Source organism: Pseudomonas sp. ARP3 (genome assembly GCF_001029595.1).
Classification (GTDB): Bacteria; Pseudomonadota; Gammaproteobacteria; order Pseudomonadales; family Pseudomonadaceae; genus Aquipseudomonas; species Aquipseudomonas rhodesiae.
In genome coordinates, this window is the sequence record NZ_LEKF01000021.1 from 1 (window position 1) to 57,204 (window position 57,204).

Below are 57,204 nucleotides of genomic sequence, written 5' to 3' on the forward strand. Positions count from 1 at the left end.
AAAAGTGTGGGAGGGGGCTTGCCCCCGATGGAGGTGTGTCAGTCACAGCTGTTTAAGCTGACACTCCCTCATCGGGGGCAAGCCCCCTCCCACACTTGATCGCATTGCAATTAGAGGATCAGAAGAAGCCCAACGGGTTGATGTCGTAGCTCACCAGCAGGTTTTTGGTCTGCTGGTAGTGGTCCAGCATCATCTTATGGTTCTCACGCCCCACACCTTGTCGCCGCCGTAGCCGCGAATGTACAGGGAACAAAACTGTGGGAGGGGGCTTGCCCCCGATGGTGGTGTGTCAGTCACAGCTGTTTAAGCTGACACTCCCTCATCGGGGGCAAGCCCCCTCCCACACTTGATCGCATTGCAATTAGAGGATCAGAAGAACCCCAACGGGTTGATGTCGTAGCTCACCAGCAGGTTCTTGGTCTGCTGGTAGTCGTCCAGCATCATCTTATGGTTCTCACGGCCCACACCTTGCAGCCGCCGTTGCCGCGAATGTACAGGGAACAAAACTGTGGGAGGGGGCTTGCCCCCGATGGTGGTGTGTCAGTCACAGCTGTTTAAGCTGACACTCCCTCATCGGGGGCAAGCCCCCTCCCACACTTGATCGCATTGCAATTAGAGGATCAGAAGAAGCCCAACGGGTTGATGTCGTAGCTCACCAGCAGGTTTTTGGTCTGCTGGTAGTGGTCCAGCATCATCTTGTGGTTCTCACGCCCCACACCCGACTTTTTGTAGCCGCCGAACGCCGCATGCGCCGGGTAGAGGTGGTAGCAGTTGGTCCACACACGCCCGGCCTTGATCGCCCGGCCCATGCGGTAGGCGCGGTTGATGTCGCGGGTCCACAGGCCGGCGCCGAGGCCGAATTCGCTGTCATTAGCGATGGCCAGGGCTTCGGCTTCGTCCTTGAAGGTGGTAATACCCACCACCGGGCCGAAGATTTCCTCCTGGAACACGCGCATCTTGTTGTGGCCCTTGAGCAGGGTCGGCTGGATGTAATAGCCGCTGGACAGGTCGCCGTTCAGGTGTTCGGCCGCGCCGCCGGTGAGCAGCTCGGCGCCCTCCTCCTGGGCGATCTTGAGGTAGGACAGGATCTTGTCGTATTGCTGCTCGGACGCCTGGGCGCCGACCATGGTTTCGGTGTCCAGCGGGTTGCCGCGCTTGATCTTGACGATCTTCTTCATCACCTCGGCCATGAACGGTTCGTAGATCGACTCCTGCACCAGCGCCCGCGACGGGCAGGTGCACACTTCGCCCTGGTTGAAAAACGCCAGCACCAGGCCCTCGGCGGCTTTCTCGATAAACTGCGGCTCGGCACGCATGATGTCTTCGAAGAAGATGTTCGGCGACTTGCCGCCCAGCTCCACAGTGGACGGGATGATGTTCTCGGCGGCCGCATGCATGATGTGCGCGCCAATCGGCGTGGAGCCAGTAAAGGCGATCTTGGCGATGCGTTTGCTGGTGGCCAGGGCCTCCCCGGCTTCGCGTCCGAAGCCCTGCACAATATTGAGCACGCCCGGCGGCAGCAGGTCATTGATCAGTTCGGCGAACACCATGATCGACAGCGGCGTCTGCTCGGCCGGCTTGAGCACGATGCAGTTCCCGGCGGCCAGGGCCGGAGCGAGTTTCCACGCGGCCATCAGCAGCGGAAAGTTCCACGGAATGATCTGCCCGACCACACCCAACGGTTCGTGGAAGTGGTAAGCGGCGGTGTGTTCGTTGATCTCGGCGGCGCCGCCTTCCTGGGCGCGGATGCAGCCGGCGAAATAACGGAAATGGTCGGCGGCCAGGGGCACGTCGGCGTTGAGGGTTTCACGAACGGCCTTGCCGTTGTCCCAGGTTTCGGCCACGGCCAGCACTTCGAGGTTTTGTTCGATGCGGTCGGCGATTTTCAGCAGCACCAGGGCGCGGTCCTGGGCCGAGGTCTTTCCCCAGGCATCGGCGGCGGCGTGGGCGGCATCCAGGGCTTTATCGATGTCGGCGGCGCTGGAGCGTGGGAATTCAGCAATCGCTTGGCCGGTGACCGGCGAGGTGTTGGTGAAGTACTCGCCGCTGATCGGTGCGACGAACTCGCCGCCGATGTAATTACCATAGCGCTGCTTGAAGCTGACGATGGCGCCAGGGGTGCCAGGTTGTGCGTAGATCATAGTAAAGCCTCTGTCTGGGTCCGGGCCTGTCGGTCAACAGGCGATCACCCGATAGTAAGGTGCCCCCACCGCCGGGCGAATGCGCCGTTGGCAGGAGGGCACTGCTCATTTGGTCGTAGAACTAGTGCTTGGCCACCAGGTCCTTGGGCAACTTGAAGGTCCAGAGCATGCCGCCCTGGTTGAAGTCCTTGATGCGCTTGGCCACTTCACCGCCCCACAGCGGCACCGCGCCGCCCCACCCGGAGACCACCGAGACATACTGCTCGCCGTCCATGTCCCAGGTAATCGGCGAGCCGAGCACGCCGGAGCCGGTCTGGAATTCCCAGACTTTCTCGCCGGTCTTGGCGTTGAAGGCCTGCAGGAAACCTTCCGGCGTACCGGTGAACACCAGGTTGCCCTTGGTGGTCAGCACACCGCCCCACAGCGGCGCGAAGTTTTTGTGGCGCCAAACTTCCTTGCCGCTGACCGGGTCGATGGCGCGCAGCACGCCGATGTAGTCTTCGTTCAACGGTTTGATGGTGAACCCGGCGCCGAGGAACGCCGCGCCTTTCTTATAGGCGATGCCTTCGTTCCACATGTCCATGCCCCACTCGTTGGATGGCACATAGAACAGCCCGGTGTCGCGGTTGTAGGCCATGGGCATCCAGTTTTTCGCGCCGAGGAAGGCCGGCGCAACGAACACCGACGTGCCCTTGGCTTCACTGCCCGGCGCGCCGGGGCGGCTGGCTTCGTTGTAGATCGGCCGGCCGTTCTTATCCAGGCCGGTGGCCCAGGTGATCTTGTCGACAAACGGGAAGCCGCGGATGAACTTGCCGTTGGTGCGGTCCAGCACATAGAAGAAACCGTTGCGGTCGGCCGTGGCCGCGGCTTTGATTTCCTTGCCGCCCTCGGTGTAGTTGAACGACACCAGTTCGTTCACGCCGTCATAGTCCCAACCGTCGTGAGGCGTGCTCTGGAAGTGCCATTTGATGGTGCCGTCGTCCGGGTTAAGTGCCAGGCGCGAGGACGAGTAAAGGTTGTCGCCGGGGCGCAGGTGCGAGTTCCACGGTGCCGGGTTACCGGTGCCGAACAGCAGCAGGTTGGTTTCCGGGTCGTAGTAGCCGCCCAGCCACGGCGCCGCGCCGCCGGTTTTCCACAGGTCCCCCGGCCAGGTTTTACCCGCTTCGCCGCCGGAGATGCCGTTTTCCACGGCTTTGCCGTCCTTGTACACATAGCCCATATGGCCTTCGACCGTCGGGCGGGTCCACAGCAGGTCGCCGTTTTTCGGGTCGTAGGCTTCGATCTTGCCCACCACGCCGAATTCGCCGCCGGCCACGCCGGTGATCAGCTTGCCGTTGATCACCAGCGGCGCGGCGCTGATCGAGTAGCCTTCCTTGTGGTCGGCCACGCGCTTGCTCCACACCACCTTGCCGGTGTCTTTATTCAGAGCCACCAGTTTGGCGTCCAGGGTGCCGAAGAACACCAGGTCGCCGTACAGCGCCACCCCACGGTTGATCACATCGCAGCAGGGGCGGATGTCATCCGGCAGACGCGCATCGTACTGCCAGAGTTTCTTGCCGGTGCGCGCATCCACCGCGAACACCCGCGAATAGGAACCGGTGAGGTACATCACCCCGTCCTTGACCATCGGCTGCGCCTGCTGCCCGCGCTGTTTCTCGCCGCCGAAGGAGAAAGCCCAGACCGGGCGCAGGTCCTTGACGTTGTCCACATTCAGAGTGTCCAGCGGGCTGTAGCGCTGGCCTTGCACACCCAGACCGTTGGTGACGATCTGCCCGGGGTTTTTCGGGTCCTGGAGAATGTCCTGATCGCTCACGGCGGCCATGGCCTGGCCGGATAACAGGATGGCACCGAGCAACACACTCAAGGCGAAGGGTTGGCGACGTGCGGGTTGGGTCATGACGGCTACCTCTGCGGTTTTTTGTTATACCCGGGAAATTTTCCCGGTCTGGTGCCGATTCTTGGGCGCAGGGGCGTTCGTCACAATTGACCGCAGTATCGAGATTGCTAGTTCCTTAGTAGCGGGTATCCAGCCGTTGCATCTGCGCGCGCTCGTAGCGCGGGTACAGGTGGCTGACGCTGCGGGTCAGTTCGTAGCGGCTCAGGTTGATCGCGGCAAAGCGCTCGGGGATGGGGCTGCGGATCAGCTCGGCCATGTCGCTGCCGTTGGCGGCGCCGTCGCGTAGCAGTTGATCGAGCCAGCCCAGGTAATCGCGCATTTGGGCGAACGGCTGCGCATCGGCGGCCACCGGGCCGTGGCCGGGCACGATCAGGGTCCAGGGCAAGGCTTGCAGGGTGTCGAGGTCGGCCTGCCACGCCGCCAGCCCCGGGCTATGGGGCGTGGTCAGGGCGCGCTGGTAGAACACCAAGTCGCCGGTGAACAGCACCCCGGTGCGCTGGTCGAGAATGGCCAGATCGGCGCCGGTATGCCCGGTCAGCGCCAGCAAGCGCAGGTCATGCTGGCCCACGCTCAATACACCGGCTTGCAGCGCCTGGGTCGGCAATACCACTTCGGTGCCGCGCATCCAGTCGCCGACCATGCGGTAGAGGTTTTCCGCCAGGCTGTCGCCCTGCTCGTGCAGTAAGCGCGTGGTGTCGGCCAGGGCGCCGATGGGCACGTCCTTGAACGCTTGGTTGCCCAGGGCATGATCAGGGTGATGGTGCGTGATCAGTACCTGGATCACCGGCTTGGGGGTGACTTGGGCGATGGCTTGGCGCAGCGCTTCGCCGTAGCGCCGCGACGGCCCGGTGTCGATCACCACCACGCCGGCCTCGGTGACGATAAAAGCGGTGTTGACGATATTGCCACCATTGGCCTTGGCAAAGTTGTCGGTGCTGCCTTCGAGCAGCCAGGTGTCGGCGGCGATCAGCCGGGGCTTGAGCGCGTAGTCCAGGTCCGCCAGGGCGGGCAGGCTCAGGCCCAGGCATAACAAGAGAATCCAGCGCATGCCGCGCTCCTTCTGGTCAGGGGATGGCCGCGTCGAACTCATTGCCGCTGTTGTCGCGCAGCACCAGGCGAGTAGGCCCCGGTGCTTCGATGTCGAAGGCCAGATTGGGGTTCTCGCTGACCGCCGGGAACAATTCCAGCTCGGCCAGCACCTGATCGTCCTGGCCACGCAATTGCCCATGGTTGATAAAAAACTCAGGGATACCGCTGACCAGGCCGTTGTCCATCGGGTGCGCCACTTGCACGCGCACGCGGCTGAATTCGCCACGGGGGTAGCGCCCGCCGAGCACTTCGCCCAGATGCTCTTCCCAGCCCGGCTGGCTGCGCACCACACTGGGCGCGGTGCAGCCGCCGCCGGCCGCGTCGATCAGCGCCGACCCCACATGCCATATGCCGTCATCGGTAAGGACCGCGGCGCGCAACGGCGTGGCTTGCTCGATGCGGATGCGCAGCGCCAGCCACGGCAGCACCCCTTCCTTGGGCTGGAAGTCGACGATTTTCGGCAGCGGGTTCAGCTCGGCCCAGGCCAGGATCCTCACCACATGCCCCTTGAACGCCCGCGCGTCGATTTCCAGCGGCACCTGGCGCGCATCCTCGGCGAACGGCGGCGCCAGCAGCTTGACCCGCGCGTCGAACACGAACGGCGCGTCGGCCAGCAGTTGCTTGTGGTAGAAGGCCCACATCACCGAGGGCACCGGGTCGACCTCCACGGCATGGGCGGCCAGTGGCAGCCAGCAGGCCAGGATGCAGCTCAGTCGCCAGTTCATCGCCTGCTCCTATTGGTACATGTCGGGCACTTCGTAGCGCAGGCCGTAGTGGCGGTAGATCGCCTGCAAACGGCCGTCGCGGATCAGACCTTCAAGGGCTTCTTCCACCGCATAGGCCAACTGGCGATTGCTTTCGTGCACCGCCATGCCGATCTCCCAGCGTTGCCGCCCCATGTTCGGGTAGGCGTTTTCCGCCAAGGCCAGTTGCGGGTCATGGGCCTGCTGCACCTGCCAGTCGATTTCCCCGCGCATGGCCATGACCGCATCGACCTTGCCGGCGCGCATCGCCGCAAACGCCTGGGTCACACCGGGGTAATGATGGGTGCTGGCCGCGAGTTGGCCGTTGAACACCGAGGTCAGGTAAAACGATGGCACGCTGTCGACTTCGACACCGATGGGGTGTTGCTGGAACACCGCCACGCTGGCGACCTTATCCAAGCGCCGGCGGTCGTAGGCCACCTGCCATTGTTCATTCTGGTAGGGGCCGAACATCACCACCTGGCCGTTTTCCAGCTCGCCTTGATCGTTGCGCCGTTGTGCGTAGTCGTGGTCGTAGGGCGCGCGCAGCATCAGGTCGGCCAGCTGATGGTGATGCAAGGGGCTGCCGCGCCAGATGTAGTCGCGCAGGTCGTCGTCGAGCTTTTCGCCGGCCGGCGCCCAGATCAACTTGAGCCGCACACCGAGCGCCTCGGCCAGGGCCTGGGCCAGTTCCACATCGACGCCTCGGGGGGTGGCGCCGTCCTCGAAACTGTAGGGAGCAAAGTCCTTGTACACCGCCACTTTGATTTCGCCGGCGGCGATCATCTGGTCATAGCTGCGCACCTGCGCCTGCGCCGTGTGGCAGCACAGCAAGGCCAGGCCCAGCACCACGGCAAACAGGCGCATGGCATCACTCCTCGACGTGCACGCTGTCCAGGTAGGTGCGCACCGCCCACAAGGCTTCCTGGCTCAGGTAGTCGGCCATCTTCGGCATGTATACCCGGCCGTCGCGCACCGCGCCATGGCGTACGCGCTCGACAAACCATTCATCACCGGCCTCTCCCACATCCAGCATGCGCAGGTCAGGGGCGATGCCGCCGGATTTGGCTTCCAGGCCGTGGCAGGCGGCGCAGTTCTGGTTGAAGGCGGACGAGCCGATTTCCACGGCTTTGTCATGTTCGGGCGAATTGCGATAGGGGTTCACCGCCGCCCATCCGTCCTCGTTGACCGGCACGCCGGCGTCTTTGATGGAGGTCAGGCCTTTGGTTTCCACCGCTTGCGGGACCACGTTGCCATGGGCCCAGGCGGCCCCGGCACCAAGCACACCGACCAGCAGACCGGCGACGAGCAAGGCATTGTGTGTTGTTGTCATTGTTTTTGCCCTCAGGATTGCACGCAACACCTCATTGCAGAGGCTCTGGCAACCATCTTAGAAACCCCGGGGCGCGGGCCGTATGCTGCTTTGGTGGTCGCGCCCTCCTCCCTTGGTAGTAGGGCTTGTGGGGCACGCCTAAAACAGTGGCGGCGCGGGAAATCTTCCCGGCCACGGCGGGCGTTTTTCCGTATCCGGCCAGCGCCGCGCGCCGCACCCTGTGCAGGTCAAAACCGACACTGGGAACTGCAACCATGACAATAAGATCGCTACCCGTCCGTTCACCTTTGAGCCTTGCCGTGCAGGCCCTGCTGCTGGCCGGCAGCCTGAGCCTGGGCACCGCCGCCCTTGCCGCCGAACCGCCACGCCAGACCCGCGCGGTCACCTGGGAAGACATCGCCAATGACCACCTGAGCACCCAGGACGTGCTGCAATACGGCATGGGCACCAACGCCCAGCGCTGGAGCCCGCTGGCCAAGGTCAACGACAAGAACGTGTTCAAACTCACCCCGGCCTGGTCCTATTCGTTCGGCGACGAAAAACAACGCGGCCAGGAATCCCAGGCCATCGTCAGCGACGGCGTGGTCTACGTCACCGGCTCCTATTCCCGTGTGTTCGCCCTCGACGCCAAGACCGGCAAACGCCTGTGGACCTACAACCACCGCCTGCCCGACAACATTCGCCCGTGCTGCGATGTGGTCAACCGCGGCGCGGCGATCTTCGGCGACAAAATCTACTTCGGCACCCTCGACGCACGGCTGATCGCCCTCGACAAAACCACCGGCAAAGTGGTGTGGAACAAGAAATTCGGCGACCACGCCGCCGGCTACACCCTCACCGGCGCACCGGTGCTGATCAAGGACAAGGTCAGCGGCAAGGTGCTGCTGATCCACGGCAGTTCCGGCGATGAATTCGGCGTGGTCGGCCAGTTGTATGCGCGTGACCCGGACACCGGCGAAGAGGTGTGGATGCGCCCCTTCGTCGAAGGCCATATGGGCCGTCTCAACGGCAAGGACAGCACGCCGACCGGCGACGTGAAGGCGCCGTCATGGCCGGATGATCCAAGTACGCCCACCGGCAAAGTCGAGGCCTGGAGCCACGGCGGCGGCGCGCCTTGGCAGAGCGCGAGCTTCGATGCCGAAACCAACACGATCATCGTCGGCGCCGGCAACCCTGGCCCGTGGAATACCTGGGCGCGCACCGCCAAGGACGGCAACCCCCACGACTTCGACAGCCTCTATACGTCCGGGCAGGTCGGCGTCGACCCCAGTACCGGCGAGGTGAAATGGTTCTACCAGCACACCCCCAACGATGCCTGGGATTTTTCCGGCAACAACGAGCTGGTGCTGTTCGACTACAAAACCCAGGACGGCAAAACCGTCAAGGCCACCGGGCACGCCGACCGCAACGGGTTTTTCTACGTGGTCGACCGCAGCAACGGCAAGTTGCAGAACGCCTTCCCCTTCGTCGACAACATCACTTGGGCCAGCCATATCGACCTGAAGACCGGGCGCCCGGTGGAGAACCCAGGCCAGCGCCCAGCCAAGCCATTGCCGGGGGAAACCAAGGGCAAAGCGGTGGAAGTCTCGCCACCGTTCCTGGGCGGCAAAAACTGGAACCCCATGGCTTACAGCCAGGACACCGGCCTGTTCTACATCCCCGGCAACCAGTGGAAAGAGGATTACTGGACCGAAGAGGTCAACTATAAAAAAGGCTCGGCGTACCTGGGCATGGGGTTCCGCATCAAGCGTATGTATGACGACCACGTCGGCACCCTGCGCGCGATGAACCCCACCACCGGCAAAGTGGTGTGGGAGCACAAGGAAGCTCTGCCGCTGTGGGCCGGCGTGCTGGCGACCAAAGGCAACCTGGTCTTCACCGGCACCGGCGACGGTTTCTTCAAAGCCTTCGACGCCAAAACCGGAGAGGAGCTGTGGAAGTTCCAGACCGGCAGCGGCATCGTCTCGCCGCCGATCACCTGGGAACAGGAAGGCGAGCAGTACATCGGCGTTACCGTCGGCTACGGCGGCGCGGTGCCGTTGTGGGGCGGCGACATGGCCGAGTTGACCAAACCGGTGGCTCAGGGTGGGTCGTTCTGGGTGTTCAAGATCCCGAGTTGGGATAACAAGACCGCGCAAAAATAACCCCCGGCGAGAATTCCGGGCCACCTTTTGCAGCAAGCGGCTCCCCGGTGGTGAGCAGGCTTGCCCTGCGCTCGGCTGCGCAGCAGTCGTAGACCTGAGCGCAGGGAGGTGCTGGAGGAATGCCAGGGCCGCTGCGCAGCCCAGCGCGGGCGGTGCGACGATTCGACAAGCCCGCTAACCAGAACAAGCTCGCTCACCACAGGATCCCCAGAGGTCGCACGATGAACTACCTGCCCTTGTTACTCCTGCTCTGCCTGCCCCTGGCGCACGCCGACGATGGCGACGACACTCCGCTCGTTATCAATGGCTGCACCATCGCCGAACACAGCCAATGCCCCGGCGCCAACCTCAAGGGTGCCAACCTGCGCAACCAGAACCTGAGCAAAATGAACCTGGCCGGCGCCGACCTGCGCGAGGCGGATTTACGCCATGCCAACCTCGACCTGGCCAACCTGGAAAAAGCCCAATTGCAGGGCGCCAACCTGACCCGGGCCAGCCTGCAACAAAGCAACCTGCGCCTGGCCGACTTTACCGGCGCCACGTTGATGGCCGTGCAAGGCTGGGGGCTGTTCGCCCAGGGCGCGCAGTTCGAAAACGCCAACCTCAGCGCGGCCTACCTGCAATTTGCGCGGCTTTCAGGGGCGAAGATGCACAAGGTCAACCTGCGCGCGGCCGACTTGGAAATGACCTGGCTGAGTAAGGCCGACCTGCAAAGTGCCGACCTCAGCGATGCGAATTTGCAGGAAGCCAAGTTCGGTGAGAGCAACCTGGAACAGGCCACCCTCACCGGCAGTCGCCAGCACTACGCGAACTTCCAGGACGCCAATATGGAAGGTTGTACGGATTGCCCCACCACTTGGGGTCGCTAGAACACTACTGAACCTGAGAAAAGTGAGCAGGCTTGGCCTGCTCATCAGGGCGTATCAGTCGTTGGCTCTGCACGCGCCCGCTTATCCAGCCACTCGCACTACTCCCATATCGATCCCCAGATGCACCAGCTCGGCATGGGAACTGACCTGCAATTTGCTCTTGAGCAAGGTCAGGTGGTTGGACACGGTCTTGCTGCTGATACTCAGTTGTTCGGCGATCTGGCGCATCGGCGTGCCCTTGGCCAGCATCAGGAAAATCTCCAGTTCACGCGGCGTCATACCCTGCCAACGTTGATCGCCGGGGGTGTAGGCCAGTTCGGTGGCCAGGGCCTGTTCGATATAAGCGTGACCGTCGAGGATGCGCCGCACCGCTTCGATCAACACCTCGGGGGCCGAGCTTTTGGTCAGGTAGCCCGAAGCGCCCGCGTCCAGGGCCTGGCGCACCAGGGGCAGTTCATCGTGCATGCTGAAAAACAACACACGCAGCTGCGGCAGGCGCTGGCGCAGGCGGCGCAGGGTTTCCAGGCCGCTGATGCCGGGCAGCCCGACATCCATGATCACCAGGTTCGGCACGGCCTCCTGCACGCGTACCAGTGCGTCTTCGCCACTGGCGGCTTCACGCACGTCAATGGCCGGCAACACGGCACGTAACAGGCTGGCGTAGCCCTGGCGCACCACGGCATGGTCGTCCACCAAGAGAATATTCATGACACCTCCAACGGCATGTTCAGCGCCAGCGCCCAACCGGCGCCGGGATGGCTAAGGACGCTCAGTTCGCCGCCCAGGCAGCGCGCGCGTTCGCCCATCGAGTACAAGCCCACACCCGGACGCTGCGGCGGCTGGGCACCGCGCCCGTTATCCCGTACCCACAGGCGCAAACGCGCACCGCGACACTGCAGGCGCACCCGCACCTGGCTGGCCTCGGCGTGCCGCAGCACATTGGTCAGGGCCTCTTGCAGCAGGCGATACAGATGGGTCTTGCTGGTGCTCGATAACGCCGGTAAGTCAGGGCTGACTCGCAGCTGGCATTCGATGCCATGGCGGGTTTGCCACTGGCTTACCAGCATCGCAAATGCCTCGCCCAGCGGCAGGTGTTGCAGGGCCACCGGATACAGGTCATGGACCAGCGCGCGAAAGCCTTGCTGAAGGTGTTCACAGTGATCCTCCAACTTCGCCACCGTGCGCGCCACCAAGGCCGGTTGGTCGCTGACCAGCCGTAGCAGGCAGGCCTGGGCACGAATACCGGCCAGGTATTGGCCGAGGTCGTCGTGCAGGGTCTGGGCCAACTGAGTGCGCTCCTGTTCCTGTACCGCCAGCAAGGTGTGGGTGAGTTGGGTGTTGTCGCGTCGGGCCTGCTCCAGGGCGTCGGTCATGCGGTTGAAGTGCAGCGCCAGTTGCCGCGCCTCCGGCGAACCCTGGGTGCGCAGGCGCACGTTGAGCTGGCCGGCGCACACCTGTTGCAGGGCGCGCAGCAAGGCGTCCAGCACACCCATGCCCCGGCGCACCGCCCAGCGGATCGTCAACAGGCTCACCAGCAGCGCCAGCCCGCACAGGCTCAGCAACTGCTGCACGGAGTCCCAGACTTCATCGATCTCATCCCGTGGGTCGACGGCAATGGACACGCGCCGGCCATCGGCTAAGTCCAGCACCCGCGCGGTGTGCTGTGCGGGAGTCAAGACCCAGCGCGCGAGCCAGGCATCCAGCCCGGTTTGTTCGGGCGCAGGTGGGGTTTGGCCGGCGGCCAGCCAGTAGACGCGCACATGGCGCAGGCTGGCAGTCAGCTGTGGTTGCAGGCTGGCGGGGTCGCGCTCAGCGGTATCGCCCAGGTAGGCCACCACCGCCGCGGCCGATTGCAATTCGCGCTCCACGTCCGCCAAGGCTTGGTGCAGCAGCAGCGCCATACACGCGCCGGTCACCAAGGTGAAGAAGCCGCACACCCACAAGTTGATGCGCCACAGGGCCGACAGCCCAGGCCGGGCGGTGAAGACGCGCATGCTCGTGTCACTCCTGTGAATGAGGCTAGGGTGACCCATGCTAAGACCGCCGCGCGCCGGCGCGGCTACTACCTTGGTACTGCCTCAGCGCTACTTTCTGCATATTTGCAGCGGGCACGGGGCTTCCTATGCTGGCGCTACCTGTCATGGAGTGCCTTATGCGCCAGTTCGCCCCTTACGCCGTGATCTGCCTGCTGGCAATTGCCTGGGCTAGCCACGGCCAGGCCGCCGAAGCGCCCTTGCAGGTGCAGATCGGCTACCTGGGCTATCGGCCCGACCCGGGGCCACTGCTCTCCAATGTAATCCCCGAGCCCGCCGATGCCGGTCAACGCGGTGCCGAGCTGGCGATCATCGACAGCAACAGCACCGGCGCATTTCTCAACCAGCGCTACAGCCTGACCAGCGCCAGCGTGGAAAGCCCCGAAGCGCTGCTCGCCGCGGCCCAAGCCCAACACGCCCAGGGCCTGCGCCTGTTCGTGGTGAATGCCCCCGCCGCCAGCCTGCGCCAGCTCAGTGCCGCCCTGCCCGACAGCCTGCTGTTCAACGCCGGCAGCGCCGATGACCGCTTGCGCAGCACCGAGTGCCTGGCCAATGTGCTGCATACCCTGCCCAGCCGCGCCATGCTCGCCGATGCCCTGGCGCAGTTTCTGGTGCTGCGCAAATGGCAGAAGGCGTTGCTGATTGTTGGCCCCAACGAAGACGACCAAGCCTACGCCGCTGCCCTGCGCCGCGCCGCCAAACGCTTCGGCGTGCAGCTGGTCGCGGAAAAAGCCTGGCGCTTCGATAACGACCAACGCCGCAGCGCCCAAGCCGATATGCCGCTGTTCACCCAGACCGCCGAATACGACGTGGTGCTGGTGGCCGACGAGCGCGGTGACTTCGGCGAATACGTGCCCTATCAAACCTGGTATCCGCGCCCGGTCGCCGGCACCCAGGGCCTCACGCCCACCGGCTGGCACAAAACCGTGGAAACCTACGGCGCCGCCCAATTGCAAAAGCGCTTCGAAGCCCTGGCCGGACGCTGGATGAACGACCGCGATTTCGCTGCCTGGATGGCCGTGCGCAGCGTTGCCAGCGCGGTGAATAAACTGCACCAGGTCGACCCACAGCCAATCCGTCAACTGGAGCTGAGCGAGCAGTTGCCCCTGGATGGTTTCAAGGGCCGCAAGCTCAGTTACCGCGCCTGGAACGGCCAGTTGCGCCAACCGATTCCCATCGTGCAGCCGCGCGCCCTGGTCAGCACTTCGCCCCAGGACGGCTTCCTGCACCCCACTAATGAAATGGACAGCCTGGGTTACGACCAACCCGAGGTGACCTGCCGCTTTCCCTGATCGCCCACAATAATAAGGAACTCGCCATGCGCCGCACCCTGCTCTCATGCGCCCTGCTGCTTGCCGCCGGGCATGCCATGGCCAACACCGCCTGGGTCTCCAACGAGAAAGACAACAGCCTGAGCCTGATCGACCTGAACACTCTGCAGGTCACCGACACCCTCAAGGTCGGCCAGCGCCCACGGGGCTTGCTGCTGTCCCATGACAATAAGCTGCTGTACATCTGCGCCAGCGACTCGGACCGCGTGCAGGTAATGGACGTGGCCACGCGCAAGATCATCAAGGAACTGCCCTCCGGCAAAGACCCCGAGCAGTTCGCCCTGCACCCCAATAACCGTTGGTTGTACGTATCCAATGAAGACGATGCGCTGGTCACGGTGATCGACACCGAGACCGCCAAGGTGCTCGGCCAGATCAGCGTCGGCGTGGAACCCGAAGGCATGGCGGTGAGCCCGGACGGCAAGTGGGCGGTCAACACCAGTGAAACCACGAACATGCTGCACTGGATCGACACCAGCACCCAGACCCTGGCCGACAGCACCCTGGTGGATCAACGCCCGCGCTTTGTCGAATTCAGCCACGACGGCGCGCAGCTGTGGGCCTCGGCGGAAATCGGCGGCACCGTGACCATTCTCGATGTAGCCAGCCGCAAGGTGCTCAAGACCCTGACGTTCGCCATCAAGGGTGTGCACCCGGACAAGGTGCAGCCGGTCGGCATCAAACTCAGCGCCGACGGCAAGTACGGATTTGTCGCCCTCGGCCCGGCCAACCATGTGGCGGTGATCGACGCCAAGACCTTCGAGGTGCTCGATTATCTGTTGGTGGGCCGCCGCGTATGGCAGCTGGCGTTCACCCCGGATCAAAAACAACTGCTGGCCACCAACGGCGTCAGCGGCGATGTGTCGGTGATCGATGTGGACAGCCTGAAGGTGATCAAGTCGATCAAAGTGGGGCGCTATCCGTGGGGCGTGGTGGTCACGCCATGAACGCCCTGACCGTGCAGGACCTGAGCTTCGCCTACGGCCCATGTCAGGCCCTGTGCGAGGTAGGTTTCAGCCTGGCGCCAGGGCGTTTTGCCGCGCTGCTGGGGCCTAACGGTGCCGGCAAATCCACCTTGATCGCGTTGCTCACGCGGCTGTATCACCTGCAACGCGGCGAGATCCACGTCGGCGGCCACTCCCTGCGCGACGCACCGCGAGCGGCCCTCAAACAGCTGGGGGTGGTGTTCCAGCAAAGCACCCTGGACCTGGACCTGAGCGTGGAACAGAACCTGCGCTATCACGCCGCGTTGCATGGCTTGTCACGCCGGCATACCGACCTGCGCGTCGAGGCTGAGTTGGCACGCCAGGGCCTCAGCGAGCGACGCCGTGAAAAGGTCCGCGCACTCAACGGCGGGCACCGGCGCCGCGTGGAAATCGCCCGCGCCCTGCTGCATGAGCCGCGCCTGCTGTTGCTGGACGAAGCCAGCGTCGGCCTCGACCCGGCCAGCCGCCTGGGGTTGAACCAGCATGTGCGCCAGCTGTGCCGGGAGCACGATCTGAGCGTGTTGTGGACCACGCACCTGCTCGATGAAGTGCACGCCGACGACGCGCTGATGATCCTGCATCAGGGCCGGTTGGTGGCCAGCGGGCAAGTCGACGCGCTGGTGCAGGAGCATGACGGCGATCTGGGTCGTCTGTTCGCCGGCCTGACCCGCCCCACCGCAACGGGAGCGCCAGCATGAATGCGTATTGGCAGTGCCTGCGCGGCATCGTGCTGCGCGAATGGCTGCGGTTTGTGTTGCAGCGCACGCGGTTTCTCAGCGCCCTGGTGCGGCCGCTGTTGTGGCTGGTGGTGTTCGCCGCCGGGTTTCGCGCCGCGTTGGGCATTTCGGTGATCGAACCCTACGACACCTACATCCCTTACGAGGTGTACATCATTCCAGGGCTGGCCTGCATGATCCTGCTGTTCAACGGCATGCAAGGCTCGCTGGCGATGGTCTACGACCGGGAGATGGGCAGCATGCGCGTGTTGCTGACCAGCCCGCTGCCACGCACGTTTTTGCTGTGCAGCAAGTTGCTGGCCACGGCGTTGATTTCCCTGTTGCAGGTGTATGGGTTCCTGGCGATTGCCTGGGTCTACGGCGTGCAGCCGCCGGCCATGGGGCTGTTGCTGGCCTTGCCCGCATTGTTGCTGGTGGCGCTGATGCTCAGTGCGCTAGGGCTGTTGCTGTCCAATGGAATTCGTCAGTTGGAGAACTTCGCCGGGGTGATGAATTTCGTGATTTTCCCGCTGTTTTTCCTGTCGTCGGCGCTGTATCCGCTGTGGAAGATGCGCGATGCCAGCCAGTGGTTGTACTGGCTGTGCGCGGTCAACCCGTTCACCCACGCGGTGGAGCTGGTGCGCTTCGCCCTGTATGAACGTCTGGCCGGCCTGGCCCTGGCGATCTGTCTGGGCTTGACCGTGCTGTTCACCCTGCTGGCAGTGCTGACCTTCAACCCGCAACACGCGGCGTTGCGCAAACCGGGCTGAGGCCGGCAAAACTACTACTTTGGTACTGGTTTTGCTGTCTATCGTCGCATTCCCAAGGGCGTGGGACTCACGTGTAATGGGCGCATAACGATAAGGATTACCCCGCCATGCTGCCCGCCCGATTACCCCTGCTGGCCCTGCTGTGCCTGCTCACCGCCCAGGTCCAGGCCGACACGCCACTGTTTTCCGCCGACGGTTATCGCATCAGCCTGTACCGCAGCCCTACGCCCGAGCATGTGTCGGGAGCGACCATCGTCGACACTCCCGCCCTGCAAGCCTTGCTTGGCCAGGTGCCTGCACCGGTGCTGATCGACGTTTACCGTCGCCAATGGCTGCAAGGCCGCTTTATCGAAGACCAACCCCACGCCAACCTGCCCGGCAGCCGTTGGCTGGCCAATACCGGCGACGGCGACCTCACGCCGGAATGGCAAGGTTATTTCGTGCGGCACCTGTACAAGTACACCGGCGGCGACCTGTCGCGCCCGCTGGTGTTCTATTGCCGCTCCGATTGCTGGCTGAGTTGGAACGCGGTAAAACGTGCCGCCAACCTGGGCTATACCTCTGTGTATTGGTACCGCGACGGTTTGGATGCGTGGGAAGCGGCAAACCTGCCAGTGACGGCTGCGACACCCGAGCCTTTTCAATAACCACTACAAGAAGGTGAACGGCCATGTACAAAATCCTGATTGCCGACGATCACCCGCTGTTTCGCGAGGCGATCCATAACGTCATCAGCGACGGCTTCCCCGGCAGCGAAGTGATGGAAACCGCCGACCTGGACAGTGCCCTGGCCCTGACCCAGGAACACGACGACCTCGACCTGATCCTGCTCGACCTGAACATGCCGGGCATGCACGGGCTCAACGGCCTGATCAACCTGCGCAATGAGTCGCCAACCATCCCGGTGGTGATCGTTTCTGCCGAGCAGGACAAGCAGATCGTGCTGCAAGCCATCACCTATGGCGCGGTGGGGTTTATCACCAAGTCCTCGCCGCGCCTGCAAATGACCGAGGCGATCCAGCAGATTCTCAACGGCAATGTGTACCTGCCGCCGGACATCATCCGCACCCAAAAACCCGGCGCCCAGCGCCGCCTCAACGAAAACCCGGGCTTCGCCCCCGAACTGCTGCAAGCCCTGACCCGCAAACAATTGCTGGTGCTCGAACGCATGACTAAAGGCGAGTCGAACAAACAGATCGCCTACACATTGGAAATCGCCGAGACCACGGTGAAAGCCCATGTATCGGCCATCTTGCGCAAGCTCAATGTACACAACCGCGTACAGGCCATCCTCAGCGCCGGCGACATCGACTTCGGCTCCTACCTGCGCCGCTGAGCCTCCAGACAAACGCGGGGCAAAAGGTGGGAGGGAGCCTGCCCCCGATAGCGGTGTTTCAGTCAATGCATGGGCTGGCTGACCGGCCGCCATCGGGGGCAAGCCCCCTCCCACATCTTGATCTGTGTAGATCAGCACCGATTATGCTCAATCCTGGCTCATGCCTGCGCCGCTGAGCCTCCAGGCAACCGAGAGGCAAAAGGTGGGAGGGGGGCTTGCCCCCGATAGCGGTGGTTCAGTCAATGCATGAGCTGGCTGACAATCCGCCATCGGGGGCAAACCCCCTCCCACATCTTGATCTGTGTGGATCAGCGCCGATTATGCTCAATCCTGGCTCATGCCTGCGCCGCTGGCCTTCCAGACAAACGCGGGGCAAAAGGTGGGAGGGGGCTTGCCCCCGATAGCAGCGGTTCAGTCAATGCATGGGCTGGCTGACCGGCCGCCATCGGGGGCAAGCCCCCTCCCACATCTTGATCTGTGTGGATCAGCACCGATTATGCTCAATCCTCGCTCGTGCCTACGCCGCTGGCCTTCCAGACAAACGAAAGGCAAAAGGTGGGGGGCTTGCCCCCGATAGCAGCGGTTCAGTCAATGCATGGGCTGGCTGACCGGCCGCCATCGGGGGCAAGCCCCCTCCCACATCTTGATCTGTGTGGATCAGCGCCGATTATGCTCAATCCTGGCTCATGCCTGCGCCGCTGGCCTTCCAGACAAACGCGGGGCAAAAGGTGGGAGGGGGCTTGCCCCCGATAGCAGCGGTTCAGTCAATGCATGGGCTGGCTGACCGGCCGCCATCGGGGGCAAGCCCCCTCCCACATCTTGATCTGTGTGGATCAGCACCGATTATGCTCAATCCAGGCTCATGCCTGCGCCGCTGAGTCTCCAGGCAACCGAGGGGCAAAAGGTGGGAGGGGGCTTGCCCCCGATAGCGGTGGTTCAGTCAATGCATGAGCTGGCTGACAGGCCGCCATCAGGGGCTTGCCCCCTCCTCCCCTTGCCCAGTAGATGGCTCATGGCAGTTTTCAGCTTCATCGGCCGTACCGGTTTGTGCATCAAGGTGTGCCCCTGTTCGCGGATCTGTTGCTTGAGTTCGTTGCTGTAGTTGGCGGTGATCATCAGCGCCGGTATCGGGCGACCGCGGCGGGCGTTGATGCGGGCCACGGCGTCGACACCGTTCTGGTCATTGTCCAGGTGGTAGTCGGCGATCAGCAGGTCGGCCTCGGCGTGGTAGTTGTCCACCTGGCCGGCCAGGTCCTGTTCCGATAAGGCCGTGACCACCTGGCAGCCCCAGCCTTCGAGCAGGGTGCGCATGCCGGCGCAGATCGCCGCGTCGTTATCCAGCACCCATACCCGGGCGCCCTGTAAACGCTCCAGCATCGGTTCGCTCATGCTCGGTGCGGGCAAGGTCTTGGGCGCGGTGGCGCTCAAGGGCACCTCCACGGCAAACATCGAGCCCTTGCCGGGTACGGATTTGACGCTGATGCGATGGCCCAGGATGCCGGCGATCTTTTCCACAATGGCCAGGCCCAACCCCAGCCCGCGATCCTGATCGCGACGCTGCACATCGCCACGTTTGAACTCCTGGAAAATCTCCTCCAGGCGCTCCTCGGCGATGCCCATGCCACTGTCCCACACCTGGATCGACAAGCGCTGATGCTGGCGACGACAGCCCAACACCACGCGGCCGCTATAGGTGTAGCGAATCGCATTGCTCAACAGGTTGCGCAGAATCCGCGCCAGCAGCTGGATATCGCTGTGCACCAACGCCGAACACCCGATGAAATGCAATTCCAGCCCTTCGCTGCGGGCCAGCTCGGTGTATTCGGCCGCCAGGTTGTCCAGCAGCTCGCTAAGGGCGAACGGCGCGATATCGGCCTTGATCACGCCGGCGTCCAGCTTGGAAATATCCACCAGGGTGCCCAGTAGGTTTTCCACGTCTTCAAGGGAATTGCTCACATTGCGCACCAGGGTTTCATTGGCCTGGGGCTCGCGACGTTCCAGCAAGGCGCCGGTGAACAGCCGCGCGGCGTTCAGCGGTTGCAGCAGGTCGTGGCTGACGGCGGCAAGGAACTTGGTCTTCGACAGGTTGGCCTGTTCGGCTTCGCGCTTGGCCTCGCGCAGACGGGTTTCCATGCGGCGGCGCTCGTCGATTTCCTTGAGCAACTGGTCGTTGAGCGCGGTGAGTTCCGAGGTGCGCTGGGCGACACGCTGCTCCAGGTTCTGATAGGCCTGATGCAGGGCCTCGGCGGTGCGACGACGCTCGGTGATGTCGCGGATCAGCACGAAAATCCCCACTACTTCGCCCGTGGCCAGGCGGTTGGGCACGTAGGAGCGCAGCATGTAGCGCTCCTGGTTGTTGATATTGGTTTCGGCGAACTCAAAGGTCACGCTCTCCCCCGCCAGAGCGCGCGCGACATACGCATCGAGACGCTGGCAGTGCTGCTCGCTATGGACCTCGCGCAGGCTCTGGCCGAGCATCATTCCCGGAGGCCAGCAGTACCATTGTTCGTAGACTTTATTGGTGAACTCATACACCAGGTCGGCATTCAGGTAGCCGATCAGCGCGGGGACGTGGTCGGTGATCAGGCGAATCCAGCGTTCGCTTTCCTGGGCCTTTTGCGCGGCGGCCTGCTCACGGCGCAGGGTTTCGGCGCGCAGGCGGGCATTGATCAACAAGTGGTTGCTGGCGCGCAGTTCGGCCATTGCCTGGTTCAAGGCGTCGGTACGCTCACGTACTTGCTCGGCCAACACCACCGAGTGCTGGAACGTGGTGTACGGGTCATTGCCCTGGGACACGCCGGACTCGATGCGTTCGATCAGCGCCGCATTGATCCGCGCCAGCTTGTGGTTGTCCCCCCGCAGGCGCGCCAGTTCGGCCAGCAGTTCAGTGCGGCCCAGGCGCGCGTCCTCGGGCAATGGCGACCCCGGTAAAGGTCTGGTTGATGTGCATGCCATTGAACTGTTCTCCGTAGGTGTTGAAGCCCAGCACGCGTTGGTCCTGCAGGAAACCGCCGATCTGTTCCAGGGTGTCGGCGTCTTCCAGCTCCAGGCGCCGCAGGAAACAGTCGCAGCCGATGGTCAGCAATAGGTCGCCGAGGCGCGTGTGCAGGCCGTCGAACAGGTTTTGCAGGTTTGGCAGGATCGGTCCGGGTTCCATCACGGTGAGCACGATGCCGTTTTCCACCGCGCAGTAGAAACTCAGGCTGAGGTCGTCATGCACTTGCTGGATCGCGCGCACGTAATACTGGTCGTGGATGCGCACTGCCAGCGGGTGGGCAGCGAAGATGCGGTGATCGAGGTCGGCCACCGCAACGCCGATATGCCGCGCGTATTCTTCAGCGGCAGGTTCGGCATTGAGTTCGAATACCCGGCGGGACGGGCTGTCGGCCGCGGTCACCACCAGTTTTTCCGCCCGCGGCAGGATGTGGTGGGTGGTAAACACTTCAAAATCCAGCCAGGTGTTGACCAACACCACCACCGCCGCGCCGCTGTGAAACGCACCGTTGAAATATACATGGGTGTGGGTCAGGAAGTTGTCGTCACCAGCCGAGCCGCCGAAGTGCGGGATATCCCCCAGGGCCGCGCTGAGGGCAGCGAGCACCATTTCTTCGCGGCTGGACAGACCATCGAGCAAGGTCAGGGCAAAGGTGTTGCCTTTGATCGGCGCCAGGGTGTTGCTGCGGCAACCGCCCACCAGGCGTTCGACCATATGTTGGGCATCGATCAGGCTGAAGTGCTCGACCTGGTCGATCAGTTCAGTGGCAATGGAAAAGTGCGCATGGTTAAAGCCCATCGCGGTCACGCAATTGCGCCCGTAGCCCTGGGGCGTGATCTCGCCGGCGCTGGTGCAACCGACCACGCGCACGCTGCCGAAGCAGTGCTGCAAGGCATTGCCCAGGGCCTGCAAATCGTAGGAGGCCGAGCAGAAAAACAGCACAAAACCCAGATACGGATGCAGCAGCTGTCGCGCCAACTCTTCGGCGGCCTGCCCGGCGTCGGTTGCCTGGGACATGGCGCTCACTACGCCTTCGTGGTTGTGCATCGTCGACTCTCCCCTCAGAGGCTTGAGTGTACGAAGGCAGAGGCTGCGGCCCTATGCTACTTGGGTACTGGGTGGGGGATGCGATGGGATGAAAGTGCGCAAACGCACAGAGGATTCAAATGTGGAAGGGGGCTTGCCCCCTCCCACATCGCAATTGCATTTCAAGTTCAGCGTAAGGCGTTCAAAAGCATTCCCGCTGCAACCGCGACACACAGGCTGGCGAACCCCACCTGCAAGGTGCGTGCGGCAATCACCGAGCATAGGCGCCGGCCGATCAGCATGCCGACGATGCTCGCGGCGATAAACACCCAGCCCACGGCGTCTATACGGACGCCGGCATGGAACGCGCCGACCACGCCGATCAGCGAGATCAGACTGATCACCATCAATGACGTGGCGACGATGCCGCGCATCTGCACGTCGGTGAGTTGCTTGAACGCTGGCACGATCAGAAAGCCGCCGCCGACGCCGAGCAAGCCTGACACCGCACCGGTGATGGCGCCCAGCGCGGCCAGGGTGGCGGTGCATTTGGCGGTCCAGGCCAGGCGCCCGGTCTGCTGGTTGAGCATGCAGTTTTTCTGGCCCCAGGAGGCGGCGCCATGGTCGCTCGGCCCGGCCTGTTTTTTCTCCCGTTGCAGCATGCGCCAGGCCACCAGCACCATCAACGCGCTGAACAGGCCCTTGAGCAACGCTTCGGGCATCTGGTGAGCGACGAACACCCCCAGCGGCGAAAACAGCGCGCCGAGCAAGGCGATCAGCAAGGCGGCGCGATAGCGCACCAGGCCATGGCGCAAACCGTCTATCGCCCCCACTGCCGCCGCCGCGCCCACCGCGAGCAACGACACCGGCGCGGCCTGGGTCATGCTCAAGCCCAGGCCCAGCACCAACGCGGGCACGCCGAGGATGCCGCCGCCCGCGCCGGTCAGGCCCATGACCAGGCCCATCAACACCCCCAACACACTGGCCAGTAACATTCAGTCCACCTTGCTCAGACGGGTCAGCCACTCGCGGCCCTTGAGCATGCCGTTCCAGTAGAACCACGGCAGCAAGGTCGCCTTGAGCCACCACATGGAGCGGCGCGCTTGGGTCGGGTCGAGGGCGAAGGTCGGCAGCAATTTGCCGCCGTAGCCGAACTCAGCCAGCACCACTTTGCCCTTCTCCACTGTCAGCGGGCAGGAGCCATAACCGTCGTACTTGAGCGGCAACGGCGCCTGCTTGCGCAGGGCCAGCAGGTTTTCGGCGACCACCACGATCTGCTTGCGCACGGCCGCGGCGGTCTTGGCGTTGCTGGTGCCGCACACATCGCCCAGGCCAAAAATAGGCGCATAGCGCTGATGCTGCAGGCTGTGCGGGTGCACATCGCACCAGCCGGCAGCGTCGGCCAGCGGGCTGTGGCGGATAAATTCCGGGGCCAGTTGCGGCGGCACTACGTGCAGCAGGTCGAAGGTTTTTTCCACAAGCGTGACGTTGCCCTCGGCATCCTTGACCTCGAACCAGGCTTTGCGCGCCGGGCCGTCGACCTTCACCAGGTTGGCATTGAAGGCCAGGCGCGCGTTGTATTTCTCCACGTATTTCATCAACGGCGGCACAAAGGTCGCCACGCCGAACAGCGCCGCGCCGGCCAGGTTGAATTCCACCTCGATGTTTTGCAGATGGCCCTGCTTGAGCCAGTGGTCGCACGACAGATACATAGCCTTCTGGGGCGCGCCGGCGCATTTGATCGGCATGGCCGGCTGGGTGAACAGTGCCTTGCCGGCCTTGAGTTGCTTGACTTGCTGCCAGGTATAAGCGGCGTGCTCGTAGCTGTAGTTGGAAGTCACGCCGTGTTGGCCGAGGGTGTCCTGCAAGCCTTCGATTTTCTCCCAGGCCAGGCGCAGGCCGGGGCAGACAATGAGGTTGTTCCAGGTCACGCGCTGGCCGTTGTCGAGCACCAGGCTCTGGCTGTCCGGCAGCACCTCGGTGACGGCGGCCTGCACCCAGGTCACGCCATTGGGCAGCACATCGGCCAGAGGGCGGCGGGTCTTTTTCAGGTCGTAGGCACCGCCGCCCACCAGAGTCCAGGCCGGTTGGTAGCAGTGATAGTCGCTGGGTTCGATCAGGGTGATGTTCAGGTCGGGGTCGCGCTTGAGCAGGCTGGCCAGCAAGCCAATGCCTGCCGAACCGCCGCCGATGACAACGATGTCGCCACTGATGGTCTGGCCCCAGTGTTGGTCGGTCATGGTCTATCGCCTTTTTTTGTCAATGCACACAAGGGTCGCTGCCGGATGGCGTCACGCCCAGCTTTTTATGACCGCGCCGCAGTAAAGGCCGGACAGGGTCTTCATCACTTGGATCACTTCGTGGCTGGCCAGTCCGTAGAAAATGTATTTGCCTTCGCGACGGGTGGCCACCAGCCCTTCGTCGCGCAGGATGCCAAGCTGTTGCGACAGCGTAGGCTGGCGCACGCCGGTCATGGTTTCCAGCTCGCCCACATTGCGTTCGCCCTGGGTCAACTGGCACAGGATCAACAGGCGGTCTTCGTTGGCCAACGCCTTGAGCAAGGCACAGGCCTTGGACGCGGAAGCACGCAGTTGGGCGACTTCGCCCTCACTCAAGGTAGATTCCATTTGCTTCGGGTCCTGTGTGTCACTTAATCTGAAAACATTATGTGTAAACATAAAGTGATTGTAATCACTTTTTTCCAGCATCAGGGGCTACCGCCATGCCAGCGTTGATTCAATCCTTTCTGGACGAGGCGTCGTCGACCTACACCTACGTGGTCTACGAAGCGGACGGCGGCCCCTGTGCCATCGTCGATTCGGTGCTCAACTACGATCCGGCCTCTGGTCGCACCGACACCGCCCAGGCTGACAAGGTGATCGCATTCGTGCACGAGCACGGGTTGCAGGTGCAGTGGTTGCTGGAAACCCATGCCCACGCTGATCACCTGTCCGCCGCGCCGTACCTGCGCCGTACGCTGGGCGGCAAGATCGCCATCGGCCAGTGCATCAGCCAGGTGCAAAACGTGTTTAAAAACCTGTTTAACCTGGAGCCGGAATTCCACGCCGACGGTTCACAGTTCGATCATCTGTTCGCGCCGGACGAAATCTTCCACATCGGCCGTTTGAAAGCCCAGGCGTTGCATGTGCCCGGGCATACCCCGGCAGACATGGCCTACCTGATCGACGGCAAGCTGATCCTGGTGGGCGACACGCTGTTCATGCCGGATGTGGGCACCGCCCGCTGCGACTTCCCCGGCGGCGATGCGCATCAGTTGTACGCGTCGATGCGCAAGTTATTGGCCTTCCCCCTGGAAACCCAGTTGTACGTGTGCCACGACTACCCGCCCCAGGGGCGCGAGGCGAAATGCCTGACCACGGTGGCCGAACAGCGCGCAAGCAATATTCATGTGCATGACGGTGTGGATGAAGCCGCGTTCGTGGCGATGCGCACCCAACGCGACGCCGGGTTAGGAATGCCGACGCTGCTGCTGCCGGCGATTCAGGTGAACGTACGCGCGGGGAATATGCCGCCGGCGGAAGACAACGGCGTGGTGTATTTGAAGATCCCGCTCAACCAGCTCTGAAGCGCCTAATCGAAATAAGAGCCCTTGCCACGGGTAATGCCGCACCATAACTCGTCGACTTGCTTGAACCCCCACTCTTCAGCCAAGGCACGGCCGACGATCTTGTCCGGTTGCTTGGCGAGGTTGACCACCGTCTGAGTCACCGGCAGCCCGGAACGCGCGGAGAAGAACACCTTGACCACGGGGGTCAGCAATGACAGTGGGTTTTGTTCGAGGACCACCGCGATGCGGCCACTTTCCAGGCGCACCAAAGCGCCGACGGGGTAAATACCCACGCAACGCACGAACGCCTGGAACACCCGTTCATCAAAATGGCCTTTCCATTCCGCCATTTTCTGAATCGCTTCGGCAGGCCCCCAAGCGTGCTTGTAAGGGCGCTCCGAAGTCACGGCATCGTATACGTCACACACCGCGCCCATTTGTGCCAACAAACTGATCTGGTCCTGCACCAGGCCATGGGGATAGCCACTGCCGTCGCATTTTTCATGGTGGTGCAGGCAGACATCCAACACCAGGGCGCTGATCCGCGGCGACTGCCGTAACAAATCGGTGCCCAGCACCGGGTGTTTGCGTACCACGCCAAACTCACCGTCGGTCAAGGCCCCCGGCTTGTTCAGGATAGGTTCGGGAACGGCCATCTTGCCCACGTCATGAAACAACCCCGCCAGGCCCGCCTCCTGCACCAACGGCGGCGCCAGGTCCAACTGGCGCGCCAGGGCGATCATCAAACCGGAGACCGCCACCGAGTGCATGTAGGTATATTCGTTTGCCGTCTTCAGCCGTGCCAGGCTGATCAAGGCATGGGGATGGCGCAGGATGGATTGGGAGATCTCGTCCACCAGCGCGGCCGCCTGGGTCGGCTCCACTGCCCGCCCCATGCGCAGGTCACCGAACATTTCGATCACTGCGCGTTTGGCCACCGCGCACAGTTTGACCGCTCGGGCCACTTCAGCCTTGATGTCGGCCGGCTCAGCCACCACCAGTCGCGACGGCGCCGCGAGTGGTTGCACCGTTTGCTCCGGGCTGGGCGCGATGCTGAGGCTGATATCGCAGCCCTTTTGAGTATCGATCCACACGGCGCGCACCGGAGCATCGCGCAAACGCTGCACGTCCTCAGCGTGGCTCAGCAGAAAGCTGGTTTTCCAAAAGCCATGATCAATCCAGGCGCCGTCGAGTTTATGGACATACATTCCCTGAACGACTTGCGATGCAGAAATGCACTTCAACATCTCCCCCCCTCACGACCGCGATCCTGCGGTCAAGCCACGGAGAATTTCCCAACGATCTGCTTGAGGTCTATCGCCAATCTGGACAGCTCATGACTGGCCGTAGACGTCTGGCTCGCCGCCGAAGAACTCTGGATAGACAAATCGCGAATGCTGATCAGGTTCTGGTCAACGGAACGCGCTACATGAGCCTGCTCTTCGGAAGCGGCCGCAATCAACAGATTTCTTTCATTGATATCGCCAATCGCCTCGGTAATCTGCGTCAGCGCCACGCCGGCTTCGTGGGCAATCTTCAAGGAGTCCACAGCTTCGCTGCGGTTCAAGCCCATGGACGCCACCGCCTCGCTGGAGCAGACCTGGATTTTCGCAATCATTTGCTCGATTTCCTGGGTCGAGGTCTGCGTGCGATGAGCCAGCGCGCGGACTTCATCGGCGACCACGGCAAAGCCGCGCCCTTGCTCACCGGCCCGCGCGGCCTCAATGGCGGCGTTCAATGCCAGCAAATTGGTCTGCTCCGCGATCGAGCGGATCACCTCGACCACCTTGGCAATGTCCTGGGCCTGCTTGGCCAAGCCCTCGACCTCCAGCCCGGTCTGCTGGACCGTAGCGCTAAGTTTTTCGATCGAGGCAATAGTTTGTGTGACCCGTTCCTGGCCCACCGACGCCGATCGCTGGGAGTCCTGAGTCGACTGTGAGGCCGAAATGGCATTTCTGGCCACTTCCTCGACTGCCGCAGTCATCTGATTGACCGCCGTGGCGGCCTGGTCGGTTTCCAGGCTTTGGCGTTCGATACCGGCGCTGGACTCGCGCGTGATGGAACTCATCTCTTCCGCCGCCGACGCCAGTTGCCCGGATGCTTCGGAAATATGCTGCAGCGTGGCTTTAAGGTTCATCTGCATGGCGGCGGTGGACCGTTGCAACTCGGTCAGCTCGTCATTGCCATTGACAGCAATGGCCACGCGTAAATCGCCGTCGGCAATCTTGCCGGTCGATACCAACAACTCCCGCACGGGAACAACGATGCTGCGGGTAAACAGGCGAGCGACCACGATGGCAAGCAGCACTGAGCCGCCCATCAATACCCACGTGAACATCCGCGCCGCGTCATGCTCGCTGGACGCCACGTTTACAGCGGCGGTCGAGCCACGCCCATTCAATGCGATCAACTCGCTGATGGAACGTTGAACTTCAAGCGCGATAGGCCCGTTGACTTCCCGCAAGTATGTCGACATCTGTTCGGCCGACATTGTCGAAGCCTCTCCCACAAACTCATCCATTCTCTGGCTGTAATTCTTGATGCTGGCCAATACCTGGTTGTACGTGACTTGTTCCTCGGGGCTCGATACCAACGGCGCATAACGAGCAGCAACATCAAGGACCTCGGTGCGCACGGCTTTGAGCTTTTCGAGAGATGCCGGGTCCTGGCGGGGTATTTCCATGGCGTAACGGCGTAAATCCAGGCGTAGTTTGTAGAACGCCGAATCGATCTCGCCTGCCAGGCGAATACTGGGCAACCAATTGGTTTCTATTTCAACAGTCGATGAATAAACCTTATCGACTTTAACTAGCGTCATTGCTCCCTGAATTAACAACAGAACACACACCACCCCAAAACAAAGTGTGGTACGAACGTTCAACTTCCAGGCTCTCATGTACATCGCGGTATACCCCTTGTACCGGGCCGCGAACATCCCGGCCTCATGGGGCTAATGTGTTTAATCGGATGTGAAAAATACGTGACTGCTCACGCAATTTTTCATTAATGGAAAATAAAAAAGACGCCGATTATTACCGAGCGAACTATCGGTGCCTCTCAGGTTTAGTGACCGCACCGATCAAACCATCAACCCACCTGGCGGCAATGGCAACGCAGTCTTGTAGCGCACCTGCTTGAGCGCAAAGCTGGAGCGGATATTCGCCACGCCCGGCACTTTGGTCAGAAAGTCCATCATGAAGCGTTCCAGCGCCTGGATCGTCGGCACCAGCACGCGAATCAGGTAGTCGGGGTCGCCGGCCATCAGGTAGCACTCCATCACCTCGGGGCGATCGGCAATGGCGCTCTCGAACTGTTGCAGGGCCAGTTCGTTCTGCTTTTCCAGACTGACGTGAATGAACACATTGACGTGCAAGCCCAGCAGATCGGCGTCCAACAGGGTGACCTGCTCGCGGATCAGGCCCAGTTCTTCCATGGCCTTGACCCGGTTGAAACACGGGGTGGGCGACAGGTTGACCGAGCGCGCCAGGTCGGCGTTGGTGATGCGCGCATTCTCTTGAAGGGCGTTGAGAATGCCGATATCGGTACGGTCCAGTTTGCGCATGAGACAAAATCACCTGTTTATTATGTTTATGCAGTTTTTTTATCCGCAAATGGTCCCGAGCGCAACGAAACACAGATAAATATTCTTCTACGCCCCGCCTATGATTGTTGTAGGACAAGATTTCTCCTACCCGGAGACGGATTGTCAGCTAGCGCGCCCACTACAAGAAATTCACAAGATAGAGCGTAGAAAGCCATGACCCAGCAGTACGAACCACTGCGCCTGCACGTTCCCGAACCCTCGGGCCGCCCAGGCTGCAAGACCGATTTCACCTACCTGCGCCTGACCGACGCCGGCCTGGTGCGCAAACCCGCCATCGATGTAGAACCCGCCGACACCGCCGACCTGGCCAAGGGCCTGATCCGCGTGCTCGATGACCAGGGCCAGGCCCTGGGGCCGTGGGCCGAAGGGGTTCCCGTGGAGGTTCTGCGCAAGGGCATGCGCGCCATGCTCAAGACGCGGATCTTCGACAACCGCATGGTGGTCGCCCAGCGTCAGAAAAAAATGTCGTTCTACATGCAGAGCCTTGGCGAAGAAGCCATCGGCAGCGCCCAGGCCCTGGCCTTGAACATCGACGACATGTGTTTCCCCACCTACCGCCAGCAAAGCATCCTGATGGCCCGCGAAGTGCCGCTGGTGGACCTGATCTGCCAGTTGCTGTCCAACGAGCGCGACCCCCTAAAAGGCCGTCAGTTGCCGATCATGTACTCGGTCAAAGACGCTGGGTTCTTTACTATTTCCGGCAACCTCGCCACCCAATTCGTACAGGGTGTGGGCTGGGGCATGGCCTCGGCGATCAAGGGCGATACCAAGATCGCCTCGGCCTGGATCGGCGACGGCGCCACCGCCGAATCGGACTTCCACACCGCCCTCACCTTCGCCCACGTCTACCGCGCGCCGGTGATTCTCAACGTGGTCAACAACCAGTGGGCCATCTCCACCTTCCAGGCCATCGCCGGCGGTGAAGCCACTACTTTCGCCGGACGCGGCGTCGGTTGCGGCATTGCCTCCCTGCGTGTGGACGGCAACGACTTCATCGCGGTGTACGCCGCTTCCGCCTGGGCCGCCGAACGTGCGCGCCGCAACCTCGGCCCGACCTTGATCGAATGGGTCACCTACCGCGCCGGCCCCCACTCCACTTCGGACGATCCGTCCAAGTACCGCCCCGCCGACGACTGGAGCCACTTCCCGCTGGGCGACCCGATTGCCCGTCTCAAACAGCACCTGATCAAGATTGGCCAGTGGTCCGAAGAGGAACACGCGGCGGTCAGTGCCGAACTGGAAGCGGAAGTCATCGCCGCACAAAAACAAGCCGAGCAGTACGGCACTCTAGCCGGTGGCCAGATTCCAAGCGCCGCGACCATGTTCGAAGACGTCTACAAAGAGATGCCGGAGCACTTGAAGCGCCAGCGTCAGGAGTTGGGGATCTGACATGAACGATCACAACAACAGCATCGAACTGGAAACCGCCATGACCACCACCACCATGACCATGATCCAGGCCCTGCGCTCGGCCATGGATGTGATGCTCGAACGGGACGACAACGTCGTGGTGTTCGGCCAGGACGTCGGCTACTTCGGCGGCGTGTTCCGTTGCACCGAAGGCTTGCAGAGCAAGTACGGCACCTCGCGGGTGTTCGACGCGCCGATCTCCGAAAGTGGCATCGTTGGCGTGGCGGTAGGCATGGGCGCCTATGGTTTGCGCCCGGTGGCGGAAATCCAGTTCGCCGACTACGTGTACCCCGCCACCGACCAGATCATCTCCGAAGCCGCGCGCCTGCGTTATCGCTCGGCCGGCCAGTTCACCGCGCCGCTGACCATGCGCATGCCCTGCGGTGGCGGCATATATGGCGGCCAGACCCACAGCCAAAGTATCGAAGCGGTGTTCACCCAGGTCTGCGGCCTGCGCACGGTGATGCCGTCCAACCCGTATGACGCCAAGGGCCTGCTGATCGCCTCCATCGAAAACGATGACCCGGTGATTTTTCTCGAACCCAAGCGCCTGTACAACGGCCCGTTCGACGGCCATCACGACCGTCCTGTCACCCCCTGGTCCAAGCACCCGCAAGCCCAAGTGCCGGACGGTTACTACACCGTGCCCCTGGACGTGGCCGCCATTGTGCGCCCGGGCTCGGCCGTCACCGTGCTGACCTACGGCACCACCGTGTATGTGTCGCAAGTCGCCGCCGAAGAAACCGGCATCGATGCCGAAGTCATCGACCTGCGCAGCCTGTGGCCGCTGGACCTGGAAACCATCGTCAAATCGGTGAAAAAGACCGGCCGTTGCGTGGTGGTGCACGAAGCCACGCGCACCTGTGGCTTTGGCGCCGAGCTGGTAGCGCTGGTGCAGGAGCATTGCTTCCACCACCTGGAAGCGCCGATCGAACGCGTCACGGGGTGGGACACCCCCTACCCGCACGCGCAAGAGTGGGCGTATTTCCCAGGGCCGTCCCGTGTGGGCGCGGCGCTTCAACGGGTCATGGAGGTCTGAATGGGCACGCACGTTATCAAGATGCCGGACATTGGCGAAGGCATCGCGGAAGTGGAACTGTCGGTCTGGCATGTGAAGGTCGGCGATATGGTCGTCGAAGACCAGGTGCTGGCGGACGTGATGACCGACAAGGCGATGGTGGACATTCCCTCGCCGGTCCACGGCAAGGTCATTGCTCTCGGCGGCGAGCCGGGCGAAGTCATGGCCGTGGGCAGTGTGTTGATCAGCATCGAAGTGGAAGGCGCGGGCAATGCCAAGGATGTGCCGGCGGTTGCCGAACCGGTGAAGGCCGCACCTGCGGTGGAAGCCAAACCCGCGCCGGTTGAAAGCAAACCCGCGCCAACCAAGGCTGCGACGCAAGCCCCGGTGGCCCGCGAAGCTGACGAACGCCCCCTGGCCTCCCCCGCTGTGCGCAAGCATGCGCTGGATGCCGGTATCCAACTGCGGCTGGTTCAGGGCTCTGGCCCAGCGGGCCGTATTTTGCACGAAGATCTGGACGCTTACTTGCTCCAGCGTCCGACGCAAAATCAAACCACTGCCACCCCTTACGCCGAACGCCACGACGAAGAACAGATCCCAGTGATCGGCATGCGCCGCAAGATCGCCCAGCGCATGCAGGACGCCACCCGGCGCGCCGCGCATTTCAGCTATGTGGAAGAAATCGATGTCACTGCGCTAGACGAACTGCGCGTGCACCTCAACGAAAAACACGGTGCCACTCGGGGAAAACTGACCCTGCTGCCGTTTATCGTGCGCGCCATGGTCGTGGCGCTGCGGGACTTCCCGCAGATCAACGCACGCTACGACGACGAAGCCCAGGTCATCACCCGCCTCGGCGCGGTGCATGTGGGCGTCGCCACCCAGAGCGACGTGGGTTTGATGGTGCCGGTGGTGCGGCATGCCGAAGCGCGCAACCTGTGGGGCACCGCCGAAGAAATCACGCGCCTGGCCACGGCCGCACGCAATGGCAAGGCCAGCCGTGAGGAATTGTCCGGTTCCAGTATCACCCTGACCAGCCTCGGCGCCTTGGGCGGTATTGTCAGCACACCGGTGCTGAATCTGCCGGAAGTGGCGATTGTCGGCGTCAACCGCATCGTCGAACGGCCGATGGTGATCAAGGGCCAGATCGTGATTCGCAAGATGATGAACCTCTCCAGTTCCTTCGATCACCGCGTGGTCGATGGCATGGACGCGGCGCAATTTATCCAGGCCATTCGCGGCCTGCTCGAACAACCCGCCAGCCTGTTCCTGGAGTAAGGGCATGACACAAATTACCCATACCACCCTGCTGATTATCGGCGGCGGCCCCGGCGGTTATGTGGCGGCGATCCGCGCCGGGCAATTGGGCATTCCGACCATCCTGGTGGAAGGCCAGGCTCTGGGCGGCACCTGCCTGAATATCGGTTGCATCCCGTCCAAGGCCTTGATCCATGTGGCCGAACAATTCCAGCAAACCGTGCACCACAGCCAGGGTTCCCAGTTGGGCATCGAAGTGGATGTACCCAACCTGGATATCCGCAAAAGCGTGGAGTGGAAGGACGGCATCGTCGACCGCCTGACCACCGGCGTCGCCGCGTTGCTCAAGAAACACAAGGTGCAAGTGATCCACGGCTGGGCCAAGGTGGTGGACGGCAAGACCGTCGATGTCGGCGAGCAACGCATCCAGTGCGAACACCTGCTGCTGGCCACGGGTTCGAAAAGCGTCAACCTGCCGATGCTGCCGATTGGCGGGCCGATCATTTCATCTACCGAAGCGTTGGCTCCCACCCAAGTGCCCAAGCGCCTGATTGTGGTGGGCGGCGGCTACATCGGCCTGGAACTGGGCACGGCCTACCGCAAGCTTGGCGCAGAAGTCAGCGTGGTCGAGGCGCAGGATCGCATCCTGCCCGCCTACGATGCCGAATTGACCCAACCGGTGGCCGACTCCCTCAAACAACTGGGGGTGAAGCTGTACCTCAAGCACAGTGTCACCGGGTTTGCCGACGGCCACCTGCAAGTGCGTGACCCCAATGGCGACACCTTGTCATTGGCCACCGACCAGGTGCTGGTCGCGGTGGGTCGCAAACCCAACACCCAGGGCTGGAACCTGGAAGCGCTGAACCTGGACATGAACGGTACGGCAATCCAGGTCGACAGCCGCTGCCAGACCAGCATGCGCAACGTGTGGGCCATCGGCGACCTGAGCGGCGAACCGATGCTGGCGCACCGGGCCATGGCCCAGGGCGAGATGGTCGCCGAACTGATCAGCGGCCTGCATCGCGAGTTCAACCCGGCGGCGATCCCGGCGGTGTGCTTTACCGACCCGGAAGTGGTGGTGGTCGGCAAGACCCCCGACGATGCCAAGGCGGCGGGGCTGGACTGCATCGTGTCGAGTTTCCCGTTCGCGGCCAATGGCCGGGCGATGACGCTGGAGTCGAAAACCGGCTTCGTGCGGGTGGTGGCGCGGCGTGACAACCACCTGATTGTCGGCTGGCAAGCAGTGGGCGTTGGCGTCTCGGAGCTGTCCACGGCCTTCGGCCTGAGCCTGGAAATGGGCGCGCGCCTGGAAGACGTGGCCGGCACCATCCATGCGCACCCGACCCTCGGCGAGGCTGTGCAGGAAGCGGCATTGCGGGCGCTGGGCCACGCGCTGCATCTGTAAGCCAGTCAGCTCCCACCTTTGGAATGCAATCAACGGTGGGAGCCAGGCTTGCCCGCGATAGCGGCGGATCAGCCAATACAGATGTCGGATGGTCCGCCCACCTGCTCCCACACGAGCCAAGAATGCAGTATTGTTGCGCCCATCCAGAAAAAAATCCGACTTGACCAGAGATAGAGGGTGTCATGGGTAACGAAAGCATCAATTGGGACAAGCTGGGTTTTGACTACATCAAGACCGACAAGCGGTTTCTCCAGACCTGGAAGAACGGCGAATGGCAAGCTGGCACCCTGACCGACGACAACGTGCTGCACATCAGCGAGGGCTCCACCGCCCTGCACTACGGTCAGCAGTGCTTCGAGGGCCTCAAGGCCTACCGCTGCAAGGACGGCTCGATCAACCTGTTCCGCCCGGACCAGAACGCCGCCCGCATGCAACGCAGCTGCGCGCGCCTGCTGATGCCGCATGTACCGACCGACGTATTCATCGACGCCTGCAAACAAGTGGTCAAGGCCAACGAGCGCTTCATCCCGCCCTACGGCAGCGGCGGCGCGCTGTACTTGCGCCCATTCGTGATCGGCACCGGTGACAACATCGGCGTGCGCACCGCGCCGGAGTTCATCTTCTCGGTGTTCTGCATCCCGGTCGGTGCCTACTTCAAGGGCGGCCTGGTGCCCCACAACTTCCAGATCTCCACCTTCGACCGCGCCGCGCCACAGGGCACCGGTGCAGCCAAGGTCGGTGGCAACTACGCCGCCAGCCTGATGCCAGGCTCGGAAGCGAAGAAATCCGGTTTCGCCGACGCGATCTACCTGGACCCGATGACCCACTCGAAAATCGAAGAAGTCGGTTCGGCCAACTTCTTCGGGATCACCCATGACAACAAGTTCATCACACCGAAGTCGCCTTCGGTGCTGCCAGGCATCACCCGCCTGTCGCTGATCGAACTGGCCCAGACCCGCCTGGGCCTGGAAGTAGTCGAGGGCGAAGTGTTCATCGACAAGCTGGACCAATTCAAAGAAGCCGGCGCCTGCGGCACGGCGGCGGTGATTTCGCCGATCGGCGGTATCCAGTACAACGGCAAGCTGCACGTGTTCCACAGCGAAACCGAAGTCGGCCCGATCACCCAGAAGCTCTACAAAGAGCTGACCGGCGTGCAGACCGGTGACGTCGAAGCGCCAGCCGGCTGGATCGTAAAGGTCTAACCGCCTGTGGGAGGGGCTTGCCCCCGATAGCAGTGGCTCAGTCAATGAATCTGTCGACTGATACACCGCATCGGGGGCAAGCCCCCTCCCACATTCGAGCCGGTTCTTTCAGTTAACTGAGGAGGGCGTTTGGATTCTCATATAGGGCTTGACCCCGCTAACAGTGGCTCAGTCAATAAATCCGTCGACTGATACACCGCATCGGGGGCAAGCCCCCTCCCACATTTACTTTCCGGTGTTCTCAGGCATCGCACGAGAACAACGCCTTCTCCATCACCAACGTGCGCTCATTGCCGTGATCGACCTCACGTACCGTGCGAAACCCCAGCCTGGCGTAAAACGGCTCGGCCGTCAGCGAGGACGGCACACTCAGCGTTGTCACCCCCGCTTCCCCCGCGCGCAGTTCGATTTCACTCATCAGTAACCGGCCAATGCCCTGCCCTTGCCGCGTCGGGTTGACGAACACCGAGCGCACCACTTTGGCATTCAGTGCAGCGGTGCCGACGATCACCCGCCCCTGAACCGCCACCAGCACCACACGCCGCTTGAGCAGCTCGCGCACCGCGTCGGGCGTAAAGTTGCTGGCCACCCGCTCAATCACATCCGCCGGATAGTCCTGTGCGTTGCTGCCGTACAAAGCCGCCAGGATGACCTGGCTGATTCCCTCGGCATCGTCGGGTTGAGCGAGACGTACGACGGTAGACATATTTCCTCCTGGCCAACGGCGTCATAACCGACACCCTACTATCCACAACTCTCCCAGCCGATTCGGCTGCCCCACGCCCCTTTTCAGCTTTCCCCGCTGAGCGGCCCTGCTGTTTCAGCCGGGATTCATCCGGCACAACCCACACAATAGCTGCACAGTTCATCCCATGGATTTCGTGCCCCCATGCAAACCACCAACACCGTCCTGATGATTCGCCCGGCGCGCTTTGCCTTCAACCCGGACACCGCGGTCAACAACCGTTTCCAACGCCCACCCGCCGACCCCCTCAGCGCACAGCAGAAAGCGCTGGAGGAGTTCGATGAGTATGTCGACACTCTGCGCCGCCATGGCGTGGAAGTGCTAGTGGTACAGGACACGCCAGCGCCCCATACCCCCGATTCGATCTTCCCCAATAACTGGTGGAGCAGCCACGCCGACGGCAGCCTGGTGCTGTACCCGATGGAAGGCCAGAACCGACGACTGGAGCGCGATAAAGGGGTGCTGCAGGTCCTGGAACAACGCTTTGCGATCACCAGCACCATCGACCTGAGCCACCTGGAACGAGAGAACATCTTCCTCGAAGGCACCGGCAGCATGGTGCTCGACCGCCAGCACCGCATCAGCTATGCCTGCCACTCCGGGCGCACCCACCAAGATGCGCTGCGCCAGTTCGCCGAACGACTCGACTACCGGCTCTGCGTATTCCACGCCGTCGACCGCCATCACGCGCCGATCTATCACAGCAACGTGATGATGAGCGTCGGCCGTGACCTCTCGGTGGTGTGCTTACAAGCCCTGCCCGACGCCGCCGAGCGCCTGACCTTGGAGCGTTCACTGCGCGACACCGGCAAGGACATCGTCGCGTTGGACTTCGATCAATTGGAAGCCTTCGCCGGCAACATGCTCGAAGTGCACGACCGCGACGGCCAGCCGCTGCTGGTGATGTCCGCCAGCGCTTGGGGCGCCCTGCACCCGCAGCAACGCCGCCATGTGGAGCGCCACACGCGGCCGGTGGTGGTGAATATCGACAACATCGAACGCATCGGCGGCGGCAGTGCCCGCTGCATGCTGGCCGAAGTGCATCTGCCCGCCCGCCCCTCATTTCAATAAGGAGTCTTGCCATGACCCGCTATATCGACGTCAACGACCTCAGCTACCTGGTTTCGCAAAAAGGCTTGCAAACCTGCATCACCGAAATGGCCGAGTACATTCGCGCCGACTACCTGCGTTGGCAGGATTTCGAAAAATGCGCGCGCCTGGCCAACCATTCGCCGGAGGGCGTGATCGAACTGATGCCGGTCTCGGACGCGTCGCTGTATGCCTTCAAATACGTAAACGGCCACCCGAAAAACACCCTGGCCGGCATGCTTACCGTGATGGCCTTCGGTGCCCTGGGCGATGTGGACACTGGCAAGCCGGTGCTGCTGGCGGAAATGACCCTGACCACCGCGATCCGCACCGCAGCCACCTCCGCCCTGGTGGCGCGCTACCTGGCGCGGCAAAACAGCCGCAGCATGGCCTTGATCGGCAACGGCTCCCAGAGCGAATTCCAAGCTCTGGCCTTCCACGCCATGCTGGGCATCAATGAGATCCGCCTGTTCGACATCGACGCCAAAGCCACCGCCAAATTGGCCGCCAACCTCAAAGCCTTCCCGGCGATCAAGGTGATTCTGGCCGACAGCGTGGCGGCGGCGGTCAAAGGCGCGGACATCGTCACCACTGTGACCGCCGACAAGGCTTACGCGACGATCCTCACCGACGCGATGATCGAGCCGGGCATGCACCTCAACGCTGTCGGCGGCGACTGCCCAGGCAAGACCGAGCTGGACCGACGTATCGTCGAGCGTGCCCGGGTGATCGTGGAATACGAGCCGCAAAGCCGTATCGAAGGTGAAATCCAGCACATGCCCGCCGATTCGCCGGTGACCGAACTGTGGCAAGTGATCAACGGCCAACAACCTGGCCGCGAGAACGAGCGCCAGATCACCCTGTTCGATTCGGTGGGCTTTGCCATCGAAGATTACTCGGCCCTGCGCTACGTACTGGACGTGGCCCAAGCCCTGGACATCGGCAGCGAGCTGGAACTGGTGCCGGACCTGGCCGACCCGAAGAATCTGTTCGCGCGCCTGGCCCAACAGCCGGCCGCACAGCAGAAAAAGCGCGCCTGAAACCGCTCTGGCCTGCCCCTTTGCGCGAGGGGCAGGCGCACTTTTACACAGATAAAAGCCGATTCTGCGCGCGTCACAGCCGAATCCGCTGCATTGCAGGTTTTAACAGCGCAATTCGCGGTTTAGGCGTGGGGTAAACGACACAAAAAACGCACCACCATGACGCATTCTCTGTGTCGCCCGAATCGCCAGAAGTGACAGGTTCGCTGCATAAACAGAACAGAAATACGCTTCACTTTTTAACTGCCCTGACATCAATTACAAAATATAGGGACTGCACCATGACTCCATTGCGATCACTCTTCGCTGCGTTGCTGTTGCCACTGTGCGCCACCGCCGCTCACGCCCAGGAGTGGAAAGAAATCCGCTTCGGCGTGTTCCCCGAGTACCCACCCTTCGAATCCGTAGCCGCCGACGGCAGCCTGCAGGGATTCGATATCGAACTGGGCAATGCGATCTGCGCCAAGCTCGACGTCAAATGCACCTGGGTGCACAACGAGTTCGATGGCATGATCCCGGCGCTGCGCGCGCGTAAGTTCGACGCCATCATGTCGTCCATGGCCGTAACACCGGCCCGCGAAAAAGTTATCGATTTCAGCGACCGTCTGTTCCTCAGCCCAACCTCGGTGATCACCCGCAAGAACGCCGATTTCGGCGATACCCCGCAATCGTTGAAAGGCAAACAGGTCGGCGTGCTGCAAGGCTCGTTGCAGGAGGCCTATGCCCGTGCGCATCTGGCCAAGCTCGGCGCTCAGGTCAAGGCGTACCAGTCCCAGGACCAGAACTACGCCGACCTGCAAAACGGCCGCCTCGACGCCACCCTCACCGACAAACTCGAAGCCCAGCTGAACTTCCTGTCCAAGCCCGAAGGCGCCGACTTCAAAACCGGCCCGGCCTTCAAGGACCCTACCCTGCCCCTGGACATCGCCATGGGCCTGCGCAAGAACGATGCTGAGCTACGCGCTCTGATCAACAAGGGCATTGCCGCCATCCAGGCCGATGGCACCTATACGCAGATCCAAAAGAAGTACTTCGGCGATCAAGACATCTACCACGAATAAGCCCCTTCCCCGAAGGAGGACACTTGCGTGAGAGGGGGTTGCCCCCTCCCACACAAGCCCCCTGCCAACGGGGTATGTCTGCGCCCAATAGAGATCTTCCCATGAACGAATTCCTCAACCTGCAGGGCTACGGCCCGATGCTGGCCCAGGGGGCCTGGATGACGCTCAAGCTGGCGTTCCTGGCGCTGGCCCTGAGCCTGGCACTGGGGCTGATCGCCGCCGGCGCCAAGCTGTCCAGCGCCAAATGGCTGCGCGTACCAGCTACGCTCTACACCACGCTGATCCGCAGCGTGCCGGACCTGGTGCTGATCCTGCTGATCTTCTACAGCCTGCAACTGTGGCTCAACGACCTGACCGAAACCTTTGGCTGGGCGTACTTCGAAATCGACCCGTTTACCGCCGGGGTGGTCACCCTGGGGTTTATCTACGGCGCGTACTTCACCGAGAACTTCCGCGGCGCGATCCTCAGCGTGCCGGCCGGCCAACTGGAAGCGGCGACCGCCTACGGCTTGAGCCGCTGGCAGCGTTTCCACCTGGTGCTGTTTCCGCAATTGATGCGCTTTGCCCTGCCGGGCCTGGGCAATAACTGGCTGGTGCTGCTCAAGTCCACCGCGCTGGTATCGATCATCGGCCTGTCGGACCTGGTCAAGGCCGCCCAGAACGCCGGCAAGACCACCAACGAGCCGCTGTACTTCCTGATGCTTGCGGGCCTGGTGTACCTGGTGATCACCACCCTGTCCAACCGCATCTTCAAGCGCCTCGAACGGCGCTACAACCTCGGCATCAAGGGGATGGCGCGATGATCGAACTGTTCCAGCAATACGGCCTGGCCTATCTGTTCAGCGATGGCTCGGGATTGTCCGGTGTCGCCATGACCCTGTGGCTGTTCATTATCTCCATAGTCCTCGGTTTTTTTCTGTCGATCCCATTGGCCCTGGCTCGCGTGTCGGAACACGTCTGGCTGCGTTGGCCGGTAGAGGTCTACACCTACCTGTTTCGCGGCACACCGCTGTATATCCAACTGCTGATTTGCTACACCGGGCTGTACAGCCTGGAGGTGGTACAGGACAACGCCCTGCTCAACCAGTTTTTCCGCAATGCGCTGAACTGCACCCTGCTGGCCTTCGTGTTGAATACCTGCGCCTACACCGTGGAAATTTTCGCAGGGGCGATCCGCAATATTCCCCACGGCGAAATCGAAGCGGCCCGCGCCTATGGCCTACACGGCTGGCGGCTGAACCTGTTTGTGGTGATCCCGGCAGCCCTGCGCCGCGCACTGCCGGCGTACAGCAATGAAATGATCTTGATGCTGCACGCCACGTCCCTGGCATTCACCGCCACGATTGCCGACATCCTCAAAGTGGCCCGCGACGCCAACGCCGAAACGTTCCTGACGTTCCAAGCCTTCGGCATCGCGGCCCTGCTCTACATGCTGCTGTCCTTTGCACTGGTGGGCCTGTTCCGACTGGCCGAACGTCGCTGGATGCGTTTTCTTGTACCTACCCGAGGCTAACCTATGAATCAGTCCGCGCAGGCCCTGGCTGCATACCCGATCGACGTACCCGCTGCCAACGCCGCAACAACCGCCATCAAGCTTCAGGTCGAAGGCATCCACAAGCGCTACGGCGACCACGAAGTGCTCAAGGGCGTGTCCCTCAATGCACGCAACGGCGATGTGATCAGCCTGATCGGCGCCAGCGGTTCCGGCAAAAGCACGATGCTGCGCTGCATCAACTTCCTCGAACAGCCCGACGCCGGGGTCATCACCCTGGACGGTATCAGCATCGAAATGCGTCAGGGCCGCGCCGGCACCCGTGCGCCCCATCAGGCGCAGTTGCAGAACCTGCGCACGCGGCTGGCCATGGTGTTCCAGCACTTCAACCTGTGGAGCCACATGACCGTGCTGGAGAACATCACCCTGGCGCCGCGCCGGTCCCTGGGCGTCAGCGCCGCCGAGGCGGAAAAACGTGCGCGGCTGTACTTGGACAAAGTCGGCCTGCCGGGCCGGGTGGCAGAGCAATACCCGGCGTTCCTGTCCGGCGGCCAGCAACAACGCGTGGCCATTGCGCGGGCGCTGGCGATGGAGCCGGAAATTATTCTGTTCGACGAACCGACGTCAGCGCTTGACCCTGAGCTTGTAGGAGAAGTCCTCAAAGTCATACAGACGTTGGCCGAGGAAGGTCGTACCATGCTGATGGTCACCCACGAAATGGGCTTTGCCCGCCAGGTATCCAGCCAGGTGCTATTCCTGCACCAGGGCCGGGTCGAAGAGCAAGGCAGCGCCCAGATCCTCGACCATCCCAGCAGCGAGCGCTTGCAGCAATTTCTTTCCAACCGTTTGAAGTGAACCACCATGGAAACCAAGGCCAACGGACCCCATACCTCCCCTACCCTGGACCGCATCGACGAAGCGATCATCGACGTGCTGCGACACCAGGGCCGGATCACCTACGAAAAACTCTCGTCGCTGGTGCACCTGACCCCCAGACCCTGCCTGGAGCGAGTGCGCAAGCTGGAGCGACGTGGGGTGATCCGCGGGTATGGGGCGATCATCGATGTGCAGATGGTTTCGCCAGGGTTGTCGTTGCTGGTGCTGGTGGCCTTGTCCAACCAAAGCGGGCGCTCGGCGCAAAGGGCCTTCGAAGCCTGCATGAAGGCGTGCCCGCAGGTGTTCGAATGCCAACTGATCAGCGGGCCGTTCGACTACAGCTTGCGCATGCGCTGCCGGGATATGGAGCACTACCGGGTGGTGTCGGAACTGTGGCTGAACAATGACGAATTGCATATCGACAAGCTGGTGGCGCATCCAGAACTGGCCGTGGTGAAAAACACCGCCATCGAACTGAGCTGAAATCCCCGCCACAAGACACCGGCGATCCAATGTGGGAGCGGGCAAGCCCCTCCCCTATTTTTTAACTGTGCCCGCTCAAGATTTTCTTGCCAGGCCGAGCGCCTATCATCCTCGCCTGACCATCCTTCTGCTTCCCCGTTCGCGCCTCGCTGATCAGGCCCGGGATCAGCTTGCCTTCGGGCAGGTTTTTCCAGAACCGACTGGGCAAGTGGCCTTCCATCACCTTGGGGTTCAACCGCGCCGGGTTGAAGATGTGGCTGTAGTAGGTCAGCCACATGGCGCTGTGGGGGTCTTCGACGTTCTGTGCCAGTTGCTGCCAGGCTTCGGGGCAATGGCGTTGATGAATCAATTGCTGGCCGTCGTAATACACGCCGTCCAACGGTGTGGCGATCATCCAGCGATGGCGGCCCATGCGCCCGATAAAGTGCTGGCTGGCCGACTTCAGAATATCGTGGGCCGGTTCATGCCAGGCCACGTACTCCGGCAACTCCGGCCCGGCCTCTGGCGGCAGCGCGACAAAGCGCACGAACGCATGCAGGTGATGGGCTTCGCGGCTGACCTGCTTGATCCGCCGCTGCAACTCGCTGCCCAGTTTGTCGCCCGCCAGCATCGCGGTGCGGTCGCCGTGGCTGACGCGCCACAGCACTTCATACAACAGGCTCCAGCGTTGGTCGCCGTGGTAGCAGGCGGCCGACTCCAGCAGTTCGAGCAGTGCCTTGGGAATACGCGCCTGAAACGGCCCCAGCCCGGCAGGGATCGGCTCATCGGTGGCAAACAGGTCCGCCGCCTGGGCCTCGCCCCAACTTACCTGGCTGGGGTCGACCTGATGGCTGAGCAGCCAGCGCGCCTGTTCGCGCCAGGTGCCGAACAGGTTGTCGCATTCCAGGCTGATCATCCCCACAGCCCCATTTGCTGCGGTTGCGGCCGGTCGCGCAGTTGCTCGCGCAGCAACACACTGGTGCTGTCCGCCTGTTGCGGGTGGTAGTCGCTGGTGATGAAAAACGGCTTGGCCTTGGCCAGCACACAGCGCATGCGCGCCAGGTCTTCGAAGCGGATTTTGCGTTCGCGGCGCAGGTCCACCAGACGCTGGGTGGTGCGCAGGCCGATGCCGGGAATGCGCGCGATCAACGTCGGTTCGGCTCGATTGAGGTCCAGGGGGAACACCTCGCGATGCTCAAGGGCCCAGGCCAGTTTGGGATCGATATCCAGCGCCAGGTGACCGGGGCCTTCGAACAACTCGCCGGCACTGAAGCCGTAGCTGCGCAGCAGGAAGTCGGCCTGGTACAGGCGGTGTTCGCGCATCAACGGTGGCGCGGCCAGGGGTACGCTTTTTGGGCTGTTGGGAATGGGGCTGAACGCCGAGTAGTAGACGCGGCGCAGCTTGAAGTTGCCGTACAACGCTTCGGCGCCATGCAGGATGGTGCTGTCGTCGGTGTCGTCGGCGCCGACGATCATTTGGGTGCTCTGCCCGGCCGGGGCGAAACGCGGCGCGCGAGGCTCGTTGAGGACCGTCTGCTCGCCGGTGTAGATGGTCTGCATGGCGTGCTTGATCGAGCCGATCTGCTTTTCCGGTGCCAGGGTTTGCAGGCTGGCATCGGTGGGCAGTTCGATGTTCACGCTCAGGCGATCGGCATAACGCCCGGCCTCGGCAATCAACGCCGGGTCGGCTTCGGGGATGGTCTTGAGGTGGATATACCCGCGAAAGTCATGCTCTTCGCGCAGCAGCTTCGCCACCCGGACAAGCTGCTCCATGGTGTAGTCGGCCGAACGGATAATGCCGGAGCTGAGGAAAAGCCCGCTGACGCAATTGCGCCGGTAGAAATCCAGGGTCAGGGTGACCACTTCTTCCGGGCTGAACCGCGCACGGGGCACGTCGCTGGAGCGGCGGTTGACGCAGTACTGGCAGTCGTAAAGGCAGAAGTTGGTGAGCAGCACCTTGAGCAGTGACACACAGCGCCCGTCAGGCGTATAGCTGTGGCAGATGCCCATGCCATCGGTGGAGCCCAGCCCCGCCTTGCCCTCGGAACTGCGCTTGGGCGCGCCGCTGCTGGCGCAGGACGCGTCGTACTTGGCGGCGTCGGCGAGGATGCTGAGTTTTTCGATCAACTGCATGGCGGGCTACCGATACTGGTTTTTTGTACAGTATCAGTGGTAACCCTTTGTCACAAGTACCGCCCGTAGGGGCGAGCTTGGGCGAAAGCACACTGCCTCGCCCTTCCGCCCCGCCTACCGGCGCGAACTCAGCTTGCGGTGGCCAGCAGCAATTCCTCGATTGACCGCCCTTGGCTGCGCCCACGGTCCAGGGCATACAGCGACGCTGCAATCTCATCCGCGCGGATCGGCAGCACCGACAGCAAGGTATCGCTCAACCCATGACTGGCCTGGCTGAAGCCCTGGATATAAATGCCCGCGTTGCAGCGCTCGTCGGTGACGATGCGGTAGTCGCGGCTCACTTCGAAATCGCCCATGTAGGTTTCCAGAGGAGCGAGCAGTTCGCGGTGCATCTGGCGCTCATAACCGGTGGCGAGGATAACTGCGTCGTAGTGATGCACGGCCGTTTCACCCGTGGCGTTGTTGCGCAGAGCCAGTTCGATGCCCAACGGGCCGGGAGTGACCTTCTCGACCACGGTCATCGTGCGGAACGCCTGGCGCGCGATGCCGGAGACTTTCTGGCGATAGAAAATGCCGTAGATGCGCTCGATCAGGTCCAGATCCACCACCGAATAGTTGGTGTTCTGATACTCCGCCACCAACCGCTCACGCTCGGCGCCGACTTGCTGGAACACCAGGTCAGTGAACGCCGGCGAGAACACTTCGTTGACGAACGGGCTGTCATCGGCCGGCTTGAGCGCCGAACCGCGCAGGATCATGTCCACCTGCACCGAGGGGAAGCTGTCGTTGAGGTCGATAAAGGCTTCGGCCGCGCTCTGGCCGCCGCCGATGATCGCGATGCGCATCGGCTTGCCCTCAACACACGGCTGGTTGGCCATGCGCTCCAGGTACTGGGAGTGGTGGAACACGCGGTGGTCGTTCTTGAACGCCTTGAAGGTATCGGGAATGCGCGGCGTGCCGCCAGCGCTGACCACCACCGAACGGGTAGTGCGCACATGCTGCTCGCCCAGCGCATCGCGGGAGATCACCCGCAAAGCCTCGACCTGCTGCTGATGCAGGATCGGTTCGATGGCCAGCACTTCCTCGCCGTAGCGGGCCTGGCTCTGGAAGTGCCCGGCGACCCAGCGCAGGTAGTCGTTGAACTCCATGCGGCACGGATAGAAGGTGCCGAGGTTGATAAAGTCCACCAGACGGCCGTGGGCCTTGAGGTAGTTGACGAAGGAGTACGGGCTGGTGGGGTTGCGCAGGGTCACCAGGTCCTTGAGGAAGGAAATCTGCAATTCGCTCTGGGTCACCAGGGTATTGCCGTGCCAGCGATAGTCGGCCTGTTTGTCCAGAAACAGCACGTCCAGTTTGCCCTGCGCCTTCTCGCGCTCTTGCAGGGCGATGGCCAGTGCCAGGTTCGACGGGCCGAAACCGATGCCGATCAGGTCGTGAACCGCGGGCGAAGCAATTGCCTGTGTCATTCCAGTGTCCTCTGGATAAGCCCCGTGGCGGTGGGGCGGGAATACCTTCAAGACCTGCACAACAGGTCGTGTGTTGATAGGAAACGAGGACAGTGAAAAAAAATTTAAGCCGTCGACCCTCAGTGCGCATCCCACTCGCGCATCCGCACGCGGCAGTGTTTCATGGCATTGACGATGTTTTTTTCCACCAGAGCGCGGGAGATGCTCAGGCGTTCGGCGATTTGCAGATGGCTCAGGCCGTCCAGCTTGCGCAACAGGAAACTCTCGCGGCAGACCGCCGGCAGTTCGGCCAGAGCGCGCTCAAGCAGTTCCAGGCGCTGGGCCTGATCGTGGCTGGCGTGGGGCGTGCCGGCGGCGAAGCGCTCTTCGCTGTCCAACACCTCCAGCGGCTCGACCTGGCGCAAGGCATTGCGCCGATGGCCGTCGATCACAAGGTTCAACGCCGTGCGGTACAAAAAGGCGCGGGGTTGCTCGATGGGGGTATCGCTGGAACGTTCCAGTACCCGCACATAAGCGTCATGCACCACATCTTCGGCCACCTGACGGTTGCCCAGCTTGGCGTTCAGGAAACACACCAGCTCGCGATAGTAGTTTTCCAACACGACTCCCGACCATCTTGAAAAAACGCTGCAGGCGCGAGCGTTATCGGGCCTGCAGAAGGGTGCCATTCGATAATGGCAGTTTGGGTGGGTGCAATTTATAGTAATTCTCATCTACTTTTAAAGAAGACTTGTAACGCCAGCCGTTTTTTTATGCAAAAGAGCTGCAACGGCCTATGTAAGTGCTTAAATTCCAGCGCCCTTATCTCGTTTAACTGTCAGCTCTGCGCAACCGCGCCCTGAACTCTCCTGGCTGGAATCCATCCATGAAACGCCCCCGCCCCGCCCGACGCGCCTTGCTTGTTGTGGCGTGCCTGTTACCGCTGATCGCCGTCGCCGCGTGGCAGGTACTGCCCTCGGGCCGCGACGACCTGACCACCGTCACCGTGACCCGCGGCAATATCGAAAACAGCGTGACCGCCCTCGGTACCCTGCAACCGCGCCGCTATGTGGACGTGGGCGCCCAGGCGTCCGGGCAAATCCGCAAGATCCACGTCGAGGCGGGCGATCAGGTCAAGGAAGGCCAATTGCTGGTGGAAATCGACCCATCCACCCAACAGGCCAAGCTCGACGCCAGCCGCTACGCCATCGAAAACCTTAAGGCGCAATTGCAGGAACAGAAAGCCCAGCACGAGTTGGCGCGCCAGAAGTACCAACGCCAGCAGCGACTGGCCAGCGGCAACGCCACCCGTGAAGAAGACGTACAAACCGCCAAGGCCGAGCTGAGCGCGACCCAGGCCCGGGTCGATATGTTCCAGGCCCAGATCCGCCAAGCCCAGGCCAGCCTGCGCAGCGATGAAGCGGAGCTTGGCTACACACGTATTTATGCGCCAATGAGCGGCACCGTGGTGGCGGTGGACGCCCGCGTCGGCCAGACCCTCAACGCTCAACAGCAGACGCCGCTGATCCTGCGCATCGCCAAGTTGTCGCCGATGACCGTATGGGCCGAGGTGTCGGAGGCCGATATCGGCCACGTCAAACCCGGCATGAGCGCCTATTTCACCACCCTGAGCGGCGGCAACCGGCGCTGGACCAGCACTGTGCGCCAGATCCTGCCGATTCCGCCCAAGCCGTTGAACGAAACCCAGGGCAGCGGCAGCCCCACCAGTTCCAATAAAAGCGGCACCGGCCGCGTGGTGCTGTACACCGTGCTGCTGGACGTGGATAACACCGACAACGCACTGATGGCTGAGATGACCACTCAGTTGTTCTTCGTCGCCGGCCAGGCCAAGGACACCCTCACCGCCCCGGTCGCCGCCCTGCTCGGCAACGGCAACACCGACAAACAGATCGCCCGCGTGGTGATGCCCAACGGCAGCATCGAACAGCGCGAGGTGCGCCTGGGCCTCAGCGACCGCTTGCGGGTGCAGGTGCTCGACGGTTTGAACGAAGGCGACCACCTGTTGATCGGCCCGGGCGACGGCCATGGGGGTTGAGGTGAGTACGCCGCTGATCGAACTCAGGCACATCCGCAAAACCTACGGCGGCGGCGACAGTCCTCAGGTTGACGTATTGCGCGGTATCGACCTGGCGATTCACGCCGGCGAATTCGTGGCGATTGTAGGCGCATCCGGCTCGGGCAAATCCACCTTGATGAATATCCTCGGTTGCCTCGACCGCCCCAGCAGTGGCGAGTACCTGTTCGCCGGGGAGAACGTCGCGCACCTGGACAGCGACGCCCTGGCCTGGCTGCGCCGTGAAGCGTTCGGTTTTGTGTTCCAGGGTTATCACCTGATCCCGTCCGGTTCGGCCCAGGAAAACGTGGAAATGCCGGCGATCTACGCCGGAATCAGCGCCGCCGAACGGCATGCACGGGCCAGCGCCCTGCTCACCCGCCTGGGCCTGGCCGAACGTACCGGTAACCGCCCGCATCAGCTCTCCGGCGGCCAGCAGCAGCGGGTGTCCATCGCTCGCGCGTTGATGAACGGCGGGCACATCATCCTCGCCGACGAACCCACCGGCGCCCTCGACAGCCACAGTGGCGCCGAGGTAATGAGCCTGCTCGACGAGCTGGCCAGCCAGGGCCATGTGGTGATCCTGATCACCCACGACCGCGAAGTCGCGGCGCGCGCCAACCGCATCATCGAGATTCGCGATGGCCTGATCATCAGCGATTCGGCATCCGCCCACGACACCGCGCCCGCCGCTACCCCCGGCGCCCTGCAAGCGGTTGACCTGCGTCAGCGTCTGGCGGACGGCGCCGAACACAATGGCGCCTGGAAAGCCGAACTGGTGGACGCTGTCCAGGCGGCCTGGCGTGTGATGTGGATCAACCGCTTCCGCACCGCGCTGACGTTGCTCGGCATCATCATCGGCGTGGCGTCGGTGGTGGTGATGCTGGCCGTGGGCGAAGGCAGCAAGCGCCAGGTCATGGCGCAGATGGGTGCGTTCGGTTCAAACATCCTCTACCTCAGCGGCGCCTCACCCAACCCACGCACGCCGCTGGGCATCGTCAGTTTGGCCGACGTCGCAGCGCTGGCGGCGCTGCCTCAGGTGCAGCGCATCATGCCGGTCAACGGCAGCGAAGCCGGGGTGCGTTACGGCAACGTCGACTACATGGCGTACGTGGGCGGCAACGACACCAATTTCCCCGACATTTTCAACTGGCCGGTGGTCGAGGGCAGTTACTTCACGGCGGCCGACGAGCGCGCCGGGGCCACGGTGGCGGTGATCGGTCATCGGGTGCGCGAGAAGTTGTTCAAGGGCCTGGTCGACCCGATCGGCCAATACATCCTGATCGAGAACGTGCCGTTCCAGGTCATCGGCGTGCTGGCGGAAAAAGGCGCCAGCTCCGGCAATAAAGACAGCGACGACCGCATCGCCATTCCCTACACCGCCGCCAGCGTGCGCCTGTTCGGCAGCTACAACCCCGAGTATGTGGTGATCGCCGCCGCCGATGCACGCAAGGTGCATGAGGCCGAACAGGCCATCGACCAGTTGATGCAGCGCCTGCACCACGGCAAGCGCGACTACGAGCTGACCAACAACGCCGCGATGATCCAGGCCGAGGCGCGCACCCAGAACACCCTGTCGCTGATGCTCGGTTCGATTGCGGCGATTTCCCTGCTGGTGGGCGGTATCGGTGTGATGAACATCATGCTGATGACGGTGCGCGAGCGTACCCGCGAAATCGGTATCCGCATGGCCACCGGCGCACGCCAGCGCGACATCCTGCGCCAGTTCCTCACCGAGGCGGTGATGCTCTCGGTGGTCGGCGGCCTGTGCGGCATCGCTCTGGCCTTGCTGGTGGGCGGCGTGCTGACGCTGGCCAAGGTGGCAGTGCAGTTTTCCCTGGTGGCGGTGCTTGGCGCGTTTGGCTGTGCGTTGGTCACCGGCGTCGTATTCGGCTTTATGCCGGCCCGTAAAGCTGCCCGGCTCGATCCGGTTAAGGCATTGACCAGTGAATAAACCCTGTATCCCATCGCACCTGTGCGTGCTCAGCCTGTGCCTGCTGCTCAATGCCTGCGCCGGCCAACCGCCCAGCGTCGACAGCGGCATCGCGCCGCCGGCCGCCTGGCAGTACGCCGAACGCGAGGCCGCCCAGAACGTGAACACCCAGTGGTGGACACAGTTCGGCAGTGCGCCGCTCAATCGTTTGATCGGACAGGCGCGGCGCGACAGTTTCGATGTGGCCGCAGCGGTGGCGCGGGTGCGCCAGGCTCAGGCCAGCGCGGTGATTGCCGGCGCGCCGTTGCTGCCGGAGGTGAAGGCCAACCTCACCACCAGCCATCAGAAGCTGCTGCGCGGCCCCGGCGGCCCGGACCTTGACGCCAGCGATAGTGACGACACGGTCAACAACTTCGGCGCCAACCTGACCGCCAGCTACGAAGTGGATTTCTGGGGCGCTCGCGCTGCCGCCCGCGACAGCGCCCTGCACAGCCTACGGGCCAGCGAATTCGACCAGGCCACCGTGGAACTGACCCTGCTCAGCAACGTCGCCGACCGCTATGCGCAAACCCTCGCCGCCGAGCAACGCCGGCAGATCGCCGAGTTGAACCTGGCCAATGCGCGGGATGTGCTCGCCCTGGTGCAAACCCGCTATGACGCCGGCTCGGCCACCGCGTTGGAGTTGGCCCAACAAAAAAGCCTGGTGGCCGGCCAGCAGCGCCAGTTGCCATTGATCGCGCAACAGGCCGAAGAGTCGCGCATCACCCTCGCCGCCCTTCTCGGCCAACCCGTGCAGGCCCTGGACCTGGGCGCCGAGCACTTCCAGAATCTGACCTGGCCCGTCATTGGCGCCGGCCTGCCCAGCCAATTGCTCAGCCGCCGCCCGGACATCGCCAAGGCCGAAGCCCAACTGGCGGCGGCGCAGGCGGACGTGACGGTGGCCCGCGCCGCCCTGCTGCCCGCCGTGACCCTCGGCGCCACCTTGGGCTCCGACGCCTACAAGGCCGTCGATGTGCTACGCAGCCCTTATTACACGCTAACCGCCGGGCTGGTGGCACCGATCTTCAACAACGGCCGTTTAAGCGCTGAACGGGACAAGGCCCGCGCGCGCCAGGATGAACTGTTGCAAACCTACCGCGGCGCGATCATCAACGGCTTTGCCGACGTGGAAAAAGCCCTCAGCAGCATCACCCGCCTCGACCAGCAGCGCCAATGGCAGGACGAAGAACTGCGCCAGGCGCAGACCGCATTCCAGATCGCCCAACAGCGCTACCAGGCTGGGGCCGCCGACTGGCTGACGGTGCTTGAAACCCAGCGCACCTTGTTCGCCGCTCAGGACCTGAACGTGCAACTGCGACTGTCACGCCTGCAAGCCAGCATCGCGCTCTACAAAGCGTTGGGTGGCGGCTGGACCTCTGAAATCCGATAAACAAAACTCCGCTTTCTTACACGAGCCGTCTTTTCACCCTACATTCTCAACCCCGAGGTCCTTGGTAAAAAAGCCGCTGTCATACAGCTGCCCTGGACCTCTCGATGACCGTCGTAAAACACTTGGCCTGCGGCTGCCTCTGGCTGCTGGCAGGCCTTGCCTTTGCCGAGCCGTTGATCAAACCGACCGCCATCGATTGGTTGCTGGACTGCCCCCTGCCCGCTAACGAACGCCTCGACCCCAACGTACTGGAACGCACCCAGTGCGGCACCGTATCGGTACCGCGTAACTACGCAGCGCCCCGCCAGGGCATCCTGCGCCTGACCGTCACCCGTGTTGGCGCCCGCGAGCCGTTGAGCCGTCAGGGCGTGATCTTCACCCAAGCCGGCGAACCGGCGCGCAAGAACAGCAGCGGCACCTTCGCCATTCAACTGGCCAGCCGCTGGAATACCCACACCACCCCGGCCTATCGCACGCTGCTCGATCGCTATGACGTGATCGAACTCAGCGCGCGCACTATCCGCCAGCCCAACGACATGGAATACGCCGCCCGCGACATGGAATACGTACGTGCCCAACTCGGCGATGCCCAACTGCATTACCTGGGCAACGCTGAAGCCACGCGGCTGGGCAATCGCTACAGCGCGCTGTTCCCCGAACGCGTGGCGCGCATGGTGCTGGTCAACGCCGACCCCGACGACAGCGGCCCCCTGCAAGTCGAACAGCTGCGTCTCAAGGAGCCGGCAAAGGCGGATGCCGGCGCTTGCATCACCCGCTGGATCGGCGACTTTCTGGCCTACGGCAGGCAGCCGCCGCCCTTCACGCGCTGCCTGGATCTGGGCGATTGGCCATAGCACACTGTTTGCGACCCTTTGCCGCCGAAAGCGACCTCTCGCGTTGACGCTCCGGTCGGATCGTTATTAAGTGCTATTTATCCGCATTAATACGATAAATCGCACCCATGCTACGCATGAGCGGTGCTTCAGCGAACGGTAGCCGATCGAAGGGCTACCGCCGCACCTTCAGGATTTATTTCACGAAATCGCCCCAACTCAACATCTGCTCGCTGTCAATTTTGAGCATAAAGTCGGCACGCCGATCGCCATCCAGATCAATCTGCAGTACTTCCTGACGGGCATTTTCGTCGTACGTCAGCATGACTTGCCGCCCTTCACCGCTGAACTTGGAAACTAATTCGACCGGTTTTTGCGCAATGTCGCGCCGTGGCCTTGTGGAATTTAAGCCGTTCCGCAATTCCTCGATCGGAGAATAGTTACTTTCATCGATATAAGTACTCTCGGGCCCGGTCGCACGGAGATTGGAAATATCGATCTTGTCCCTACCCGACACAAAGTCCGTGATTCGATCAGGCGCCTGCGGTGTCGATTGCTCAGGGGTTAAAAAGACGTAAGTGTTCTTGCCACCACCACCGGACAATTCGTTCTGTGCCGCGTTGCCAATCAATATGTCGTCGCCGGCTCCGCCTTTAGCGTTTTCTATTGTGGTGCCTTTGGCGATGAACACATTTTTTCGCATCCCTCCAATATCCGAGGGTGTGCCTTCATTGAGATTGATGACCTGGTTTTGGCTAAAGCCGGAAAAATCCAGGGTGTCCGTGCCACCACCGTCCCACACCGTGAATACCGGTGCGTCAGCGTTCGAGTGCAGGTGATAGGCCTCGCGGTCGGCATTGGAATTAAACCCATAGGTGGTATCGCCCGTACGGGTTTGATGATTGACACCGTACAGTTTTTGCATCGCCGCGATGTCATCGACCATCGGCGTTGAAGGCGAATGGTGCATGCCGTTTTTGTGAAATGACTGCCCGGAGTGGTGTTCGCTCCAATAGCTCATAATGCTGTGTCCGCCGGTGTCCTCCGCGTATGTGGCCGTGTTGTAACTCACGCCAGCGGGATGGCTTCTGAACGGATGCCCTAGCCCAAGGGCGTGCCCGACCTCGTGGGCAAGGGTTTTGTGGCCTTCGTTGTTGAGGCTCGGTGCGGTATGAGCGTCTTCCGTGCCGTTGAGCCAAACCTCGGCGACCGGCACGTTTATTTGAGCGCGGGGACGTGATGCCATGAATTGGCGGGCTCCTTCGGAAGGTGGAAGGCTCGCGAACGCGTTGCGACCTTGGGGGTCCAGGGCGAAGTTGCCGAAACTGATGTTGCCATCCTCCTGCGTCCCCGGGCTGGCCTGGGTGAAACTCAGATTGGCGACATCCGACCAGTGCTCCATGGCCCTGAGTGCCGATTCCTTTTGCGCTTGATTGAATTCGCTGAACTGCGTGAGCCCCAGCTGGCGGAATGACTGCCCCGCCGTTGTCAGAAAACGATAGGCGATGTCCGTTTTTCCATCACCGTTAAGATCAGGCCAACGCAAATTGTCACGGGTTATCTCATCGGCCGCCTGCTGGATGCTGTAGGAAGGCTTGCCATTGATCTCGCGCCCGCCGCCGCGTTGATCGGCGTGCAGTACGCGATCCAACTGAGTGACGGTCGCGCTGGCATAGGGTGAAATGGTAATTGTGGGTGAGTTCGTCATAGCGTGTCTCCGAGGCTCTCAATCAGTGAGATGACAAAATAACGGGGGAGGTATTCCCACCGTCGCCGTCGACTCTAGGTCTGCCAACTGCGGGTTGGCAGGCGCTTTTCCTGAGTGACACCCCATACATTTCCGTCCGGCGTGTATCCCGATTCCCCCATCCTATGGCATCCCCTCTACAATGCCTCCCATTCATTCGCGGGGGCTTCATGGACATCGAACTGGCACGCACCTTCCTCGAAATCACTCGCTGCGGCAGCCTGGCCGCGGCGGCAGAGAAACTGCACGTTACCCAGACCGCCATCACCGCCCGCGTGAAAAACCTGGAGAACCAGCTGGGCTGCACGCTGTTCGTGCGCAACCGGGCCGGGGCACGACTGACCGCCGATGGCGAGGCGTTTGTGGTGTACGCCAATCAATTGCTGCAAACCTGGGAAGCCGCGCGCCGCGACCTGCCGTTACCCGATGGCTATCGCAATGTGCTGCATATCGGCGGCGAGGTGAGCCTGTGCAACCCGCTGATGCTCGGCTGGGCCCAAGCCCTGCGCGAACACATCCCCGGTCATGCCCTGCGTACGGAGATCCGCGAGGGCGACTATCTGTTGCGTCAACTGGAACTGGGCGTGCTCGACGCCGCGCTGGTGTTCCAGCCGCACTACTGGCCGGGGCTGCAAGTGGAGCAGGTGTTGGAGGAAAAACTGATCCTGGTGCAATTGGCGAGCAAGCCCGAACCCTACGTCTATATCGATTGGGGCCCGGGGTTTCGCCAGCAGCATGACGCCGCCCTGCCCGACCGGGCCCGCGCCGCCGTGAGTTTCAACCTCGGCCCGCTGGCACTGCAATACATCCTGGAGAACGGCGGCGCCGGGTACTTCCGCACGCGAGTGGTGCAAAGCTACCTGGACAGCGGCGTGATGCGGCGCGTAGCCAAAGCGCCCGAATTCAGCTTTCCGACGTACCTGGTGTACGCACGGGCGCGGGATTCGGCGGTGTTGCAGCAGGCGCTGGAACTGCTGCGCGGGGTGGTCAAGGCCGAAGGGGATTGGTCACAGCGCTGGGATCCATTGAGTTAAGCCATCAGCCATTGCCGCAAAAAAAGGGGGCAGCCTGTGCAGGCTGCCCCCTTTTTCACTGACGCGTCACGATCAATGCACGATGGTCTGGGTGCAGATATGCCCCAGGCTGACGTACTGCACATTGTCACCACCGACGCCTACCCCCGGAAACTCAGCCAGCTCGATGCGCCAGCCGCCCTGGTTGTAGGTGGTGTCCCACTTGTACGGCACACCGGTGCTGCTGTCGTTGATGACCGTATGGTAATCGCCGAAGCAGCTGCCGATATTCGCCGTGGCCGAGGTCGCACCTGCGCTGTTGGTGGTGGCCGGGTAGTCGACCCAGCGGTAGTCGAAGTCGATGAAGTGGTTGTCCACGCGCAGCACCGGCGTGACACCCAGCAACGGCGCACCAGTGGAGTCGGACCATTGCGTGCTCCAGTTCAGAACCCGCGCGGTTTGCGTGGCCAGTGGCATTTCCGAAACCGGCACGCGAACGATGTTGTCGCCCTTCACATCGTGGTTATTGAGGCGCGGCGTGGAGCCCAGGCTCAGTTGGTACTGCTTGGTCGCATCCTGCGCCACGTTCGGGTTGGCCCGTACGCGCACTTTGACCGTGGTGCCCGGCGCCACGCTGGGGTAGGTCGACGTCGAACCGGCCGGTACCGTGACCCAATTGACCCCGTCGAAACGGTCGAAGATCCACTGGTTGCGACTGCCGGTTTCATCACCGGCCAGGTACATACTCACGCTCTGGCCGCGCACGGCCTTGAAGTCGAAGTAATCGACATCGTTGGCGTTGTCGAGGTTACCGCTGACTTTGTTCATCGAGTCCGGCAGCACGAAGGCGGTTTGCGGCGTGTCGTTGGGTTCGTAGGCATCGATATTGGTGTCTACGGCAACGCCAAAGCTGAACTGCCCGTTGCTGGCGGCGTTGGCCACCATGTACCAGTAATAATCCCCCGCCGGCAGCACGCCATTGAGGTATTCATCGGCGTTGCCGGCGGCATCCGAAGAGCCGACCAGGCTCAGGTTGCCCTGGCCGTCGTCGAGGAACAGGTTCAGCGACATGTCGGTGCCGGCGCTCTGGTTGACCAGTTGCACTTGGATGCGCGCATTCTGCGGCAGGTTGAAGTGGTAGGCGAACTCGTTGCCGGTCTGCACCCCGTCCACGCTGTAGAGCGTGTTGATATCCAGCGTGGGGAACAACGGCTCGAACGCAGCAATGGCAGCGGCGCTCAATTGGGCCTGCGCCGGTTTTTTCAGTTCACCGACCACGGTGTCGAACGGTGCGGTTTTCACCGCCTGGGTCAGCGCCTTGGACTGGCCGGTCTTGGCGGCCTTGAGTTTTTGCTTGAGCGAGGCCGAAACCTTCGCCCCATCCAACTTGCCGCCGGGCTTGAGCGCCTTGTCGACCGCCTGCCGGACGGCCTGGGCACTGAGTTTCTGAGGGGTTTGCTCCGCCAGCGCAAAGGCCGAAACAAAGCAGGAGGCGGCCATGGCCGCGCCGAGCATAAAGGCTTTTTTCGATTTCATTTTTTATCCATCCATAGTTAAAAACTGAAGGTCAGGTGACATCCGGTCACCTGGGATGGACTGTAGGACTTTACTGTATAGATGTACAGTATTTTTTTGAAAAAAATGTGGGAGACTTCAGATTTCAATGCCGCCCCATCTACGCCAGACAGCCCCGATGAGCAACGCGAGAGCCCAAATGTGGCACAGGCGATAGGGCCATAGAGCCCAGCGTTTGAGAGCTAACGGAACGCAGCCCAACTCAGCCTCGGTCACAAGTCCTTCTTTCACATGGCACTTTGGCATTGAGAGGATATCGATCATCAAACCCATGCGATGAAATCTGGCGAGTCTCTGGTTACGCCCCCATTTACGTTTGTGTTCAAGAACCATTTTGTTCTTACTGAAATAACTCTCCAGCTCTTCCAGCTTTCTATGTTCGGCAAATAACATCAGTCCTAAGATGACGAAAGTAAAAACTATCAATAGAGTGATGTAGACGAGAAAAAAATCCACAGTCAAATCCACTCTGGCCACCCATGAAACCAGATATACCAAACGCAGGATGCGACAAACCAAACGCAAGCAACACGATAAGGCCACAACGCCCATCGTTTAAGCGCTAAAGGAACAGATGCCAGTTCCGCCTCAGTCACAAGACCGGCTTTCAGAAAAGCGTTGGGCGTTGACAGAATATCGATCATCAACCCCATGCGATGAAAACGGTCAATTCGCTGTTTTCTTTTCCAAAAACGTTTATGTCTACAAACTTTCTCGTTTTCACTGAAATAACTTTCCAGTTCGTCGAGTTTTGTATATTCGGCATAAAGCATCAGTCCCAAAATAACAAGCATCCCACCAAACCACACGATGGTGTAAGCAAGAAAAAGATCCATGGCTATGCGCCCTCTGGCTGGAATATCAAATCACCATTAACTTCCAGGATCTGCCCACCCAGAAACGCCCCGCCATCGCCGAACAAATTACCGCCCTCATATCCACCCGCAGCACCTCCGATAACACTACAGATCAGTTCACCACGCCCTTTAGCCGCAATATCTAAAAAGATGTTGCATGCACACCGACTTAATTTAGCGCCATTTCGACGCCGCACCATCTACGCCAAACGGACCAAGCGACGGTGCCGATAACCCAAATGAGGCCAAGGTAATAGGGCCACAACACCCAACGCTTGAGCGCTAACGGCACAGACACCAGTTCGGCTTCGGTCACGACACCTGCTTTCACATAGCGTGCTGAGTCAGACAGTAAATCAAACATCAACAACATGCGGTATTGCCTGTCGATCCAATGATTTTTTCTCCAGAATCGCTTATTGGCGCGGACCCTTTCGTTATGAGTGAAATAACTTTCCACTTCGTCGAGTTTTGTATATTCGGCAAACAGCGCCAGTCCCAAAACAACAAACGCCCCAACAAAATGC

Annotated in this window: 51 protein-coding genes and 2 pseudogenes (1 of these 53 only partly in view); 26 read left to right on the forward strand and 27 right to left on the reverse strand. The window is 62.1% G+C overall.

The features are described from left to right. Positions 1–118 precede the first annotated feature (118 nt). The 7 genes and pseudogenes from ABX75_RS30080 to pedF form a co-directional block, all read right to left on the reverse strand. Positions 119–220, reverse strand: a pseudogene (locus tag ABX75_RS30080) (hypothetical protein); the annotation flags it as partial. 400 nt (positions 221–620) lie between these two features. Further along, on the reverse strand, positions 621–2,141 hold the full coding sequence (locus ABX75_RS21230) for an aldehyde dehydrogenase family protein (RefSeq protein WP_034110971.1): 1,521 nt from the start codon (positions 2,139–2,141) through the stop codon (positions 621–623). Between the two features lie 121 nt (positions 2,142–2,262). Further along, positions 2,263–4,038, reverse strand: coding sequence for a PQQ-dependent methanol/ethanol family dehydrogenase (locus ABX75_RS21235; RefSeq protein ID WP_034098916.1), 1,776 nt, complete (start codon positions 4,036–4,038; stop codon positions 2,263–2,265). 115 nt (positions 4,039–4,153) lie between these two features. Next, a complete protein-coding gene (locus ABX75_RS21240) occupies positions 4,154–5,086 on the reverse strand; it encodes a quinoprotein relay system zinc metallohydrolase 1 (RefSeq protein ID WP_047882597.1) in 933 nt (310 codons plus the stop codon). A gap of 16 nt (positions 5,087–5,102) precedes the next feature. Next, positions 5,103–5,852, reverse strand: coding sequence for a quinoprotein dehydrogenase-associated SoxYZ-like carrier (locus ABX75_RS21245; protein ID WP_034098920.1), 750 nt, complete (start codon positions 5,850–5,852; stop codon positions 5,103–5,105). 9 nt (positions 5,853–5,861) lie between these two features. Further along, positions 5,862–6,737 (reverse strand): ABC transporter substrate-binding protein, encoded by an 876-nt coding sequence (locus tag ABX75_RS21250; protein WP_034098922.1) that lies wholly within the window; start codon positions 6,735–6,737, stop codon positions 5,862–5,864. A gap of 4 nt (positions 6,738–6,741) precedes the next feature. Continuing rightward, positions 6,742–7,203 carry a cytochrome c-550 PedF gene (gene pedF, locus ABX75_RS21255; RefSeq protein WP_034098924.1) on the reverse strand — a complete coding sequence of 154 codons (462 nt, stop codon included), beginning with the start codon at positions 7,201–7,203 and terminating at the stop codon, positions 6,742–6,744. A gap of 254 nt (positions 7,204–7,457) precedes the next feature. On the opposite strand from pedF, the gene exaA reads away from it, so the two are divergent. Together exaA and ABX75_RS21265 are read left to right on the forward strand one after the other, a co-directional pair. Further along, positions 7,458–9,347 carry a quinoprotein ethanol dehydrogenase gene (exaA, locus tag ABX75_RS21260; protein WP_082136189.1) on the forward strand — a complete coding sequence of 630 codons (1,890 nt, stop codon included), beginning with the start codon at positions 7,458–7,460 and terminating at the stop codon, positions 9,345–9,347. A gap of 221 nt (positions 9,348–9,568) precedes the next feature. Continuing rightward, positions 9,569–10,216, forward strand: coding sequence for a pentapeptide repeat-containing protein (locus tag ABX75_RS21265; RefSeq protein ID WP_040268799.1), 648 nt, complete (start codon positions 9,569–9,571; stop codon positions 10,214–10,216). An 81-nt stretch (positions 10,217–10,297) separates the two neighbouring features. Here ABX75_RS21265 and ABX75_RS21270 read toward each other — a convergent pair whose 3' ends face one another. Further along, on the reverse strand, positions 10,298–10,924 hold the full coding sequence (locus tag ABX75_RS21270; protein ID WP_034110979.1) for a response regulator transcription factor: 627 nt from the start codon (positions 10,922–10,924) through the stop codon (positions 10,298–10,300). After that, entirely contained in the window at positions 10,921–12,183 is a 1,263-nt protein-coding gene (locus ABX75_RS21275) for a sensor histidine kinase (RefSeq protein WP_047882634.1), read from the reverse strand. Before ABX75_RS21275 ends, ABX75_RS21270 begins: the two co-directional genes overlap by 4 nt. Before the next feature lie 185 nt (positions 12,184–12,368). On the opposite strand from ABX75_RS21275, the gene ABX75_RS21280 reads away from it, so the two are divergent. The 6 genes from ABX75_RS21280 (at position 12,369) to ABX75_RS21305 (ending at position 17,388) form a co-directional block, all read left to right on the forward strand. Next, complete coding sequence (locus ABX75_RS21280; RefSeq protein WP_047882599.1) at positions 12,369–13,541, forward strand: ABC transporter substrate-binding protein; 1,173 nt, start codon at positions 12,369–12,371, stop codon at positions 13,539–13,541. A gap of 26 nt (positions 13,542–13,567) precedes the next feature. Continuing rightward, positions 13,568–14,527, forward strand: coding sequence for a YVTN family beta-propeller repeat protein (locus tag ABX75_RS21285; protein ID WP_047882600.1), 960 nt, complete (start codon positions 13,568–13,570; stop codon positions 14,525–14,527). Next, complete coding sequence (locus tag ABX75_RS21290; protein ID WP_047882601.1) at positions 14,524–15,264, forward strand: ABC transporter ATP-binding protein; 741 nt, start codon at positions 14,524–14,526, stop codon at positions 15,262–15,264. The genes ABX75_RS21285 and ABX75_RS21290 overlap by 4 nt, the downstream gene beginning before the upstream one ends. Next, the gene (locus ABX75_RS21295) at positions 15,261–16,052 is read left to right on the forward strand and encodes an ABC transporter permease (protein ID WP_034138669.1); all 792 of its coding nucleotides are present in this window, start codon (positions 15,261–15,263) and stop codon (positions 16,050–16,052) included. Before ABX75_RS21290 ends, ABX75_RS21295 begins: the two co-directional genes overlap by 4 nt. Positions 16,053–16,159: 107 nt before the next feature. Beyond that, positions 16,160–16,699 (forward strand): PQQ-dependent catabolism-associated CXXCW motif protein, encoded by a 540-nt coding sequence (locus ABX75_RS21300; RefSeq protein WP_034098935.1) that lies wholly within the window; start codon positions 16,160–16,162, stop codon positions 16,697–16,699. Between the two features lie 23 nt (positions 16,700–16,722). Next, a complete protein-coding gene (locus ABX75_RS21305) occupies positions 16,723–17,388 on the forward strand; it encodes a response regulator transcription factor (protein ID WP_034098938.1) in 666 nt (221 codons plus the stop codon). A gap of 936 nt (positions 17,389–18,324) precedes the next feature. On the opposite strand, the gene ABX75_RS21310 is transcribed toward ABX75_RS21305, so the two are convergent. The 5 genes from ABX75_RS21310 to ABX75_RS21330 all read right to left on the reverse strand — a co-directional run bounded on the left by ABX75_RS21310 (position 18,325) and on the right by ABX75_RS21330 (position 24,036). After that, the gene (locus ABX75_RS21310) at positions 18,325–20,343 is read right to left on the reverse strand and encodes a NahK/ErcS family hybrid sensor histidine kinase/response regulator (RefSeq protein WP_082136190.1); all 2,019 of its coding nucleotides are present in this window, start codon (positions 20,341–20,343) and stop codon (positions 18,325–18,327) included. Next, positions 20,273–21,430, reverse strand: coding sequence for a nitric oxide-sensing protein NosP (gene nosP, locus ABX75_RS21315; RefSeq protein WP_034098939.1), 1,158 nt, complete (start codon positions 21,428–21,430; stop codon positions 20,273–20,275). Before nosP ends, ABX75_RS21310 begins: the two co-directional genes overlap by 71 nt. Positions 21,431–21,597: 167 nt before the next feature. Beyond that, entirely contained in the window at positions 21,598–22,404 is an 807-nt protein-coding gene (locus ABX75_RS21320) for a sulfite exporter TauE/SafE family protein (protein ID WP_047882603.1), read from the reverse strand. Continuing rightward, the gene (locus ABX75_RS21325) at positions 22,405–23,649 is read right to left on the reverse strand and encodes an FAD/NAD(P)-binding oxidoreductase (protein ID WP_034137806.1); all 1,245 of its coding nucleotides are present in this window, start codon (positions 23,647–23,649) and stop codon (positions 22,405–22,407) included. Between the two features lie 51 nt (positions 23,650–23,700). Further along, entirely contained in the window at positions 23,701–24,036 is a 336-nt protein-coding gene (locus ABX75_RS21330) for a helix-turn-helix transcriptional regulator (protein ID WP_017527038.1), read from the reverse strand. Positions 24,037–24,131: 95 nt separating this feature from the next. Between ABX75_RS21330 and ABX75_RS21335 the strand changes: the two genes are divergently transcribed. Then, positions 24,132–24,995 (forward strand): MBL fold metallo-hydrolase, encoded by an 864-nt coding sequence (locus ABX75_RS21335; RefSeq protein ID WP_034098943.1) that lies wholly within the window; start codon positions 24,132–24,134, stop codon positions 24,993–24,995. Between the two features lie 5 nt (positions 24,996–25,000). On the opposite strand, the gene ABX75_RS21340 is transcribed toward ABX75_RS21335, so the two are convergent. The 3 genes from ABX75_RS21340 to bkdR form a co-directional block, all read right to left on the reverse strand. Then, positions 25,001–26,224 carry an HD-GYP domain-containing protein gene (locus ABX75_RS21340; protein WP_034098944.1) on the reverse strand — a complete coding sequence of 408 codons (1,224 nt, stop codon included), beginning with the start codon at positions 26,222–26,224 and terminating at the stop codon, positions 25,001–25,003. Positions 26,225–26,253: 29 nt separating this feature from the next. After that, positions 26,254–27,879 carry a methyl-accepting chemotaxis protein gene (locus ABX75_RS21345; RefSeq protein WP_034099839.1) on the reverse strand — a complete coding sequence of 542 codons (1,626 nt, stop codon included), beginning with the start codon at positions 27,877–27,879 and terminating at the stop codon, positions 26,254–26,256. Positions 27,880–28,056: 177 nt separating this feature from the next. Beyond that, positions 28,057–28,539, reverse strand: coding sequence for a Bkd operon transcriptional regulator BkdR (gene bkdR, locus ABX75_RS21350; protein ID WP_034098945.1), 483 nt, complete (start codon positions 28,537–28,539; stop codon positions 28,057–28,059). Between the two features lie 195 nt (positions 28,540–28,734). Here bkdR and ABX75_RS21355 point away from each other — a divergent pair, with 195 nt between their 5' ends. The 5 genes from ABX75_RS21355 to ABX75_RS21375 all read left to right on the forward strand — a co-directional run bounded on the left by ABX75_RS21355 (position 28,735) and on the right by ABX75_RS21375 (position 34,873). After that, positions 28,735–29,970, forward strand: a complete 1,236-nt coding sequence (locus ABX75_RS21355) for a 3-methyl-2-oxobutanoate dehydrogenase (2-methylpropanoyl-transferring) subunit alpha (protein WP_034110996.1) — start codon at positions 28,735–28,737, stop codon at positions 29,968–29,970. A 1-nt stretch (position 29,971) separates the two neighbouring features. Beyond that, the gene (locus ABX75_RS21360; protein ID WP_034098947.1) at positions 29,972–31,030 is read left to right on the forward strand and encodes an alpha-ketoacid dehydrogenase subunit beta; all 1,059 of its coding nucleotides are present in this window, start codon (positions 29,972–29,974) and stop codon (positions 31,028–31,030) included. Next, positions 31,031–32,287 (forward strand): dihydrolipoamide acetyltransferase family protein, encoded by a 1,257-nt coding sequence (locus tag ABX75_RS21365; protein WP_047882604.1) that lies wholly within the window; start codon positions 31,031–31,033, stop codon positions 32,285–32,287. A gap of 4 nt (positions 32,288–32,291) precedes the next feature. Then, positions 32,292–33,671: a dihydrolipoyl dehydrogenase gene (lpdA, locus tag ABX75_RS21370; RefSeq protein ID WP_047882605.1), complete on the forward strand. Its 1,380-nt coding sequence runs from the start codon at positions 32,292–32,294 to the stop codon at positions 33,669–33,671. A 182-nt stretch (positions 33,672–33,853) separates the two neighbouring features. Beyond that, the gene (locus ABX75_RS21375; protein WP_034098950.1) at positions 33,854–34,873 is read left to right on the forward strand and encodes a branched-chain amino acid aminotransferase; all 1,020 of its coding nucleotides are present in this window, start codon (positions 33,854–33,856) and stop codon (positions 34,871–34,873) included. 253 nt (positions 34,874–35,126) lie between these two features. On the opposite strand, the pseudogene ABX75_RS21380 reads toward ABX75_RS21375, so the two are convergent. Continuing rightward, positions 35,127–35,579: pseudogene (locus ABX75_RS21380) on the reverse strand (GNAT family N-acetyltransferase); the annotation flags it as partial. A gap of 183 nt (positions 35,580–35,762) precedes the next feature. Here ABX75_RS21380 and ctlX point away from each other — a divergent pair. The 7 genes from ctlX to ABX75_RS21415 all read left to right on the forward strand — a co-directional run bounded on the left by ctlX (position 35,763) and on the right by ABX75_RS21415 (position 41,659). Then, entirely contained in the window at positions 35,763–36,689 is a 927-nt protein-coding gene (ctlX, locus tag ABX75_RS21385; protein WP_034098952.1) for a citrulline utilization hydrolase CtlX, read from the forward strand. 11 nt (positions 36,690–36,700) lie between these two features. Beyond that, a complete protein-coding gene (locus ABX75_RS21390) occupies positions 36,701–37,747 on the forward strand; it encodes an ornithine cyclodeaminase (RefSeq protein ID WP_034098953.1) in 1,047 nt (348 codons plus the stop codon). A 281-nt stretch (positions 37,748–38,028) separates the two neighbouring features. Then, positions 38,029–38,808 (forward strand): ABC transporter substrate-binding protein, encoded by a 780-nt coding sequence (locus ABX75_RS21395; RefSeq protein WP_034098955.1) that lies wholly within the window; start codon positions 38,029–38,031, stop codon positions 38,806–38,808. Positions 38,809–38,909: 101 nt separating this feature from the next. Next, positions 38,910–39,611, forward strand: coding sequence for an ABC transporter permease (locus ABX75_RS21400; protein WP_034111007.1), 702 nt, complete (start codon positions 38,910–38,912; stop codon positions 39,609–39,611). Next, the gene (locus ABX75_RS21405; protein WP_034111008.1) at positions 39,608–40,321 is read left to right on the forward strand and encodes an ABC transporter permease; all 714 of its coding nucleotides are present in this window, start codon (positions 39,608–39,610) and stop codon (positions 40,319–40,321) included. Before ABX75_RS21400 ends, ABX75_RS21405 begins: the two co-directional genes overlap by 4 nt. A gap of 3 nt (positions 40,322–40,324) precedes the next feature. Then, positions 40,325–41,155 carry an ABC transporter ATP-binding protein gene (locus ABX75_RS21410; RefSeq protein ID WP_198712397.1) on the forward strand — a complete coding sequence of 277 codons (831 nt, stop codon included), beginning with the start codon at positions 40,325–40,327 and terminating at the stop codon, positions 41,153–41,155. A 6-nt stretch (positions 41,156–41,161) separates the two neighbouring features. After that, positions 41,162–41,659, forward strand: coding sequence for an Lrp/AsnC family transcriptional regulator (locus tag ABX75_RS21415; RefSeq protein WP_034098959.1), 498 nt, complete (start codon positions 41,162–41,164; stop codon positions 41,657–41,659). 61 nt (positions 41,660–41,720) lie between these two features. On the opposite strand, the gene ABX75_RS21420 is transcribed toward ABX75_RS21415, so the two are convergent. The 4 genes from ABX75_RS21420 to ABX75_RS21435 form a co-directional block, all read right to left on the reverse strand. Then, positions 41,721–42,554: a TIGR03915 family putative DNA repair protein gene (locus ABX75_RS21420; protein WP_034098961.1), complete on the reverse strand. Its 834-nt coding sequence runs from the start codon at positions 42,552–42,554 to the stop codon at positions 41,721–41,723. Then, positions 42,551–43,771, reverse strand: coding sequence for a putative DNA modification/repair radical SAM protein (locus ABX75_RS21425; RefSeq protein ID WP_034098962.1), 1,221 nt, complete (start codon positions 43,769–43,771; stop codon positions 42,551–42,553). Before ABX75_RS21425 ends, ABX75_RS21420 begins: the two co-directional genes overlap by 4 nt. A gap of 128 nt (positions 43,772–43,899) precedes the next feature. After that, on the reverse strand, positions 43,900–45,237 hold the full coding sequence (locus ABX75_RS21430; RefSeq protein WP_047882606.1) for a lysine N(6)-hydroxylase/L-ornithine N(5)-oxygenase family protein: 1,338 nt from the start codon (positions 45,235–45,237) through the stop codon (positions 43,900–43,902). 119 nt (positions 45,238–45,356) lie between these two features. Continuing rightward, positions 45,357–45,839, reverse strand: a complete 483-nt coding sequence (locus ABX75_RS21435) for a sigma-70 family RNA polymerase sigma factor (RefSeq protein ID WP_034098965.1) — start codon at positions 45,837–45,839, stop codon at positions 45,357–45,359. A gap of 263 nt (positions 45,840–46,102) precedes the next feature. On the opposite strand from ABX75_RS21435, the gene ABX75_RS21440 reads away from it, so the two are divergent. The 4 genes from ABX75_RS21440 to ABX75_RS21455 all read left to right on the forward strand — a co-directional run bounded on the left by ABX75_RS21440 (position 46,103) and on the right by ABX75_RS21455 (position 51,506). After that, entirely contained in the window at positions 46,103–47,272 is a 1,170-nt protein-coding gene (locus ABX75_RS21440) for an efflux RND transporter periplasmic adaptor subunit (protein WP_047882607.1), read from the forward strand. Beyond that, on the forward strand, positions 47,262–49,244 hold the full coding sequence (locus tag ABX75_RS21445; protein ID WP_144419319.1) for a MacB family efflux pump subunit: 1,983 nt from the start codon (positions 47,262–47,264) through the stop codon (positions 49,242–49,244). The genes ABX75_RS21440 and ABX75_RS21445 overlap by 11 nt, the downstream gene beginning before the upstream one ends. Further along, positions 49,237–50,652, forward strand: a complete 1,416-nt coding sequence (locus ABX75_RS21450; protein WP_047882608.1) for an efflux transporter outer membrane subunit — start codon at positions 49,237–49,239, stop codon at positions 50,650–50,652. Before ABX75_RS21445 ends, ABX75_RS21450 begins: the two co-directional genes overlap by 8 nt. Positions 50,653–50,756: 104 nt before the next feature. Then, the gene (locus tag ABX75_RS21455) at positions 50,757–51,506 is read left to right on the forward strand and encodes an alpha/beta fold hydrolase (protein WP_047882609.1); all 750 of its coding nucleotides are present in this window, start codon (positions 50,757–50,759) and stop codon (positions 51,504–51,506) included. 175 nt (positions 51,507–51,681) lie between these two features. Here the strand turns inward: ABX75_RS21455 and ABX75_RS21460 are convergent, their stop codons facing one another. Then, positions 51,682–53,193 carry a M10 family metallopeptidase C-terminal domain-containing protein gene (locus ABX75_RS21460; protein ID WP_047882610.1) on the reverse strand — a complete coding sequence of 504 codons (1,512 nt, stop codon included), beginning with the start codon at positions 53,191–53,193 and terminating at the stop codon, positions 51,682–51,684. 209 nt (positions 53,194–53,402) lie between these two features. Here ABX75_RS21460 and ABX75_RS21465 point away from each other — a divergent pair, with 209 nt between their 5' ends. After that, complete coding sequence (locus ABX75_RS21465; protein WP_034111016.1) at positions 53,403–54,266, forward strand: LysR family transcriptional regulator; 864 nt, start codon at positions 53,403–53,405, stop codon at positions 54,264–54,266. A gap of 72 nt (positions 54,267–54,338) precedes the next feature. On the opposite strand, the gene ABX75_RS21470 is transcribed toward ABX75_RS21465, so the two are convergent. The 4 genes from ABX75_RS21470 to ABX75_RS21485 form a co-directional block, all read right to left on the reverse strand. Continuing rightward, complete coding sequence (locus ABX75_RS21470) at positions 54,339–55,781, reverse strand: hypothetical protein (protein WP_034098972.1); 1,443 nt, start codon at positions 55,779–55,781, stop codon at positions 54,339–54,341. A gap of 117 nt (positions 55,782–55,898) precedes the next feature. Beyond that, positions 55,899–56,276 (reverse strand): hypothetical protein, encoded by a 378-nt coding sequence (locus tag ABX75_RS21475; RefSeq protein WP_047882611.1) that lies wholly within the window; start codon positions 56,274–56,276, stop codon positions 55,899–55,901. A 2-nt stretch (positions 56,277–56,278) separates the two neighbouring features. Continuing rightward, a complete protein-coding gene (locus ABX75_RS21480) occupies positions 56,279–56,656 on the reverse strand; it encodes a hypothetical protein (RefSeq protein ID WP_047882612.1) in 378 nt (125 codons plus the stop codon). A 190-nt stretch (positions 56,657–56,846) separates the two neighbouring features. Then, positions 56,847–57,204: the 3' portion of a hypothetical protein gene (locus ABX75_RS21485; protein ID WP_034115644.1), read on the reverse strand. 29 nt of this gene lie beyond the right edge of the window; the window shows 358 of its 387 coding nt (coding positions 30–387); the start codon falls outside the window, past its right edge — the gene reads right to left on this strand; it ends in the stop codon at positions 56,847–56,849.

Coding starts and splice junctions, on each gene's coding strand:
- ABX75_RS21230 (WP_034110971.1), bottom strand. CDS start 2,141: ATGATCTACGCACAACCTGGCACCCCTGGCGCCATCGTCAGCTTCAAG.
- ABX75_RS21235 (WP_034098916.1), bottom strand. CDS start 4,038: ATGACCCAACCCGCACGTCGCCAACCCTTCGCCTTGAGTGTGTTGCTC.
- ABX75_RS21240 (WP_047882597.1), bottom strand. CDS start 5,086: ATGCGCTGGATTCTCTTGTTATGCCTGGGCCTGAGCCTGCCCGCCCTG.
- ABX75_RS21245 (WP_034098920.1), bottom strand. CDS start 5,852: ATGAACTGGCGACTGAGCTGCATCCTGGCCTGCTGGCTGCCACTGGCC.
- ABX75_RS21250 (WP_034098922.1), bottom strand. CDS start 6,737: ATGCGCCTGTTTGCCGTGGTGCTGGGCCTGGCCTTGCTGTGCTGCCAC.
- pedF (WP_034098924.1), bottom strand. CDS start 7,203: ATGACAACAACACACAATGCCTTGCTCGTCGCCGGTCTGCTGGTCGGT.
- exaA (WP_082136189.1), top strand. CDS start 7,458: ATGACAATAAGATCGCTACCCGTCCGTTCACCTTTGAGCCTTGCCGTG.
- ABX75_RS21265 (WP_040268799.1), top strand. CDS start 9,569: ATGAACTACCTGCCCTTGTTACTCCTGCTCTGCCTGCCCCTGGCGCAC.
- ABX75_RS21270 (WP_034110979.1), bottom strand. CDS start 10,924: ATGAATATTCTCTTGGTGGACGACCATGCCGTGGTGCGCCAGGGCTAC.
- ABX75_RS21280 (WP_047882599.1), top strand. CDS start 12,369: ATGCGCCAGTTCGCCCCTTACGCCGTGATCTGCCTGCTGGCAATTGCC.
- ABX75_RS21285 (WP_047882600.1), top strand. CDS start 13,568: ATGCGCCGCACCCTGCTCTCATGCGCCCTGCTGCTTGCCGCCGGGCAT.
- ABX75_RS21290 (WP_047882601.1), top strand. CDS start 14,524: ATGAACGCCCTGACCGTGCAGGACCTGAGCTTCGCCTACGGCCCATGT.
- ABX75_RS21295 (WP_034138669.1), top strand. CDS start 15,261: ATGAATGCGTATTGGCAGTGCCTGCGCGGCATCGTGCTGCGCGAATGG.
- ABX75_RS21300 (WP_034098935.1), top strand. CDS start 16,160: ATGCTGCCCGCCCGATTACCCCTGCTGGCCCTGCTGTGCCTGCTCACC.
- ABX75_RS21305 (WP_034098938.1), top strand. CDS start 16,723: ATGTACAAAATCCTGATTGCCGACGATCACCCGCTGTTTCGCGAGGCG.
- ABX75_RS21310 (WP_082136190.1), bottom strand. CDS start 20,343: ATGGCATGCACATCAACCAGACCTTTACCGGGGTCGCCATTGCCCGAG.
- nosP (WP_034098939.1), bottom strand. CDS start 21,430: ATGCACAACCACGAAGGCGTAGTGAGCGCCATGTCCCAGGCAACCGAC.
- ABX75_RS21320 (WP_047882603.1), bottom strand. CDS start 22,404: ATGTTACTGGCCAGTGTGTTGGGGGTGTTGATGGGCCTGGTCATGGGC.
- ABX75_RS21325 (WP_034137806.1), bottom strand. CDS start 23,649: ATGACCGACCAACACTGGGGCCAGACCATCAGTGGCGACATCGTTGTC.
- ABX75_RS21330 (WP_017527038.1), bottom strand. CDS start 24,036: ATGGAATCTACCTTGAGTGAGGGCGAAGTCGCCCAACTGCGTGCTTCC.
- ABX75_RS21335 (WP_034098943.1), top strand. CDS start 24,132: ATGCCAGCGTTGATTCAATCCTTTCTGGACGAGGCGTCGTCGACCTAC.
- ABX75_RS21340 (WP_034098944.1), bottom strand. CDS start 26,224: ATGTTGAAGTGCATTTCTGCATCGCAAGTCGTTCAGGGAATGTATGTC.
- ABX75_RS21345 (WP_034099839.1), bottom strand. CDS start 27,879: ATGTACATGAGAGCCTGGAAGTTGAACGTTCGTACCACACTTTGTTTT.
- bkdR (WP_034098945.1), bottom strand. CDS start 28,539: ATGCGCAAACTGGACCGTACCGATATCGGCATTCTCAACGCCCTTCAA.
- ABX75_RS21355 (WP_034110996.1), top strand. CDS start 28,735: ATGACCCAGCAGTACGAACCACTGCGCCTGCACGTTCCCGAACCCTCG.
- ABX75_RS21360 (WP_034098947.1), top strand. CDS start 29,972: ATGAACGATCACAACAACAGCATCGAACTGGAAACCGCCATGACCACC.
- ABX75_RS21365 (WP_047882604.1), top strand. CDS start 31,031: ATGGGCACGCACGTTATCAAGATGCCGGACATTGGCGAAGGCATCGCG.
- lpdA (WP_047882605.1), top strand. CDS start 32,292: ATGACACAAATTACCCATACCACCCTGCTGATTATCGGCGGCGGCCCC.
- ABX75_RS21375 (WP_034098950.1), top strand. CDS start 33,854: ATGGGTAACGAAAGCATCAATTGGGACAAGCTGGGTTTTGACTACATC.
- ctlX (WP_034098952.1), top strand. CDS start 35,763: ATGCAAACCACCAACACCGTCCTGATGATTCGCCCGGCGCGCTTTGCC.
- ABX75_RS21390 (WP_034098953.1), top strand. CDS start 36,701: ATGACCCGCTATATCGACGTCAACGACCTCAGCTACCTGGTTTCGCAA.
- ABX75_RS21395 (WP_034098955.1), top strand. CDS start 38,029: ATGACTCCATTGCGATCACTCTTCGCTGCGTTGCTGTTGCCACTGTGC.
- ABX75_RS21400 (WP_034111007.1), top strand. CDS start 38,910: ATGAACGAATTCCTCAACCTGCAGGGCTACGGCCCGATGCTGGCCCAG.
- ABX75_RS21405 (WP_034111008.1), top strand. CDS start 39,608: ATGATCGAACTGTTCCAGCAATACGGCCTGGCCTATCTGTTCAGCGAT.
- ABX75_RS21410 (WP_198712397.1), top strand. CDS start 40,325: ATGAATCAGTCCGCGCAGGCCCTGGCTGCATACCCGATCGACGTACCC.
- ABX75_RS21415 (WP_034098959.1), top strand. CDS start 41,162: ATGGAAACCAAGGCCAACGGACCCCATACCTCCCCTACCCTGGACCGC.
- ABX75_RS21420 (WP_034098961.1), bottom strand. CDS start 42,554: ATGATCAGCCTGGAATGCGACAACCTGTTCGGCACCTGGCGCGAACAG.
- ABX75_RS21425 (WP_034098962.1), bottom strand. CDS start 43,771: ATGCAGTTGATCGAAAAACTCAGCATCCTCGCCGACGCCGCCAAGTAC.
- ABX75_RS21430 (WP_047882606.1), bottom strand. CDS start 45,237: ATGACACAGGCAATTGCTTCGCCCGCGGTTCACGACCTGATCGGCATC.
- ABX75_RS21440 (WP_047882607.1), top strand. CDS start 46,103: ATGAAACGCCCCCGCCCCGCCCGACGCGCCTTGCTTGTTGTGGCGTGC.
- ABX75_RS21445 (WP_144419319.1), top strand. CDS start 47,262: ATGGGGGTTGAGGTGAGTACGCCGCTGATCGAACTCAGGCACATCCGC.
- ABX75_RS21455 (WP_047882609.1), top strand. CDS start 50,757: ATGACCGTCGTAAAACACTTGGCCTGCGGCTGCCTCTGGCTGCTGGCA.
- ABX75_RS21460 (WP_047882610.1), bottom strand. CDS start 53,193: ATGACGAACTCACCCACAATTACCATTTCACCCTATGCCAGCGCGACC.
- ABX75_RS21465 (WP_034111016.1), top strand. CDS start 53,403: ATGGACATCGAACTGGCACGCACCTTCCTCGAAATCACTCGCTGCGGC.
- ABX75_RS21470 (WP_034098972.1), bottom strand. CDS start 55,781: ATGAAATCGAAAAAAGCCTTTATGCTCGGCGCGGCCATGGCCGCCTCC.
- ABX75_RS21480 (WP_047882612.1), bottom strand. CDS start 56,656: ATGGATCTTTTTCTTGCTTACACCATCGTGTGGTTTGGTGGGATGCTT.